Here is a 57671-nt window from a genome sequence, read left to right as displayed (position 1 = left end):
CTGCAGGATCACGTCTCGGTCATTCTCATGTATCGGCGCCGGGCTCCGGGCGGTCCTTTCCTGCACAACATGCGTGCCGACCGGATCGGGCTGGACTTCGCCAAGACCTACTTCACGGGACGAGGTTTCTCGGGAGATGTGCCCGGCGGGGTCGTTGCTTTCCTGAAAAGCGGTCCGGAGCGGCCGTTGCCGGATGTGCAACTGCTGTTCACGGCGGCTCCGCTCGCCGCATGGCCTTATTTCAAGCCGTTCAAGGCACCGTTTCCGGACGGTTTCGCCACGCGGATCGTGGCGACGCAGCCTGAAAGCCGGGGGGCGGTGAAACTGGCCTCGGCCGATCCTCTCGCGGCACCGCTGATCCACCAGAATTTCCTCGCTTCGCCGGAGGATTGGGGGTCCCTTCGGGCCGGATTCCGGGTGGCAAGGGATCTCGCCGCGCAGCCCTCCATGCAGCCCTTCATCGAGGCGGAGTTCTTTCCCGGCCCGAAGTGCCAGAGCGACGACGAGATCGACGAGCATATCCGCAAGACCTCCATAACCGTGCATCATCCGGCAGGAACTTGCCGGATGGGGGCCGATACGGCCTCGGTCGTTGACCCGGAGTTGCGGCTTCGCGGCGTCGACGGCCTGAGGGTGGTGGACGCTTCTGTCATGCCCGACCTGGTCTGCGGAAACATCAACGCGGCGGTGATCATGATTGCCGAGAAGGCCGCTGACCTCATCGCGGCATCAAAAGCAGCAACGCAAAGCAGGGCAGCATAATGATCCAGCGCATCGCCATCATCGGTCTGGGCACAATGGGGCCGGGCATGGCCGCCCGGCTTGCCAGGGGCGGCTTGCAGGTAACCGCCTACGATGTTGCCCCGGCCGCTATCGAGCGCGCAGGGTCCATGCTGAGCACGGCCGAATCCGTGCTCGACGCCCTGGGTGTCGCGGCCCCTCCGGCCGGCGCCGGAACGGTTCGCTTCACGGATGACATCGGCGATGCGGTGGCAGGTGCCGATCTCGTCATCGAGAACGTTCCTGAAAACATCTCGATCAAGGCCGATGTCTACCGCACGATCGACGGCCTGATCGCACGGGACACGATCGTCGCGTCCGATACGTCGGGTATCCCGATCACCAAGCTGCAGGCGCATATCTCGCATCCTGAGCGGATGGTGGGCATGCACTGGTCGAACCCGCCGCACATCATCCCGATGATTGAGGTGATCGGCGGCGAGAAGACCGCGCCGCAAACCGTGGCTGTTATCCGCGACCTGATCCGCTCGATAGGGTTGCTGCCGGTGGTGGTGAAGAAGGACGTGCCAGGCTTCGTCGAAAACCGCGTGCTCTATGCGCTGCTGCGAGAGGCGGTCGACCTTGTCGAGCGTGGCGTCATCGAGCCGGAAGATCTCGACACATGCGTCTCGTGGGGCATCGGCTACAAGATCGCGGTGGTCGGCCCGATGGCGCTGCTCGATATGGCGGGGCTGGACATCTACAAGTCCGTCTCTTCCTTCCTCAACGCCGATCTCTCCAGTCGCGACGATGTGGCGCCGATGGTGCTGGAGAAGACGAACGCGTCGAAGCTCGGCATCAAGTCGGGGGAGGGCATGTTCTCCTACACGCCCGAGCAGACGAAGGCGCTGCAGGCTGAACGGGCGCGCAAACTCGTCGCGGTGCGGCGGATCCTGGAAGGACGGGAGTAGCCGATGGCTGATCATGCTCACACGGCAGGCAGGGCCGGGGCACCGCATGGAGGGGCAAGCCATGCGCGTTGAAACCATTCGGGCAGCCGGCGGCCGGCCGGCCCATATCCGCCATGACGACCTGATCTCCGCCAAGGGCGTTTCGGTGGTCATGGCCAGGCAACTGGTTCTGCAAAACATCGATCTTTCGGTACCGAAGGGGTCGTTTGTCTCGCTGATCGGTCCTTCCGGTTGCGGCAAGAGCACCTTGCTCAAGGTGCTGGCCGGGCTTGTCGATCCGACAAGCGGCAGCGTTTCGATCGCCGGGCTTTCGCCGGTCGAGGCGGCGCGCAAGCGCATGATAGGCCTCGTCTTCCAGGACGCCAACCTGCTTCCCTGGAAGAACGCCGTCGATAACGCGTCGATGCTGCTCGGCATCGCCGACAGGTCGCTGTCGCGCGCGGACTTGAAGGCGCGCGGGCAGGAGATGCTGGAACTGGTTGGGCTGGGCGATTCTGCCCACAAGCGTCCAAATGAATTGTCGGGCGGCATGCGCCAGCGCGTCGCGATCGCGCGGGCGCTGGCGCTCGATCCGGCGGTGCTGCTGATGGACGAGCCGTTCGGCGCGCTCGACGCCATCACCCGCGACCAGATGGGCCAGTCGCTGCTGGAGATCTGGCAGCGCACCGGCAAGACCATCGTTCTTGTCACCCACTCCATCGACGAGGCCATTCATCTGTCCCGACATGTCCATGTGCTGGGGATCAAGCCGGGGCGTATCACCGAGAGCCTCGATATCGGCCTGCCCTATCCGCGTGACCTGTCGGTGACGGAAGATCCGGAGTTCGTCAGGCTGGTGGTTCAGCTTCGCACGATGCTGCGCGCCAGCCATCAACCGGGAGGCGCATCGTGAGCGATCAGCCCATCACCAATCGTTCCGAGTCGCGGCTCGCTTCCAGTTGGAGTGCCGCGACAAGCAGCTGGCTACCGGCGGTCATCCTTCTGCTGGCGACGATCGTGGTATGGGAAGCCGCGGTGCGGATCTTCGCCATATCCGCCTTCATCATTCCCGCCCCGACCGAGATCGCTAAATCGCTGGTCGCGCAATGGGGAACACTGATGCAGGCGACGCTGGTGACGGCGGGCGAGATACTGTTCGGGTTCCTTGTCTCCGTCGTGGTTGGCATTGCCATAGCGCTGGTCATCGTGCGCTTCGACTGGCTCGGGCGCGCGCTCTATCCGCTGGTGGTGCTGTTCCAGAACGTACCCAAAGTGGCGCTGGCGCCGATCTTCATTCTCTGGTTCGGCTATGGTCTCGCGCCCAAGATCGGCCTGATTCTGGTCATCGCCTTCTTCCCGGTGACGTTGTCGATGCTGGCCGGCATGCAGTCGGTCGACCGGTCGCTGCTGTCGCTGATGAATTCGGTTGGCGCCAGTCCAACGCAGATCCTGTTCAGGATCCGCGTCCCGCATTCACTGCCGAACCTGATGGCCGGAACCAAGATCGCCGCCACGCTCAGCGTCATCGGCGCCATCGTCGGCGAATTCGCCGGCGCTTCGGACGGGCTCGGCTATGTCATCCAGTTCGCTTCGACCCAGCTCGACACCGCGCTTGTCTTTGCAGCGCTGCTGCTCGTTTCGGTGCTGGGCATCGCCTTCTACTACGCCGCCGAAATACTCGAACGCATCGTGGTGCCGTGGGCACCGAAATTCAGCCAGGCCTAGGCCTCTCGATCAACCACAGTCAAAAAAGGGAACAAACAATGCTGAGACGCTCACTTATCAAAGCAGCCACGCTTGCGGCCTTTGCCGGCGCACTTGGCTTCCCCGGCATGGCGCTGGCGGCGGACAAGGTCACTGTCCAGCTCGACTGGGTGGTACGCGGCAACCACGCCATGTTCTTCGTCGGCAAGGAAAAAGGCTTCTTCGCCAAGAACGACATCGACGTCGCCGAAATCCGCAAGGGCTCGGGATCGCCCGATGCCATGCGGCTGGTTGGCAACGGAAACGCGGATTTCGGTTTCGGCGATCTTCCCACGCTCGCCGTCGCGCGCTCGCAGAATGTCCCGGTGGTGGCGTTGGCCGCCGTCAACCAGCACTCGCCGCTGGCCATCATCTCGCTCGCCAAGACGGTGAAGCTCACCAAGCCGGCCGATCTCAAGGGTCTCACCATCGGCATCCATCCGGCCGGATCGACCTATATCTTCTTCAAGGGCTTCCTGGCAGCGAACGGCTTGACCGAGAAGGACATGACGCTGAACAGCGTGTCGCCGCCATACGAAAGCTATCTGCTTCTGGGCCGTGTCCAGACGGTGGTCGGCTATGTCGACGCCGAGGTTCCCGAACTGGAAGCCAAGGCAGGCGGTCCGGGTTCGCTCAGCATCATGATGGGCGCCGACCATGGCTGGAAGGCTTATGGCTCCGGCCTGTTCACCTCGGAGAAGATGATCAAGGACAAGCCGGACGTCGTTGCCCGCTTCGTCAAGGCCTACAGGGAGGCCTTCGACTATGTCGTGGCGCACCCCGAAGAGGCGGCCGAGATCACCGCCAAGGCTGCACCCGGCTACGCCGACAAGAAGGATGTGCTGCTGGCGCAGATCAACGCCGACATAGCATCGACCTTCACCAGCCCGGACACCAAGGATCACGGCCTCGGCTGGATGACGAAGGCGCAGTGGGAGGAGACGCTGAAGACGCTCACCGATCAAGGCGTGCTGAAGACGGCGCTGCCGGTGGACGACGTCTTCACCGACAAATTCCTGGCGAAGGAATAGGCGGCCCGCGATGATCGGGCGGACGCGGTCGACGAGGGCCTATCGGCATGCCAGCCTGTCCTGCGCTGCGGTGCAGGACACGGCGCGCTCGCCTTTCGCCGCGTCGGTTCGGTCGAGCGCGATCTGCACGCGGGTGGCGTATGCACGGCCCGACAGGCCGCACCACAGCCGCTCGACGGGCAGGTTCTCGCGCTTGTCGTTGAGGATCGTGAACGTACCCGTCTTGGGGTCGAACCACAGTTCGAGGCGAGCACTTTTGCCCGGTTCGACCGTCGCGATCCCTTCTGAATACCAGTGGGCGAAGTCGGCATTACAAGAAACGCCTTCCTGGCCCGCATTCGAAATCGTCAACGGCACCATGTCGAGCCCGTCGGTGCCCTTGCGGACGATGACATGGTGCAACTCAACCGCGTTGGCGAAAGATGAGAACGCCAACATCACGGGGAGGACATAACGGATTTTCACTTTGCCTGAGCTCCACGGATGAATTTCTCAGGCAGTCTATCTCGCTCGTGCGCAATAACAACAAGAATATTGATTGGAAATCAAACAGAGAGGGTAAAATGTTAAAGATCCTGAAGACCAGTGTAAGTGCATTTATACTCTGCGGCGTCTTGACGAGCGGTGCGCTCGCCGGCGAAGTCAAGTCGATCGCCATCCTGACGCCCGAAGAAGGTACCGACTACGGTTGGAATCAGCAGGGCATCGACGCCGCCAAGGCGGCGGGCAAGGCCGCCGGCGTCGAAGTGGTCGTGGCCCAGGGCCTCGGCTATGGCGACGTTCGCCCGACGTTGCGGGAACTTGCGTCCGACGGCGCCAGCCTGATGATCGCCCATGCCAGCGGCTACAACACCTCGGCGCCTGAGATCGCCAAGGAATTGAAGGTTCCCGTAGCGATTGTCGACACGCCTAACGGTCTGGAAAAGGGTCTGGTCGCCGACTATACGTTGAGCGGTCACGAGGGCGCTTATCTCGCCGGCCGTCTCGCCGCCAAGATGTCGCGCTCGAAGTCGGTCGGCATCGTCGTGTCGGGCGAACCCCCATCGTGGAACTCGCAGTCGGCGGCCTTCGCTCAGGGCGTGAAGGCCGAGAACCCCGACGTCAAGATCACCTATGCGGTGATCGGACCGGCCGCCTACAGCGATGCGGCCGGCGGCAAGCGCGTCACCGAAAGCGTGATTGCGTCTGGCGCCGACATCATCTTCGGCCAGGGCAATGGTTCGAGCTTCGGCATGCTGCAGGCGGTCGAAACGACCAAGGCGGCCGACGGCGGCAAGGTCTATTTCATCGACGTCATCGGCGACAAGTCGCCGATCGACAAGGGTTTCCTGCTGTCGTCGGTGGTGTGGAACATCGAACCGGTCTACGCGGCGATGATCGCCGATCTGAAGGCCGACACGTTCGGTACCAAGCACTATTCGATCGGTCTCAAGGACGATTCCGTGAAGCTGCTGAAGACCGCCGCGATCCCGGACAATGTCTGGTCGGAAATCCAGGCGGTGCGCGAGGACGTCGTCTCCGGCAAGATCAAGGTCGAGCCGGTCTATGATGCGGCCGCCGTCAGGGCGCTGATGACAAGCGTCGCCCAGTAAGGCGATCAGAAGTCGGCTGCCGGAGGGGCGATCGGTTCGCTCCTCCGGACCATTCCCGTTTCCAGTGCTGGGCTTTCATGAGCAGTCTTTCTTCATCTCCCGCCTTCAACCGCGACATCGTCGCGCTTGAAGGCGTGACCAAACGCTTTCCCGGCATTGTCGCCAACGACAGCATCGACCTGTCGATCCGCCCTGGCGAGGTGCATGTGCTGCTCGGCGAGAACGGCGCGGGGAAATCCACATTGATCGGCATGCTGTCCGGCCTGCAGCAGCCGGACGAAGGACGCATACTGGTCGATGGCAAGCCGTCGCGGATCACCTCGCCGCGCCATGCGCTGGCGCTGGGCATCGGCACGGTTTTCCAGCACATGATGCTGGTTCCAACGCTGACGGTGGCCGAAAACCTGTTGCTCGGCGGACCCTGGTGGCAACGGCCCAGGACCGAGGAGCTCGAGGCGCGCGTCGCCGAAATCACCGGCAGCCTCGGCATCACGGTGAAACTGCACGCCAAGGTCTCGGAGCTTTCGCTTGGCGAGCAGCAGCAGGTCGAAATCCTGCGCGCCATGGTACGCAACAGCCGGCTGCTGATCCTCGACGAATCCACGTCCATGCTGACGCCGAAGGGTATCGAGGAACTTGGCGCACTGATGCGCCGTCTCGTCGAGCAAGGATTGGCGATCGTCTTCATCACCCACAAGCTCAAGGAGGCGGCCGCCTTCGGCGACCGCATCTCTGTGCTGAAGCTTGGCCGCAAGGTCGGCGAAATACCGCCCGAGCGTTTCCGCGCGCTCGGCGAACAGGAGATTATTTCCGAGATCGTGGAGTTGATGTTCGGCAGGCAAAAGGACGATCCCGAAGCGGTCGAACGTCCGGTCCGCGCGGTCGATGCGCAGGTTACGCCTCTGCTTCAGGTCGCGGATCTCAGGGTCGCGCCGACCGACAACGCGCCCGGCCTGTCGTCGATCTCCTTCGACATCCGCCCGGGCGAGATACTCGGCATCGCCGGCATCGACGGCAATGGCCAGAAGCAATTGGCCGAGGCCTTGGCCGGTCAACGTGCGGCGACCAGCGGTTCGGTACGGCTCGAGGGTGCCGCCATCGAGGCGCTGAGTGTCGGCGAACGCCGCCAACGCGGCCTTCGCTACCTGACTGACGACCGGTTGGGCGAGGGCACGGTCGGCACTTTCCCGGTTTCGATCAATTTCTTTCTCAAGCAGGTCGGCGCGGCGCCCTTGTGGCGCAGCGGCGTCGAGCAGCGTGGCGAGATCGACAAGCGCGCGGCCGAACTCGTGCGCGAATACGATGTGCGCACGCCAAGCCTGAAAACGCCCGTTGCGCGGCTCTCCGGCGGCAACATCCAGAAGGTGCTGCTGGCGCGGGAACTGGCCGAGGGCGCGAAGGTGGTCATCTTCAACAAGCCGACCTACGGGCTCGATCTCGCCAACACGCTGGCGTCGCGCCAGCGCATCCGCGACACGGCGGCACGCGGCCTCGCCGTGCTGTTGATCTCCACCGACCTCGAGGAACTGCTCAGCATGTGCGACCGTATCGCGGTCATCGCGAACGGCGAACTTGTCGGCACCGTCGAGAATGCCGAGGACGCCCGCACCAGGGTCGGGCGCCTGATGATCGGACTTGCCGCATGAGCATCGACACCGCCCCTCCCGCCGGCGCCACCGCGCTCGACGCCACGAGCGGGGCGGCCACGCGCCGCGACATAATGCACCGGCTGCTGATGACGATTGGGCCGATCCTTGCCGCTCTCGTCATCGCCGGCTGCATCCTGCTTGCCGTCGGCGTCGACCCGCTCGCCTACTATGGCTACGTGCTGGAGAAAGGACTGTTCTCGCCGCTCGGCATCCAGCAGACGCTGACGCGAATGGCCCCGCTGCTGTTTCTCGCCGCCGGCCTGATCGTGGCCTTCCGCGCCGGCATGTGGAACCTGGGCGGCGACGGACAGTTCCTGCTCGGCGCCGTCACGGCCGCCGCCAGCGCTCCGGTGCTGGTGCAGATCCTGCCGGCCTGGCTGGCGCTGTTTTGTTCGTTCCTGATCGCCATGCTGGTGGCCATGATCTGGTCGCTGGTGCCGGCGCTGCTGCGCGCCTATCAGGGCGTCAACGAGATCATCACCACGCTGATGATGACGTTCCTCGGCACGTCGTTCGCCAATGTGCTGGTCAAGCTGGTGTTCCGCGATCCCGGCACCACCGTGCCGCAGACCCGCACGCTTCCGGTGGAAGACCGGCTGCCGCGGCTGTTTGAAACCACCATCACCAGCGGCCTGCTGCTCGGCCTGGCGGCGATCATCATCGTGCATCTGGTGATGACGCGAACGGCATTCGGGCTGAAACTCAGGATTGTCGGCGCCAATCCCCGAGCGGCGGTTCATGCGGGGCTGGGCGTGCCTAGCCTGACCATTGCCGTCTTTGCCATTTCTGCCGGGCTCGCGGGCCTTGCCGGCGCTGTCGACATCATCGGCGTGCAAGGCAATGTCCGCGCCGACTGGAACCCTGCCTATGGGCTGGCAGTCATTCCGGCCGTGTTTCTCGCCCGCATGAACGGGTTTGCCGCGATAGGCTTCGTGTTCCTGCTTTCGGTGTTGTCGATCGGCGGCGAGAGCGCGGCGCGGCGGCTTGGCGTGCCCAATCATTTCACGTTGGTGCTGGTTTCCATCGTGCTGATCGTGCTCGCTCTCGCCGAGTATGTCGATCATCGCTACAATCAGTCGAGAAAGGCCTGACATGACCGGGCTGTTCAGCGAAGTCTTTCTCAGTGCGCTGCTGTTCGGTGCCGTCACCGCGGCCATTCCGCTGCTGCTTGCCGGGCTCGGCGAACAGATGTCGGAGAAGGCCGGCGTGCTGAACATCGGCATCGAGGGCATGATGCTGGCCGGCGCCTATCTCGGCTTCGTCGGCGCCTTCTATTCGGGATCGCTGTGGCTGGGTTTCCTCACCGGGGCCGCCGGCGGCATCGCGGTGGCGCTGGTCATGGCGCTGCTTTGCGTGCGCATCGGGCTGAACCAGATCGTCATCGGCATCGCACTGACGCTTGGCCTCGAAGGCTTGACGGCGCTGCTTCACCATTTCCAGTTCTCGCGCAGCTATCCCCGGCTGCCGGCGGCGGACGCCACGGTCATTCCGCTGCTGTCGGACATTCCGGTGATCGGGCCGGCCTTCTTCAAGCACCACCTGATCGTCTATCTGGCGGTCGCGCTGGTGTTCGGCATGAGCTACCTCTACCGACGCACGCAGCTCGGCCTCAATTTGCAGGCCGCCGGCGACAAGCCGGCCGCGCTCGACGTCGCCGGCATCGACGTCGTCAGGACACGCACCATCGCCGTGCTGACAACCGGCGCGCTGGCCGGGCTCGGCGGCGCCTATCTCGCCAATGTCGGGGCAGGCCTGTTTATTCCCTTCATCACCAACGGCGCCGGCTTCCTCGGCATCGTGCTGGCCATGCTGGCGCGCGGGCGTCCGGTCTGGGTGCTCTTCGGCGCGCTTTTGTTCGGCGTCTGCCTGTCGCTGACCACGGCCATGCAGGTGGCGGGCGTCAACATACCGACCGACGTCATCCAGATGCTGCCGTTCCTGGCGGTGATGATCATGCTGGTGCTGTTCGGGCGGCGAGCCAGCCTGCCGGCGGCGCTCGGCATTCCGTACGAGCGCGGCGCGCGCTGACAAAAACAACATGCGCGGAAGGGACCGCGCCAAAACAGGAGGCAACAATGTCGGATACCAAGGTCTACCTGCTCGACGGCGGCTCACTCGTCCTCGACGGCTATCACGTGTTCTGGAATCGCGGGCCCGGCGGCGAAGTGCGCTTTCCCGTCTATTCGATCCTGGTGGAGCATGCCGAGGGCCGCTTCCTCATCGACACCGGCTATGACTATGACCACGTCATGAAGGTGCTGCCCTTCGAGAAGCCGATCCAGGAAAAGCACCAGACAATTCCCGGCGCGCTGGCGCTGCTCGGGCTGGAGCCGAAGGACATCGACGTCGTCGTCAATTCGCACTTCCATTTCGACCATTGCGGCGGCAACAAGTATTTTCCGCATGCCAAGAAGATCTGCCATCGCACCGAGGTGCCGCAGGCCTGCAACCCGCAGCCTTTCGAGCATCTCGGCTATTCCGACCTGAGTTTCTCGGCGGAGGCGGCTGAGGCGCGTGGCGCGACAGCGCAGCTGTTGGAGGGCACGACGCGCGCCAATTCCACCTTCGAGGGGATCGAAGGCGACGTCGAGCTGGCCAAGGGTGTCAGGCTGATCTCGACGCCTGGCCACTCGATCGGCCATTACAGCCTGCTGGTCGAGTTTCCCAAGCGCAAGCCGATCATGTTCACGATCGATGCCGCCTATACGCAGAAGAGCTTGGAGACGCTGTGCCAGGCGGCGTTCCATATCGATCCGGTCGCCGGCGTCAATTCGATGCGCAAGGTGAAGAAACTCGCCGAGGATCACGGCGCCGAGCTGATGTACTCGCACGACATGGACAACTTCAAGACCTACAAAACCGGCACGCAGTTCTACGGCTGACCGCCGCCAATCCGGAGACAAGACGATGCGCTATCTCGAACACGCCGATCCGGTCATCACCCTGACTGCGGGGCCTGTCAATGCTTATCCCGAAGTGCTGCGTGGGCTCGGCCGCACAGTGCTTTACGACTATGACCCGGCCTTCCAGCTCTTCTACGAGAAGGTCGTCGACAAGGCCCAAAAGGCGATGCGGCTTTCCAACAAGCCGGTCATCCTGCACGGCGAGCCGGTGCTGGGCCTGGAGGCGGCGGCAGCGTCGCTGATCACGCCCGACGACGTCGTGCTCAACCTTGCCTCGGGTGTCTACGGCAAGGGGTTCGGCTACTGGGCGAAACGCTATTCGCCACATCTTCTCGAAATCGAAGTGCCCTACAACGAGGCGATCGACCCGCAGGCGGTCGCCGACATGCTGAAGGCACATCCGGAAATCACTGTCGTGTCCGTCTGCCATCACGACACCCCGTCGGGCACGATCAACCCGATCGATGCCATCGGCGCGCTGGTGTCGGCGCATGGCGGCTATTTGATCGTCGATGCCGTCTCGTCTTTCGGTGGCATGAAAACGCATCCGGAGGACTGCAAGGCCGACATCTATGTGACTGGCCCGAATAAATGCCTGGGGGCGCCTCCCGGCCTGACGATGATGGGCGTCAGCGAGCGAGCCTGGGCCAAGATGAAGGCCAATCGCCTGGCACCACGCGCGTCGATGCTGAGCATTGTCGATTGGGAAAACGCCTGGTCGCGCGAAAAGCCGTTCCCGTTCACACCATCGGTCTCGGAGATCAACGGGCTCGATGTGGCGCTCGACCTCTATCTCAACGAGGGGCCGGAGGCCGTGTGGGCGCGCCACGCGCTGACGGCAAGGGCCATGCGCGCAGGCGTCGCCGCCATGGGCCTGTCGATCTGGGCCGCCAACGACAAGATCACGTCGCCGACCACGACCGCTGTCCGGACGCCGGATGGCGTCGACGAGAAGGCGCTCCGCCAGGCCGCGCGCGCCCGCTACGGCGTGGTGTTTTCGTCAGGCCGCGGCGAAACGCTGGGGAAGCTGACGCGCATCGGCCATATGGGTCCGACCGCGCAGCCGATCTACGCGATCGCGGCGCTGACGGCGCTCGGCGGTGCTCTGAACGCGGCCGGCCAGAAGCTTGCGGTCGGCATGGGAATCGACGCGGCGCTGGCCGTGATCGACGCCGACGCCTGAACACAAATCATCAGATTGCGCATTGAGGGAGAAATTTCATGACTGAGCGGCTTGCGGGAAAGACGGCGCTGGTGACGGGCGCCGCACAAGGCATCGGCAAGGCGATCGCGGCGCGGCTTGCGGCTGACGGCGCGACCGTGATCGTCAGCGACATCAACGCCGAGGGCGCGAAGGCCGCGGCCGTCGCGATCGGCGGCAAGGCGAAGGCTGTTGCCGCCGACATTGCCGATCCGGCTTCGGTCAAGGCGCTGTTCGCCGAGATACAGGCGCTGACCGGCGGTGTCGACATCCTGGTCAACAATGCCAGCATCGTGCCGTTCGTCGCCTGGGACGATGTCGACCTCGACCACTGGCGCAAGATCATCGACGTCAACCTGACGGGGACCTTCATCGTCACCCGCGCGGCAACCGACCAGATGCGGGCAGCGGGCAAGGCCGGACGGGTGATCAGCATTGCCTCCAACACCTTCTTCGCCGGCACGCCGAACATGGCCGCCTATGTCGCGGCCAAGGGCGGCGTCATCGGCTTCACCCGGGCACTGGCGACCGAGCTTGGCAAGTACAACATCACCGCAAATGCGGTGACGCCCGGACTGATCGAGAGCGAGGGGGTCAAGGCGAGCCCGCATAACGAGGCGTTCGGCTTCGTCGAGATGCTGCAAGCGATGAAGGGCAAGGGCCAACCCGAACACATCGCCGATGTCGTGGCATTTCTCGCCTCGGACGACGCGCGCTGGATCACGGGCCAAACGCTGAATGTCGACGCCGGGATGGTCAGGCATTAGTTCTGCCATCGCAACAATTTCGGCCCGTTTCTGGCGCGGCAACCATTGCTGGTTACACGCTGGGGCCTTTTGTGGCGCCGCTGGGGTGCTTTCTTACTCTCCAAGTGAAGACAGATGTGGCCGCATAGTTCCAAACGGCGCCAAGCAGGATACCGGCCAAACCGGCCGACCACCATCTATAGTGGCTGTTCGCGAACAGGTAGTTTGCAATGCCCACGTTTGCGAAGGCACCCACGGAGCATACGAGCATAAAAGTGAACAATCCAAAAATCACCTCCTTTACACCCCGGAGGCGTCTGTCACGATATGTTAGCGTGTTGTTCACGAAGAAATTGAACACCATCGCAGTAAACGTCGCGGCGCCTTGAGCGGCGATGAAGTCGGCAAGGCCTGTGGCGAGGAGGCCCGACAGCACAAACATATGAACCAAAACGCCAAGGCCGCCTATTAGGGAAAAAGATATGAAGCGCGCTGGAAGAACGTGGCCGACCAGTTTGTCGGCCAGCAACATCAGATATTCCCATGTAACCAATGCATCCAGCTTGCTCTCGCCAGCCTGCCTTGTCCGAAACTGGTAAGCGACCTCCTGGATTCTCAACGGAGATTTCGAGGAAGCGCAGATATCCAACAGGATTTTGTAGCCCTGGCCTGATAAATCCCTTACCGAATTATCGAAAGCCGATCTTGTAATAGCGAAGAAGCCGCTCATCGGGTCACTGAGATCGCCTTTGGTCACCGCCTTGGCCAGCCACGTTGCAAAGGCGCTGATTTGTGCCCGGCGCTTGTCCCAGGAACCCAGCCCGCCACCTTCGGTATACCTCGAACCAACCACAAGGTCGGCGGTGCCACTTTCGAGTAAGGAAAGCATTTGCGGTATCATAGTCTCGTCATGTTGAAGATCGGCGTCTATTACAACCATGAATGGAGTGGTCGTGCTGAGCATGCCTTCGGTGACGGCAGTAGACAGTCCACGCCGGCCGATGCGATGAATGAGCCGAATTCCGGGGACAGCGGCAGCCAACTTTGCAACTTCAGTTCTCGTGCCGTCAAAGGAGTCGTCGTCCACGAACACGATCTCATGATCGATGCCTCTGAGCGCAATCCCAACAGCCGCCGCGATCTTGGATACATTCGCAAATTCGTTGAACGTGGGAATGATTACTGAGACCAACGGGGCAAAACGTGACTTCCCATTTTGGCTGTCTCTGACATCGATGTTCAAGATCGCCCCCCGGCTATTCGAGCTTGGTACCGGAACGATAGCATGAAGTAAAATTTACCAATGCAGAAGGGGGTCCGCCTCCACGACCGTCAACTTTCCGGCTGCGATGAGTTGCGCGATGGCGTCGGCAGGAAGATGGCCAGCGAGGATCTGTTGATGAGTGTAGAAGGGGTCAACGATGAAAGGTTTTCCCGAACGATAGTTGGCGAGCGTATTGAAGCAGGTTGCGTCGCCTGGGGTGTTTTTGAGGCGGGCGACTGTTGCGGACATGGCGGCTTCGCGCGCGGTGATTTCCGCGTGAAAGTCGGGATCCATCAGTAGTTTCACCGGTTCCAGGCGCGCGGACGCCACCAGGCGAAGACAAATGGCGAGCAGAAGGATAAATTGCAGCTTGTCCGGTGACCAGCGTCGGGCGAGCGGCAAAACCGGCGCGTGCGCGAAAGCGAGGCCGGTGGCAATGGACACGCCGAAGACCAGTTCGAATTGTGCGTTGTAGGCCACACCGTCGCCGGTTTTTTGGACGAAGAACATCACGAGGCCAAGAGTGTTCAAGAGATTGCAGAACCGGATATTGGGATCGGCCCGGCGCGTAATACCGACATAAATCCAGGCGACCAGGCCAACGGCAATCCATTGTAAATGCCCGATGGCGCCGAGGGCGTGTTTTAACATATAGGCGCGGGGCGACCTCAAATTGCTGAAAAAGTCGGGGCCGAAGGCGAGGTAACAAAGGGCAAATCCCAAGACGATGGCGAACGCCGCCAAGAGCGCCGATTTCACCATCTGTCGCGGCCGGTTGATGCCTAGCCAGATCATCGCCGTCAGTGGCATCACTACGATGTTGTGTTTGATGAACCCCGCGGCCACCATCAGCAGGATGGGCAGGGCATAGCCGCTATCCTTCGACCTAGCCTGAAGGAAGATAACAAAGCCAATTGTCATTACCGCTTGCGCCAGCAAATGAGGGTCATCCATCCCGACATAGCCTGTGAAAAAGCGGCACATGGTGGCGCCAAAAAACAGCCCGCCGATGCCTGCGGAGATCCCATCGCCTCCCAATAGACGTACCGCGCGGAAAACGCCCCAGGCGATCACCAGCACCGCCGCGAGCGACAGCAATCGCCCCGCCAGAACAGGATCACCGATCAATTTTCCCAGACCGCCAACGATATAAAAGGAAAGCGGCGGATAATTATTGGCGATCAATTGATGGGCAGAGGGATAGAGCGGCATCCGCCCCATCGCCGCGTCGGCATAATAGGCATTCCATCCCTCATTGGTATCAATCTCTATGCTCAAGAACGCCCGATAGACCGGCCACAAAGCCGCCAGGGCGGTCAGCAGCGCGAGGCAGCCGATCATGATGGAAACGCGGCGGCTCAAGGGATGCTCACCGGCTAGGTTCATAGTTGAATTCATTTGGCACCAGGTCAGAATCTGACTTTGCGGATGAAGCGGGTGAATCCGCCGTGGCTTTCGCGCTTGGGCAGATGGATCCGGCTCCATTCTCCTACGGCCCGTATATCCGAAGAGCCTTTGTATCGCGATGTTTGTTATGGCCGTGGCCATGACGGTCTTACCAGCCTGGCTGGTGTTGCTCACGCTGAAGGAACCATCATCGTTGAGGCGCGAAAAACAAGCGGCCTCACCCGTTGCCCTCATTTTCCTCGGCGGTAGCGTATACGGAATTCTAACGCTGCGTTCCATCTTTGAGCTGGGCGCAATTTCAAACTAAGACCCTACCAGCGACTGCGACGGCTCGCCAAGCGAGGGCAAGTGATCTATGCTCCGGTCTCGTGCCGGTATCGAGATAGGGTTGTCCTGAGCAGGGGGCGTTCCATGTTCGAAGTCGTATTCTGGCAAAGCACGCGGGCGAAAACCGTTGCGCGGTCTCTTGGTTTGCTTGTTGCAGCGCTCGGATTGCTGGCGTTGGGCTCACCGAGCGCCAGCGCCGCGCCGAACTGGACGCTCGATCCCGCCGCTTCGGTGATCACCTACCAGTCGGTCAAGAAGAATACGATCGTCGAGACCAACAAGATCAGGAACATCACCGGCACACTTAGCGCGGCGGGCGATGCCAAGGTCACGTTCGACCTGAATTCCGTCGATACGGGCGTCGACCTTCGCAACGTCCGCATGCGCTTCCTGTTTTTCGAGACATTCAAGTACCCGACCGCCGAACTGACGGCGAAGGTGGATCCCGCCGCATTCGCCGACCTGCCGGCCAAGCGCAGGATCAAGGCAACGCTGCCGTTCCGGCTCAACCTGCACGGTGTCGACAAGGACCTCGAAGCGAGCGTCGTCGTCACCATGATCAGTGACAATATGGTTTCCGTCGCCTCGGAGGCTCCCGTTGCTGTCCATGTCGAGGATTTCGGCCTGTTGCCGAACGTCGACAAGCTGCAGCAGGCGGCAAATGTCACCAACATCGTGCCCACCGCGTCGGTGTCGTTCGATTTCGTCTTCACCGCCGACGGCAGCAAGCCGGCCGCCACCCAGACCGCCGCGGCGAGTTCGACCGAGGCAGGCCCGGTCGCCACCGATGCCGCGAAGGCGAATTTCAGCGACGAAGAATGCCTGAACAGGTTCGCCGTGCTCTCGCGCACCGGCGCCATCTACTTCCGGTCCGCCAGTGCCCGGCTCGATGCGAAAAGCCGCCCCTTGCTGACCGAGGTCGAAGGTGTTGTCGGAAAATGCCCAAGCCTGAAGGTCGAGGTCTCCGGTTATACCGATTCCGACGGACCGCCGGAGGCGAACAAGCAGTTGTCGGAACGCCGGGCCCAGGCGGTTGCCGACGCCATTGTTGCCGCGGGGATTCCCCGCACCCAGATCAGCGCCGCCGGCTATGGCGAAGACCGACCGGTTGCCGCCAACGATACGCCCAAGAACAAGGCGCTCAACCGGCGGATCGAGTTTTCCGCTAGCAAGCCCGCGAACTGAGGTCGCGGGTGCGTCCGGATCTGATCGCCTGGTGCGGTGGCCTTTTTCGAGCCACTGGACTTGCCGCGTTCGCGCTGCTGTTGATCTTGACCAACGCCAACGCCGAGCGTCGCGTCGCGCTGGTGCTTGGCAACTCCCAGTATCAGCATGCGGCACCCCTCGCCAATCCGGTGCGCGACGCCCAGGCCATGGCCGAGCGCCTGAAGAACCTGGGTTTCGATGTGATTTCCGGTTTCGACCTGACCAAACAGCAGACGCAAACCACGGTTGCGCGGTTTGCCAAAGAGGTACGCGGCGCCGACATCGCGCTTTTCTTCTACGCAGGCCATGGCTTGCAGGCTTCGGGCAAGAACTACCTGCTCCCTGTCGATGCCGCGCTCGAGGATGAGACCTCTCTCGACTTCGAGGCCGTGTCTGTCGATTTCGTCCTGCGCCAGATGTCGCGCGAGACCAGCATAAGGCTGGTGTTTCTTGACGCGTGCCGGGACAATCCGCTTGCAGCGGTGCTGGCCAGGACGGCCGGCATCAAGGGCGCGAGCAGCGGCCTGGCCGAGATCCCGATCGAGAACGGCGGTGCCGGCACGCTCGTTGCCTTCGCCGCCAGTCCAAACCAGCTCGCCTATGACGGATCGGGTGAGCACTCGCCTTTCACCTCGGCATTGCTGCAACATATCGGCGAATCCAACATCTCCATCACCGAAGCGATGAACAGGGTTACCAGCGACGTCTTCAAGGCGACTGCCGGCAAGCAGCGCCCCTGGATCAATGTTTCGCTGACGACCGAAGTTGTTCTCCACAGGGTCGATCTCAACGTACCCCTGATCGTTGGCGAAGCGACCCCTCCGCAGACCGAGGGAGGGTCCGGGGCGCGTAACACCGGTGCGGCATCGGGCCAGAACGACGACCAACTCGCACTCGATCTGTTGCGCAAGAAGATCCCCGAGTTGGCGACCAACGAGCCGATCCTTTTCGACCGCCCCATCAAATTCGGTGATCCGGCAATCGACGGCAGGAGCATCGCACAACTGATCAAGGGCAAGCCGCTGTTCAGTCCGGTGGAAGGGCTCGACAAGTCGGTGTGGGAAGGCAAGCATTGCGATGGTTGCCACGAATGGGACGAAACCCGGCTGTGTGAACAGGCGAAGAATTTCGCCGCCAACGAAGTCTCCGTCCTGCGTATCCAGCACCCGCTGGGGACCCGCTTCAAGGTGGCGCTGGCGAAATGGGCACAGGGCGGTTGTAAGTAACAACGCGACGTAGGGCTTGGCGTTGAACTAGTAAGCGTCGGCCGATAGCCCCCGAGCCTCGATCTCCGCCATCTGGATCCCCATTTCGACAAAGGCGGACAGAACGGCAAAGCGATCCTCGAGCGATACGCGTGCCAGTCCGGCCAAAACTCCCGCACTGACAGCATGGGCGGCCGGAAATCCGGCCTGCGCCATGCCGTTGCCCGAGCCCTCGTGATGCCAGCCCCCTGCCAAGACGATCCAGGCGGCCGGCGTCGCGGGCGGCATATCCATGGCCCCGCTGATAGCCGCGCGATGGGAGGGATTGTCAGGCTCGCCTACCCAGCCGTGGACAAGCACCAGCAGTTCGAGGTCCCTGTCGTCAAGCAGTTCGGCGAGACGGTTCAGGCACTCGTGGGCCCACCAGATCGCGGCCCGTTCGGGAAGGAGATAGGCACAGAAGGTGATTGCTTCCTCGGGCACGCGTCCAGCCAGCAGGGCACGGCAAAAGGCGACCGGGGATTGATCGGTTGGAGATGTTGTCATGTCACGGGCGATGGCGGGCAAAGCGCTGAAGAGATCGCTTGCCGTCCTGAACCGGAGCCCGTTGGCCATGGCTGCCACGCCCTCGCTGTTAAGATATACACTCAAGCCCCCGGCAGGGCACGGGTCAAGCCTTCGGCCGTAACAATGGCGAGCGCCGGCAGCGTGTTTGTTCACAGACAAACGCGGCAAAACTTGCTATGATCCAAATAGCGAAGCCCGTTCAAACAGGAGTGACGGCCATGCGGTGGGGCAGCTCAGCCTTTGCATTGGCGGCCGTGCTTTTTTCGACGCACGTTTCCGCCGATCCGCTTCAGAAATCGGAAGACATTGTCAAATTCTTCGCTGGCTCGGGGAATCTAGGCGCCTCGCGCGGCATCTGCGTCGGCACGGAGGAAGAGTGCAAGAGCAAGGCCGAGAAAACCGGCGAACCGCAAAAAGGGGCGGGTCTCGACATGATGATCAATTTCGCCCTGGATTCCGCCCAGCTCGACCAGACGGCGCGCGCGGAGCTCGACGAGTTCGCCAAGGCCCTGAAGGACAATCGGCTGAGCACGTTCAGTTTCGTTGTCGAAGGCCATACCGATGCAACCGGCCCGGATCGCTACAATCAGGACCTTTCCCAGCGAAGGGCGCAATCGGTGGCGGCCTTCCTTACGGCGGACGGCGTTGAAGCCGCCAGGCTCGAGGCGATCGGTCTGGGTAAGTCGCACCCACGCGTCGCCAATCCCTACGATCCCGTCAACCGCCGCGTGGAAATGCGGATCAGGACCGAGTAGGGCGGCCGACGCACTCGTGGCAACGCGGTTGGCGCCAGACCCTGTCGACAGGGCAGGGCCTTCTCGACGTCTGTGATCAGTGCTTGAGTGCGCCGCCGACGGCAACGCCGCTGCCGAAAATCAACGCCTTGGTCAGGAAGTCACTGTTGTCACCCGGCGGCGGCTCGTCGCGGACCACTGTCTCGCTGCGCCTCCGCTGGACGAGCTGCTGTTTCCTGTGCGGCTTCGGTTCCGCCACCGGCTTCAGCGTGCGGGTCTTCTGCACGACCTGCTTCTTGGGTGGCGCCGCGGTCTTCCCGGGTTAACCAGGTTCAGGCGTATTTTTAATCGAACTGAGCAGCGCCGTTATTGCCTGCTTGTATTTTTCAAACTCCGGTGATGTCTGGCGGATTTCGGTCGTGGTCGCCGCCGGCTGGCCCTCGGCGATCGTCGTGCGCGGCACTTTCTGTCCCATCTTCCGCTCGGCCCAGTCAATGACGTAGCCGACGGTCTTGCCGGTGAGGAACGGGTTGGCCTGGATAACGGCTAATCCCAGAACGGCGCTTAGTTGCGATGAGCCGGATGCCGCCAGAACCTGGTGCGCCCCTTCCATGCCGAGGAAGTGGCAGAGATAAAGTCGCCCTGCGGTGATCTGGTGGCCGCGGGCGCGCAGATAGGCCTCGCCTTCGCGCGCAAGGTTGCGCACCATCTCACGCGACAGCGTCGCGTCATAGCGAAGCGCGAGCAGGTCGGCGGTCGACAGCGACCGGGCAAGATCAGGCCGATAGGTGTTCATCATCCGGATCCAGGTCTTGGTGATGAACTGGCCGGCGCCGGTCGCCGAGGAGTTGGGATTCTTGGCCCGTGAGCTGCCGCCGCTTTCGACATGCACGATCCGCTCGGTCAGCGTCTCGACGGCGGTATCGCCCGAACCGCCAGAACCGCCGGAAGCATAGGTGGCGACCGTGGTGACGGTCCCCAGCGGGTCGATCGCCTCGCCGTTCTGGTAAAGTTCGAAATGTAGATGCGGGCCGGTGGAAAGTCCCGTGGTGCCGATATAGCCGATGACATCACCGGCTTTTACATCGGTGCCGACGCCACTGGCGATGGCGAATTTCTGCATATGCGCGTAGCGCGTCTCGCGCCCGTTGGCGTGCGCGATCTTGACCAGATTGCCGTAGCTGCCGCCGTCGCCCTGGAAAGATATCTTGCCGTCGAAAGCGGCCATGACCGGTGTGCCGACCGGAGCAGCCCAGTCCACGCCTTTGTGGATTCGAACCGTGCCGAGGATCGGATGCTTGCGCGGGCCGAAGGTCGAGGTCATCACCCCGCTCACCGGCGTCACCATGCCGTTGGTGATGGACAGCGAGCGGACCTGATCGTCGCCGGTCACGCAGGCGTACTGGCCATCGCTCTGCTGGAAAACGAAACAGTCGAGGCTCTTCTCCGTGCCTTGCACGCCAACATAGAGAACCCGCCCGGAAATCTCGCCCTGGCCGCGCGGCGTCTGCGAGTAGATCAGCATCAGCCGCTGGTCCTCGCTGGCGAAGGCGTCGAGGTCCTGCCCTCGAGACAGATACATGATCGCCTCGCCGATGACGCTCGTCGGCACCTTGTTGCGCGCCGCCGTCGAATAGATCGCGTCGAGCAGACGATACTGACGCTTCGGCCCGCCCTGGTCGGAAGCGCCGGAATAGTTGAAGAGGTCTTCGTGGACCCATGGGTCGACGCCCGACACGAAGGCGCCGGCCGCATTGCGCGTCAGCGTGCCGACATAGACGTTCCTCGCGTAGACGGAGACCTGCATCAGCGACATGGTCGTCGTCTCGCGGCTCGGCCGGAACCCGCGCATCGCGACGACATAACCGGGCTCCAACCCGTCGCGGTTGAAAAGCTTCTTCAGCGCTTCGCCCGCCAGCTTTGCGTCATCGGCGGAGAAATGCGCGTCGAGCGCTACGCTATCAAGGCTGCGGTCGTTGAGGATCTTCACGAAGGTGTCCGCAGTCGCCTCGAAGCGTTGATATTCGCTGGTGACGATCGCAACGGTGTTGTTGTTCTCGATCACGGTTTTCTTGAAAGCGGGGAGGGCTGCCTCGCCCTGATCGATGGTCTCGCCCCAGCCGGCTTCCGGGTCGTCGGCATCGGCCTTGGGGGCTGAACCGGCAGGGACGTCACTCTCGTCCGGCGCCGCCTGGAGGTCGTTCTCCAAATCACCTTGTTGATCGTCGGGCGCCGCGGCCGGAGCTGGTGGGGCGGGTTGCCCATCACCGGGTGCCGTTGCCGAAGGCTTGGGAGCGGCCTGCCGCTGCGCCTGGAAGAAGGCGAAATCCTCCTGCGTCGACGGGATCGTCGTCATGAATTTTTCGCTGGTGCTCAGCATCACGTCGGAGAGGATTTCGATTTGCGGCGAAGCTCCGGAACTGTCGAGCTCGACCGGGCGCGCGACCGTATGGCCCTTCGTCGCGGTGTCCGCATCGGGCGCCAGCGTGATCCACATCGGGTCACCGGCAAGGTCGATGATCGCCGGCACATAGACCGGGGCATCGGGCGGCATGTCTTCCATGCCTTCGACGGGATGCAGTTCCTCGTCCTCGTCGCCGAACGACCAGTAATCCCTGGTGAGATAGAAGCCGGTGGCGATCGAAACGACAGCCAGCACCGCGACGCCCGCAAGGACATTGCGCCAGAATTTGCGCCTGCGCTCCGCCAGACGCGCCTGCTTCTTCCGTTTGAAGCTCGTGTCGATGCCGTGCGTCACGGGCTGCTTCCGGTCAGGAAATACGTCCAGCGCGCCTGTTCGAGCGTGTCGACCTCGATGAAGCGCGCGGCGATGTGGCCGCGCTGCCAGCACTCGTCGATGCCGCGTATCGAAAAGCGCCGCCGATCGATGCACATCTCAGTCGATCCATTGAGGATCGCATGGCCGAACACGTCCGTGGCATAGATGTAGATGTAGCGGTTGGTCAGCTCCTCACGGATGACGTTCACGCACTGGTTGGCACCGATCGTCCACCAGCCGTCGGTCTGATCGGCATTGTCGACTTTCTGTCCGACGGCGAGGTTGACGACATCGAGCGTCTGGTTGCAGACGGTGAACTCGGCATGCGCCTTGCCGGCCGAGAGGATCAAGAGCAGCGCCCCGCCAAGCAACGCGGCAAGCTTCGTGCGGCCTGGAAGGTCAGCCGATCGGCGGCGCTGCTGGCGTGGCCGGAACCGGGGGCAATAGGGTCGGCGGCGGAGTCGCATCGACGCCCGTGCTATCCGCCGAGCCGGAAATATTTGGCCGAGGCGGAAAATGCGGACCGATCCGCCTCGATCTCCTCGAGGATCTTGGGCAACACCTCCGAGGCTGGCGTCGGCCTCGAAAACATCGCGGCCTGAATATCCCGGGGGCCGGTGATCACCAGCATGATTTGCGGTACGGCCTTGCCGGCCGCCTTGTCCGTTGCGCCGAGGCCGATAGGGATGCTGAAAGTCGCCTTGTCCGATTGCGCGACCATGCGGTCGTCCAGGTTGAACGCGATGCCCTTGTGATCGATCAGCAGTACATTGGAAACGAGCCCGCCACGCGTCGTCAGCGTCCCGCTGATCGGCGAGCCGTCCGGTACCGATGCCCGGTCGAGAACGAGTTGCGGCGTTTCGGTCCCGCTTCGGTCGAGAGAGCGAAGAAATTTGGTTACGTCGCACTGCGGCTGCTCGATGAGACGCACGCTGATGTCCGGTTCGAGGTGGAACCTCGATTGAAAATCGCCGAGCATCTGCTCGAAGGGCTGGACCGCCGTCCCGAACCCCTCGATCGCGGCCGCCTTGTCCGTTGCCGACGTCAATCTGGCGTAGAAGCAGTCGCCGCCGCTGAAATCGCGCACCCACGAAGCGCGTTCGGTGACATCGTCCATGGTCTTTGCCGGTGGCGGAATCTCCGGCTTGGGCAAGTTGATGGCGACGTCGATGTTCCCGCCCTGGTTGGCCGTCGGCGTTTCTGGTCGCGGTGGCGGGGTGGCTTTTGCCTCCGTTTGGCTTGGCTGCGGCGCCACGGGCGCCGTTGGCTGACTGGCCGGCTGCGCCGGGTTTTTCGCCTTGGGCAACAGCGCCAGAAGTTTATCCGCATCCGATATTTCGGGTTGCTTGGCCGTCGGCGTTTGCTGTCCCGGAGTGTTTTCTGCTTCCTTGGAGGCTGCCGGTGGGTTGGCCGGCTGTGACGGCTTCTGGCTTTCCACGACCTTGGGGGGAGGAGCAGGCGTCGGCGCGTTCTCGGTTGCTGGCGGAGTGGGCGCGACCTGAACGGGAGGCGGAGCCGTTTCCTGATTGTTGTTGGCCATGCTCTCCGGTTGGGCAGGCCGCGGCGTTTCCGGTGCCGGAATCTCGGCTGCTGGTGGCACTTCAGGCCTGGGTGTCGGCATGGGAATTTCGCCAGACTGCGCTGGCGCCTGGTTCTCGCCGGCCGCTGCGTCGGCCTGTTTTCCGCCGGGCGCCGTGCTGGTCTCCGTTTGGATCGGAGCGGGCAGCGAAGGCTCCGTCGGTCCATTGGCGGCGGCGTTGTCGGGCTTCGGCGCCTCTGGCTCAGGCGTCTCTGACTGCGGTTTCGGCGTTTTCGGCGAGGGTTTCGGTGCTTCCACGATAGGCTTGGGCACGTCAGCCGCGGGCTCGGGCACAGGCTTCGGCGAAAGAGGTGCCGGCTTTTCCGTTGCCGGCGGCGGAGATGTAATGGCGCCGCTGAAGTAGAGGCCTGCTCCCGCCACCAAGACGAGTGCCGCCATCGCGCCGATGGCGGTCGGTAGCCTCGAACGATTACGCTGCTCAGCAACAGCAGCGCGCGGCGGCGCCGGAGCCGGTGAGGGCCTGGGTTCCGAAAGATGGGCAGGCCTCATATGCTCAACGAAGCGCTGTTCGCCAGGAGGGGCAGAAGGCTCTGGCTTCGATCCCGGCGGCATCGTCCAGGCAGCAGGCGGCAAGGCAGGACGCTCGCGCGGCGCAAACGATGCCGGCGGCGGCAATGTCGCATCGTCTTCACGCGTCGCCCTGGCTATCTGCGCCATGCTCGCCGGCCGGTCGGCGGGATCAGGCTGCAGCATCGCGCCGATAAGCTCGTGGAAATCGGGATCGATGTCCGACAGGTCCGGCACGGTCCGGCGTTTCTCGATGACCTCGTATTGCGTGCCGCTCATGTCGAGAGGCTTTCCGCGCAGTGCTGCTGCCAGCACCAGTCCGAGGCTGTAGATGTCGGACTGCTCGCTAACCTCGCCGCCATAGAGGCCGAGCTGTTCGGGCGAGACGTAGTTGTATTTGCCGGCGAACTTTCCGCCGATCAGCGTTTCGCCGCCGACGGTCGCCGAACGCGCGATGCCGAAATCGATGATCTTGGCGCGCTCGACCCGGCCGCCAGGCAGGATGATGTTGTCCGGCGAGAGGTCGCGGTGGACCGCGCCCGCCTGGTGCACCGCGGCGAGCCCCGATGCCAGGCGGTGGCAAAGCCTGCGCACGTCCGGCGGCGACATCGCGCCACGCCGCATGACGTCGAACAAAGACTCGCCGTCGACGAACTCCATCGCAAGATAGGGACGGCCTATCCCAGGATCGATGGTGAAGACGTGATAGCGCACGACCGCGTCATGCGACAGGTGGTTGAGGATCGAAGCTTCCTTGCGGAACAGCGACAGGATCGTCTGATCGCGGGCAAACTCGGGCAGCACGATCTTGATCGCGACGTGATCTCCGGTCTGGATGTTGTGGCCGCGATAGACTTCGCCCATGCCGCCGGATGCGATCCGCTCGTCGAGCTCGTAAATGCCGCTGAGCTGCGTGCCGACGCCCGTATAACCAAGGTTCGTCGATAGCCGCGTCTTGTCGTCGTCGCTCATTCGTTCAGCCCTCCGCTCTGGACTGATCCGCATGGAGCGATCCGTTGCGCCCGCCGCCGATCCTCACCAGCACGACGGTGACATTGTCCGTTCCACCGCGCGCCAGCACCATTTCCAGCAGCTTCTCGCATGCTATCCGGGTCGGCACGGACTTGACGACCAGCTCGATCTCGGCGTCGCTGACGTGCGCGGTCAGCCCGTCGGTACTCAGGACAAAGACGTCGCCCGGCATCAGCTCGCCCTGCTGGAAGTCGATGACGACCTCGTCGCTGACGCCGACGGCGTGGGTAATGACGTTGCGGCGCGGCCAGGTGAGCGCTTCTTCCGCGCTGATCATGCCGCGGTCGAGCAGTTCCTGGACCTCGGTGTGGTCCTTCGAAACTTGCGCGATCGAGCCGTTGCGGACCAGGTAGATGCGGCTGTCGCCCGCCCACAGGCAGGCGAATCGCCCTTCCATCGCCAGCAGGGCGGCGAATGTGGAGCCGATGGTGATGCCGCGCGATCGCGATATGCCACGGATTTCGGCATTGGCTCGACTGAGGCGGTCCTCGAAGCGTGCACGAAGATCCGGTGCCGAACTCGCAATGCCGATCGTCGCGAGATGGTCGACGATGCTGGCGGAAGCGACCTCTCCGGCCTCGTGGCCGCCCATCCCGTCGGCCACCACCCACAGCCCGGTCAGCGGCTCAATGAGATAGTTGTCCTCATTGTGGTCGCGTACGCAGCCCTTGTGGCTCACGCCGAAGCTTTCTATGGGAAGGGCGACGGTGTTCAATTTGCCACCAAGCGCTTGTCGAGCGTCCTCTGTGCCAGACCGCGAGCCGCGTGCCCCTGCCACTCTGCCACAACCGCAAACATTAGAATATCGAAATGAATTCCTGCGCCGGCATGGATCGGCGGAGGAGTTCTCGGACACGCCAAGGTCATCTCAGAACGCCTTCGGACAACTGAACCCCGACAGCGCGGGGAGCAGGAACGGATTGGCTCCAGACGTGGTCTCGATCGTATAGGCGACATCGCGTCCACCGATCACGAAACGTGCTTCGGTGCTGTTGCCTTTGCTGGTCACGGCCGCCTTGTCCAGGAGCCGTTTCAGCGCCCACGGCCCTTCAAATTTGAGCGCTGACTCGCGCCCGGGCATTTCCGGCGTCAGGCTGAGGCTCACGGATGCCGAGGCCGAGCTGTTCGGCCAGGTCACGACGCTCGGCGCATTGCCCGCTTGCGCGCTCTGGACGGTCTGGCCGTCGACGTCGAGCACCGCGCTGTCGGCGTCGCCATTCAGCGAGAAAAGCGTAAAGGTGATGCTGACGGAGGGTGTCGAGCCTCCCGATGGAAAGAACGCGCTGCGGATTTCCGCTGCCGACTGGAACGCCTTCAAGGTCGACTTCGCAAGATCGCGGCTGGCGCGGGCATCCTGCTTCCAGCTCCATTCCTGGCCCGTCATGTCAATCAGTGGTGCAAGATTCTGCGCAAAGAACCGGTCCATCATGCCACCCGGGGCGAATAGCTTGGCGAAATCCGCCATGGAGATGTCTTCCATGCTGTCGCCGACGAACGGATATCGGCCGTTGACGGCCTGCTCGCAGGGGCGCGTGACCGTCTGGTCGAGCGTCTCGTTCAGATTGGCCACCGAAGACTTGGCGACGTCGCCCTCGAATTCGTCCGCCGCCGTGTCGACCATGCGGGCAAGCTGCCTGGGCAGCCGCGAGACATTGGCGCGCAACGTCGAAATCTGCAGCTGCAGGTTCGAGGTGACGCGCTCCGATTGCGAAGGGGAATCCGCCGACAGCTTCAGGCTCTGGTAGATGTCGTGGAAGTTCTGCGTCAGTGCGTCGATCGGGCGGCGTCCCTCGGGACCGCTCACCAGCGCCTGAAACGATCTGAACTGCGCCTCTACAGCGGCGCCGGCGTTCGATGCGGCGGGCGCGCTCGTGCCGGCGCGGCCTTGCGACTTGCCGCCGGCGATCTGGAGGCCGATGCGGGCGAGCCCCTTGGCCAAGGCTGAAGGATCTTCCGGCTGGGCATTGCCTGTCCTTGTATCCGAGCCAGGACCACTCCGGGTCAACGCGGTTTCATCAGCGATTGCCGTAAACAGCCGGTCGACAGGGGAGTCGGGCGAAGCGGCGGCGGACAGCGCGATATATTGCGGTTTGTCCTTCGACATCGCCTTCAGCTTCAGCTGGTCAAGGACGCCGTTCCATGCCGCCGCAAATTCCTTGCCGTAGCGATCGACCAGTTCGGGGCCAAGTTTGGGCAGGTCCTGATCGATGCTGCCCTGTTCACCGCCACCGCCGAGCACCCATTGGTCGTCGACCAGCATCCGCGCCATGCGCGACAGCTGCTGGAGATAGAATCCATTGAAGCCGGCCCGCGTATAGAGGCCAGGAACGCGAAGGTCGGAGAGCTCGCCTCCGTCCATACGCTCGAACAACAGCTGCGCCTCCGGTCCGGCTTTCGCGGCTATGGAAAAATCCTCCAGCCTTGCCGCATACGCCCCCGACCTGATCAGCGCCGAGGCGCGATCGGCGAGACTCATGCGTCCGAGCGACCGTTGCGCGGCCTCGATCAGCGGCTGGTTGAGTTCGAACACCGGATCATAGGCGTCGTCGAGCGCCAACATGGCGCGCAGATGCTTTTCAAGCTGTGCGCGGCCCTCGCGGTTGTTTTCGCCCGGATAGCGATTTTCCTCCCAATCCTGCTTCATCCAGGAGACGATCAACTCGTCGTCGACTTTGGGCGCCTTGCCGCCCAGCATCAGATAGATCTTCAATGGCTCGTAAAGCGCTATGGGGTCGGCCATCTTCTCCTGGATCGTCCGTTCGGCCTGGACCAGGAGGCGAGAGCGGAAGCTTCGCTCCAGCGCCTGCCGGTATGCCGTCCTGGAGGCCGACAACAGCCTATCCCGTTGGCTGAGCCCAAACGTCTCCTCTATCGGCTTCGATTGGTCGCCGGTTTCGAAGCCGGCCGGCAGGTTGCGCAGCTGGTCGAGCGGACCGATGACGTTCTCAAGGTCGACGTCGGTGACCGTTGTACTCTTCAGCAGCGAGTCCGCGCTTTCGCGATACTGTGCCATCGCCTGTCCGGTAGAGGCGATCAGCGATCGGTTGGCCCTGAAGCTGAGACCGAGCGCGCCTAGCGCCGCCAAAGCGGCCAGAGCGATCGCCGCGAGGCTGCCATATCTCAACAGCCTGGCACGCCGTTCGGCCGTCCTGTCGTAGGAAACCCAGCCTGCCTCCGGGAAGATCACATTGGCCAGAAGGTCGTGCAGGAAGAAGCTTTTGCCGGTGCCGGAAAGATGGGCCTGGGAAGCGCTGCCGAAACTGCGGCCGATGGCGCCCAGCACCCGGTCGAAGGGTGTGCCTTCCTGCGTGCCCGACGAGAAATAGAGACCCCGCAGGCTGACATTCACCTGGGATCGCGCGGTATCGAAAAGGCTGCCGACGAAATGCGTTATCCGGCTCCTTAGCGAGCCGAACTGGGCCGGAAAGCCGAAAATCGCTATGCGTGCGACCGGATCGGCTTCTTCCTGCAGGCGATCGGCAATCTCTTCCGTCAGGCGCCTGGTCAGCGCGTCGAATTCGGCTGGAGCACCACCGCTCATGTTTCTGTTACGATCGGTGGTCTGGAATGTCGCGCCCCATACCTTGCGCCGGCGCGCTTCGTCGAAATCGCCGAAATAATCCATGAAGCCGGAAACGAGATCCGCCTTGGTGAAGAGCAGGTAGACCGGAAACTGGATATTCAGCGTCTCGTGCAACTCGCGCAGGCGGCTGCGGATCTCGACGACATGGGCATCGAGTTGCCGATCGTCGAAGCCAATCAGATCGGCGAGGCTGATGGCCAGGATCACGCCGTTGATCGGTTGCCTGGCGCGGTATTTCTTGAGCAGCGTCAGGAAGGCGAGCCAGTTCGTCTTGTCTCGTAGGGCATCCGAATCCTGCGTCGTATAGCGACCAGCGGTGTCGATCAGCACCGCTTCGTCGGTGAACCACCAGTCGCAGGATCGCGTGCCGCCGACGCCGGCCACCGGCTGGCCGCTGCCGGAGCCGGCAAGCGGAAACTTCAGCCCCGAATTGACCAGTGCTGTCGTTTTGCCGGCGCCCGGCGGACCGATGACGAGATACCAGGGGATTTCATACAGGAAATTGCGCTTGCCGCTCGACCGCTTCAATGTCGCGAGCGCCTCGCTCATGCGCGCTTCGAGCACCCGCGCCTCATCGTTGCGATCGTCGCTGTGCGCGATCCCCGTTTCGAGCGCCTTTTGCGCCTTGCGGCTTTGCCAGAAGCGCAGACCGTAGAAGATCGCCAGCACCGCAACGCTCGTGCCGACGATCGCCACTCTAAGCCAGACGGGTTCGAGCGGGCGGGTATCGGCAAAGCGCACCAGCGGTCCGGCGTACCAGATGGCTGTCGCGAAGCCGGCCAAAGCAAGCACGCTGAGGATCCGCAGCATCCAGCGCATCAGTGCCGCTCCCCGCCGCGCCCGTTCACAACGTCTCCTCCTTCGGGATCATGACGTCGACGCGGCGGTTCTTCGTGCGTCCTTCAGCCGTCGCATTATCGGCGATCGGTTCGTCCTCGCCTTTGCCGTCGACCGTTATTCGCGAGGGGTCTTCGAGCTCCTTCGCCATCATTGTCGCGACCGCCTTGGCGCGGGCGACGGAGAGATCGAAATTGGACTTGAATGTGCTCGATCTGCGCGGCTTCACATTGTCGGTGTGGCCGATAATCCTGATCGGTCCGGGTTCGGCATTCAGCGCCGAACCGATGTCGGCTGCGATCGGCTGAAATTCCGGCTTCAGTTGCGCCTGGCCGGGCGCGAACAGCAGGACATTGTTCACCTCCACCACGATGAACTCGCCCTTGGTGCCGACCGTCAGCCCGCCAGCCGATATTTCCTTGGCGAGTACGGTTCGGATGCGGTCGATCTGGGTGGTTGCGGCAACGACAGGTGGCGGCGGCGCGGCTTCGGCTGGCTCGGCCAGGGGCGCCACGCTGGCGCGCTCGATGGTGATGGGCGTCGATGGGTTGAGCGCCAGCAACTCGCGGGCAGCCGCATCGCCTTCATTTGTGATGGTGACCCGCAAGGCGAAGAAAGCCGCGGTCACCAGCGTCACGGCGGCGGCAGCAACGGCCCATACCGGCAGCCGTGCGGACGGCTTCGGCATCGTTGTCGCCATGCCCTGCCAATGGGGCGAAACGTCATCGTCGGCGCGCGGCCGGAAGTAGCGGAGCGTATCGTAGACGTCTCGCCGGACGCGTTCGAGACTGTTTCGCTCGCCCGTCAATCCCCGATATTGTCCCTCGAATCCCAACGACAGGCATGCATGCATCAGTTCGAGCAGATCGCAATGCTCATCGGGCTTGGCCAGGATCTTGTTCAGCGCTTCGTAGAATCCGGCGCCGGTGGGCCTGGCATGAAAGAACCGCGTGACGAGGCTGTGTGCCTGCCAACTGTCCTTCGCCGGCCAGGGCAGGTTGCCGACGAGGTCATCGGCGGTCTCGCAAAGGGCGAATTTCGCGATCCGCGCATCTTCTTCGGCAATGCCGGCTTTGCCGACCGCCCGATCGAACATGTCGACCGCCGCGGCGATATGTTCGGCAAGAGGAGCCATCTGCCTCTCGACCGGCATCAGCCGCAACTGACCAAACAGGATCAGCAGCGGGGCGGCGGCACCGAGGATCGGGTTTGCCGCGGCGTATGTCACGCCGTCGGCGGCATCGAACAGGACTTCCTGGTTCATACCCGACGTCGGCTTGGCCGCGGCCGGACTGTCCGCCGCGACCGCTCCTGGAGCCGCCCCTTGATAGATCACGGTTCCGGACGACCAGCCGGGCGGCATCTGCTCGCCGCCGCCAGGGGCGAAAACCGTCGAATCCCTGGCGGCTGGTGGAACGGCTGCGTCGCCCGTCGGTGAACTGTTGGACATCGTGGGCGACGGTTGCCGCTGCCGCGGGGCGCGGATGACAGTCCTGTCGGTGGGGCGGGAGGGATCGTCCTTCGAACTCATCGCCGGCCCGCCATCGATGGGCAGCAAAAATGCGTTCGGCGGAAGCTGCCTGCCCGGCGCTTTTCAAGCCGAGCTTCGGCCACCGGCCGGATGCAAAGGCTAATCTTGCCGAAACATGACATTGCTGCACACGCCCCAAGCCACGCCGCTTGCCCGCCGGGCAGGCCTCCATGTGCTATCCTAGCCGCCCAAGCCGCCAATTGAAATCAGGCAACCGATTGAAATCGCGAGGCGGGATGGCCGAAGAGGCGGTCTCTTGTGTGAGAACCGTCACATAACGCCAGGATCGGCGTTGACGGCATCCCTTCTATTTCTGTTTGGCGGCCTTGGCGTAGGCATCGCTGAAATGCGCGAGGAACACGTCGAGCATGCCGTTTTCGTGCGCTTCTTCCATGGTTCGCCACGTCGCGACGAGAGCATCCCAGGCTTGGCTTTTCTTGGAGGAAAAGGAAGCCGGAGGAAGCTTGCGGGCGATCGCTTCCGGCGACAATTCGTCCAGCAGCCTGGAGAGCGCGGCCTGCATGGCGGCATAAGTGGCCAATTCATGCGTCTTCAGGTCGCGAAAAGCGTCCTCGATGCTGTGGGTGGCGTCGAGATAACCGGCCCTGCGTTTCGCGAACATGATTTCCAATATGTCGTCGGTTCCCGGCACGAATTTCAGCGGGTTGTTGTCCGTGGTGCCGATCATCGTCCGGTTCGCGCTCTTGGCCAGCACTTTCGCGGCCGCGCGTGCCTTGAGCAAAAGCGACAGTTGCTCGACCGTGGCCCTGAGCACCGTGCCGATCTCGGCTGCCAGTTCATGCGGATCGCGTGACTGGAGCAGGTCGGGCTGGATGCCGGCCGCCTTGGCGATTTCCCGCAGCAGCCCATCCACTTCCGCGGGCTGTCCGGCCGGGACCGCGGGCCTGGCCTGAAGTGCCGACGATGGCCTTTGCCCCGCCGGACTGAAGAACGGCTCGTTACCGGATTCCAGCGGCCTGCCTGTCGACGGCGGCAACTCGCGCAGCGTCGAGCCGGTCCTCGGCTGCGGATTGCCGGTGGCGACGCGTTCTTCATCGATCGAAACCGAGATGACATAGCGCCCGATCAGTAGCCGGTCGCCGTCGCCAAGCCGATGCGGTCCCGCCATGCGCTGGCTGGAGCCGTTGACGAAAGTGCCGTTGCGCGAGACATCGTAGAGCCAGAAAGCGCCTGCCTGGTAGCGAACTTCACAATGCCGGCCCGAGATGAATTTCTCCGGATCGGACAAGGTCCAGTCGCAATTCTCGCGTCCAATTTCGAAACTCCGGTCGCGCGCGGCGTAGCCGGCTGCGACGCCCGCGGGCAGCTTGTCGACATTGCTGATCTGCAGAGAGATGAACATCTGGAACCGCTGGCGACCTTGTTTCACGCAATCCGCCCGGAAAACCGCGATGTGCTTTCCTGGAACTGCTCCAGCATTCTAGCAGCTTGTGAGGGCGGTGGGAGAGGAGCGTTTCACACCCGCGCATGGGGCAGAATTTAGCGATCGCTATTGTTTGGCAGGCTCTAAACATGTGCTACGCTTGCGATGGTCCGGTCCGGTGAATTCGAATGTTTCCGAACGCGATGCGGTTAACATAGCGGGGACTTCCAATCCATCATGCTGGCGGCCGCGTCCAGGAGGGGCACGACCCATGGCGAACGAACGTGCCACGGTTGTACAGACACCGGTTGGCGCCGATGTGCTGACCTTCACCCATCTCGTCGGGCGCGATGAGATCAGCCGTTGTTTCGCCTATACCGTCGGCTTCGTCAGCAAAAACCATGACGTGGATCCGCTGAAAATGCTGGGCGGCGCCGTTTCGGTCGAAGGGGAATCCGATCCGAAACGCTGGTTCAGCGGTCTCGTGTCGGAGTTCAGGCTGACCCGCGTCGAGGACCGGCTGGCCTTTTACGAGGCCACCGTCAGGCCTTGGCTCTGGTTCCTCGGCAATACCACTGACTGCCGGATATTCCAGAACATGACCGTCGTCGAGATCGTCGAGAAGATATTCTCGAAATACGGCGTCGCGAAATTCGAGAAGCGGCTGCAGGGGTCCTATCCCTCGCGCGAATATTGCGTGCAGTACGACGAGAGCGATCTCGATTTCGTGCAGCGGTTGCTCGAGCATGAGGGTATTTTCTATTTCTTCGAGCATGACGAGGGCAAGCACACGCTAGTCCTCTGCGACGCGATGAGCAAGTTGAAGCCGGCTCCGGGCCACGAGAAGGTGCCCTACAATTTCGAGGGACATGGCTCGCGGCGCGATGTCGAATACATCACCGAATGGATTCCGGGCAGCGCGGTGCGGCCGGGCGCCTATGCCCATACGGACTATGATTTCGAGAAGCCGGGCGCCGACCTGATGGCGAAGTCCGCCCAGCCGTTCGGCCACAAGGAGGCCGCGGGCGAAAACTATCGCCAGCCAGGAGCGCATCTCGATGTCGGGCGAGGCGACACGATTGCGGGGATTCGCCGCGAGGAACTTCAGGCGGTACACCAGCACAGCACGGCGGTGGGCACTGTGCGCGGCCTTTTTTCCGGCTGCAAGTTCACGCTGGAAAGTTTTCCGCGCGACGACCAGAACCAGGAGTATCTGGTGATCAGCGCCGAATACAGGCTGTTCGATCCGGGCTACCGTACCCAGAACGAGGCCCATAGCGAGAATTTCAAGGTCGTGCTCGGCGTTGCGCCCACCAAATTGCCCTTCCGGCCACCGCGTACCACAACGCGACCGATCATGCGTGGCCCGCAGACCGCGACGGTGGTGGGTCCCTCGGGCGAGGAGATATTCACCGACAAATATGCCCGGGTGAAGGTGCAGTTCCATTGGGACCGCCTCGGCAAGAAGGACCAGAACTCGTCCTGCTTCGTGCGCGTGTCGCAGACCTGGGCCGGCAGCGGCTGGGGCTTCATCCAGATCCCGCGCATCGGACAGGAGGTCATCGTCGATTTCATCGAGGGTGATCCCGACCTGCCGATCATCACCGGCCGCGTCTATAACGCGGCCGAGATGCCGCCCTACGCCTTGCCGGCCAACGCGACGCAATCAGGCTGGAAGTCCAACTCCTCGAAAGGCGGCGGCGGTTACAACGAACTGATGTTCGAGGACAAGGCGGGCTCCGAACTGGTCAACTTCCAGGCCCAGAAGGACCACCACCTGCTGATCAAGCACGACCGCAAAAAGACGGTGCAGCACGACCAGTCCGACCGCATCGACCACGACGCCAAGCACTCCGTCGGCCACAACCTCGATGAGGATGTGGGCAACAACAAGACGGTCAAGGTCGGTGTCGACCAGACGACGAACATCGGCAGCAACGACACCGAAACGGTGGGCAAGAACAGATCGCTGACGGTTGGCGCCAACGAGACGATCAGCATTGGCGCCAACTCGACCGAAACCATCGGCCAGAACCACTCGCAAACCGTGGCGATCATCCAGACCGTCAGCGTCGGCGCGGCTCGCGTCGATACGGTTGGAGCCTCCGAGACGCGCAGCGTCGCCGCAGTGCAGACAAACACTATCGGGGCTTCGCGGAGCGTCACGGTGGGGGCGGGGCAGAGCCACACAATTGGCGCGGCGGACAGTTGGACGATCGGGGCCGCGCAAACCGTTGACGTCGCTGCCGACCAGAGCTTCAGCGTCGGCGGGGCCCACTCTTCGCAGATCGGCAAGGCCAGGTCCGCCAATATCGGGGCCGACGACAGCACCGAGATTGCCGGTGCGCATGCGCTCAAGGTCGGCAAGGGCAGCGGCATCGATATCGCCGATGACGGTTCGATCAAGGTCGGCAAGAAGCTGATGATCGAAGCGGGCGACGAGATCACGCTTAAATGTGGATCTGCCTCGATCACCATGAAAAAAGACGGCACCATCGTTGCCGACGGCAAGGACATCACGATCAAGGGCAGCGGCAAGATCACCGTAAAGGCGGATGGCGACGTGGTCGTAAAGGGAAGCACCATCAACAACAATTGAGGGCGTCATCATGGAAGTGCTGGACCGCATCGACGGCGTCGTGATTGGACTGCTGATCGGCTTCGAAAACGGGGCGCCGCTGGTCGGCTTCGTCGGCAATCCCCGGGAGACGGCGATCGCGGCACGCAGTTTGACAGCACTGGATGCATCGGCGATCGGCTCCGAACTGGCGTTGCTCTTCGAAGGCGGCGATCCGATGCGCCCACTGGTCGTCGGGCGCATCGTGGACCCCGCTCCCAGGAATAAGGAATTGCAGGTGATCCGTGATGGCAATCGCGTCGTCGTCACCGCAGAAGAGCGCGTGGAGCTGCGCTGCGGTCTGGCGTCGATCATTCTCGATAAGGATGGTCGCGTGACCATTCGCGGTACCCAACTGACCAGCCAGGCGAGCGGGACCAATCGTATTCGCGGCGGAGCCGTGCATCTCAACTGAGGCATTGCCCATGCATCGCGTCGCGACCATCGCCGCCATCGTGGATCAGCACGCCGAAGACGCGGCTTTCCTCTGGCTGCGCCGTCGTCGCGAGATCGACGGTCCTATCCTCGACGAGATCGACATCGGCCGCATCGACCAGCGCCTCGAGGCTAACCTCGAAGGGCTTATGGCCGCCGGCAAGGCCGGCTGGGAAGGCGCCCTGGCTAGGTTCGCCGACTATCCCGAACCAGGCGAGCTTTTCGTGCTTGGGGCGCTGGCCCTGCGTTGGGGCGATGCCGGCCTGGTCGCGGTGGCGATCGACGGCGCGGCGAGCCTTGGCGAGGCTGGCTGGTCCAGCCTCTCCGCCGCGATTGCCAGCACGCCGCGCGAAAGCCTGCGGCCACTCGTGGCGAAATGGCTGGACGCTCGAGACGAGCTGCGGTGCTGCCTCGGTCTTTATGCGCTCTGGCATCATCGTGTGGATCCGGGGCCGCGCCTTCCCGACCTGGCGAGTCATTCGGACGCGAGGATACGCAGCCGCGCCGTGAGGCTCGCCGGTGCGATCAAGCGTCGCGACCTCCTTCCAGCCGTACTGGCCGGACTCGACGGCAAGACGCCCGAGGAACGGTTGACGGCGGCCCTGGCCGCTTGCCTGCTCGGCGAGAAGCGGCCCGCTCACCAGGTGATCGACGAGATCGTATCGACAGAAGCAGGACTGGCGGAGGCTGCCATCGAGATACGTCTCCTGACGACGGCGACGAAATCCGGTAAGGACTGGCTAGGCAAGCATCTGGAGCAGCCCGGCCTTCGCAGCGTGGCGACAGCGTCCGTTGGCCTGTTTGGCGATCGCGCGGTGATGCCGTGGCTGATCGAGAAGATGCGCGAGCCGGACCTTGTCGCTGCCGCCGGTGCAGCTCTTCGCGACCTGTTCGAGATCGATTTCGGCGAAACCGACCTCTTTGTCGTCGACCCGGCTGCACTCGGCAAGGATTTCGCTCATCTGGACGACAATTCGCTGCCGGTGGCGGATCGAGTCAATGCGTGGTGGAACGGGGGACGGGGCGGACACGATCATCGGCCTTTCCGGTCGATGCGCCTGTTACGGCTCAACGCACTGCGCGCCGCACTGGCCACGGCCGACACACCGCTTGCCGATTGGCGCGCCACGCGCCATCTCCCGGCCTGGGTGTGAGTTTCAGCGTCGGTTCTTGCGGACCATCACGGCCGCGGCGCGCAGGCCGTTCTCCGAGGCAAGTTCGCAGAAGGCGGTGGGACCGGGTGCGTAGCCCTTGAGCAAACTGTCGGCCGCCAGCATCAGTGCGAGCGCCCCACCGGCTGCTCCTATGTCGCCGAGCGTCATGGCCGGATAGGCAGTAGGCAGGATTTCACGTCGGGTGCGATAGAAGCGCGGGCGGGCGATCATCATTTCCCAACCGCTATACCGCTCGCCATTGCCGTTGCTGACCACAAAGTCAATGTTGGGTTCTGAGGTTCCAGAGCCGGACATCGCCTCGCGCAGGGCGCCGAGCATGGCGCGACCTTGGCTGTAGCGGTCCGACAGCACGCTGTCCGTCTCTTGCGCGACACCGATGCCGTGGATCGCGGCCACGACCGTCGCATCACGGGATGGCTCGCGGGTCAGCCGCACGAAGGCGGCCGCCTCGCCTGGTACCAGGCCTTGAGGATTTTGCTCGCCCTTCAGGCGTCCAGCCCGACCAAGTCGGCCGAGATCGGTGTCGTTGACGAGGCTGTCGACCCCGCCGAGCAGGACCTGTGCGGCGCCCGCCTCGTCCATCAGCGCCAACGCCCTTTCGATCAGGCCAATGCTGGCCGCCGCGCCACCGTCGATGGCGCGCGAGGCCGGATGGAACCTGAGACCCGTCGCGCCGATCACCGCATCCACGAAGTTATGGGCCGAAAGCTCGGTGAAGGCCGGGTGGTCGCGAAAGCTTTCCGGCGGCGTGATGAGGAGCGCGGTAGCGGCGGCCACGCCTGGATCGTCCGCGCCCAACGCTTCCTTGATGGCGCGGGCGGCCATGCTGACCAGCCAGTCGCCCTGCGTGCGGCGCAGGCGCCAATGTGCCGGGATTCGGGCAACGACCTGCGACTGCCCAACCTCGGGAACGCCTATATCCTCAAAGGCGGACAGGCCGGCGCGTATCGCCGCGATTGTCTGCGGCGCATTCAAGCCGGCCGCGGTGACCGCGCCGGATCCCGCGACGTAGAGCGGCCTCTTCATGCGAGCCAGACCGGATGGTCGGCGGGACCGCCGATGCCGCGTGGGTCGATGTACTGCTTGCGCTTGCGGGCCGCGAGGACAAAGCCGGGCGTGACATGGCCAAATGCGATCTGTAGCAGCGGCGGCGCGTTGCGCCGGGTGACCAGCGCGAGACGGGCCTTGAGCGTGACGCGCCAGAGATCCGGCTCGATGATGACGGTGTCGGCCTTGAAGCTGTGCTGCTCGATCCTGTCCTCGTAGATCAGTTGGATCGGGGCGACCACGCGAGGCAGGCGAAAACCCCAGCGGCCGTTCGGGGTCATGCCAATAATCGTGACCTGCTCACCGCCGCGGATCTGCTCCAGATGCTGGTCGGCCGGTGCGCTCAGATTGTAGAGCGGGTCGAAATCCTTGGGTGGTAGAGGCCACTGCGTGTCGATCCAAGCCTGGTCGTAGGTACCGGCAAGCGGAAGCCGGGGCAGCCAGCCCCGTCCCAAGGGCCCGAAGCCGGCGGGTTTTGGGCGGTCGGATGGACTTAAGCAGGGCTCGCCCGGATAGGTTATGTTCGGCGCCTGCGTGCGCACGGCCGGGTCGGCCGAGAGCGCCTGGCGATAACCGATGCCGACCGGGTTGCGCCTGTCGAGCCGGCCATCGGCCAGCATGCCGCCATAAGCGCGTTCGTATAAAACAGGCATGGTTCGGAATGGATGCGGGGCGCTGTACCCGGCGGCATCATGGGTGCGGTCGCCGACGACATTGAGCACCTTTTGCACCGCGCCGACACGGACCCCGACCTGCATCTCCGTTACCGGCCGACCATTCGGCGCTTGGGCCGAGCCGTTTATCAGAATTTCGGCGCGAGGTTTCACCGGCGCGATGTCGGCTTCGTAGCGGTTGGACGAATTAGCAGGATCGCCATAAGGGATATCCCACAGCGCGACCGGCATCTGGTCTTCCGAGACACGCAGTTCCGGAGCGCCATCGAGCGCGTCGAAGCTCGCCGAAAACATGACGACCAGCACCTCCTGGCCGTTGGAGTCGAGTTGAACATGCGTCGCCGCGGCAAAGGGCGTTCGGTTCTCGATCCAGACCGCGAACGCCATTGGTCAACACCAGTTTCCGTTTTCGTCGAGGCCGAGCGGCCAATAAGGCATGCAGGTTATCAGCGTGACAAAATCGTCTTGCTTGTCGTCCACCAGCCAGCCGAGAAGCAGGACCTCGGGAGGCACACGGTCCAGTTCGTCGAGTGAGGCGTTCAATGCCGTGCATCTCAGCCATGTGTCGCGCACCAGCGTCACGACTTCGGGTGCGGATGCCGGACCGGCGAGCCGGCGTTCGAAGGATGCATCGATGGCATCCTCTCTTGATCCGCCTTCCTTCATCTGAGAATCGACCAGGCTGCTCCACCATTCGGACGCCGTGTCGTAGGTCGGACGCAGGGCGGCGAGATACTCCTGGAAAATCCGCCGATGCGCTTCTGTTGCTTCCGCCAAGGGTTTCGGGCTGCCTTGCGAACTGGTGACGGCGAGGTCGCTGGGCGCACAGCACAGACGCGAAATTCCCTTGGCGACGATGTGAAAGGTTTCAAGCGGCATCAGCAGGGATCTCCGTCCTTGCCGATGCCGATCGGGATGAAAAACATCGTCTCCATCACCTCGTAAAGGTCATCGTTGTCGTCCTCGAGGTCGTTAACGAGGAGGTCGATCGGCAGCACTTGCTCGCGTGTCGGCGGCGGCACGTCCAGGCCCCATAGTTCATCGGGGTCCTCCTCGTGGTATTTCCTGCCTTGCTCATCCAACTCGAGGTTGAGTTCCTCGGCCAGTAGGAAATATTTACGGAAGATCGCGATCAGGCGCGGGTGCCCGCCAAGCTCGGTCGGCCAGCGCGTTTCGAAATCGAGGGCGGGGCCGCCCGGATAGGATTTCCGTTCGTTCTTCCTGAGCTGAGCCTTCCACCATTTCTTGACGTCCGGTACCGCGGCGCGTAGCTCCACGATGTAGTCGTCCTGGATCTTCTGGAGACGCTCGTCCATCAACTCACATCCTGATCCGGGCGATCTTGAGCTTGGCTTTTTGCCGGATCGTCTTCATGTTCGCCCCCTGGCTGTTCGAGCATTTGCGGCAATGGGGCTTGACCGCCTCCGGCTTGGCGAAATGGTCCTTGAACCCTTGGTAGGGTTTCGGCAGGTGGCAGCCGCCATTTTCCCACGCGACCTTCATCGGAGGCTCATGATCCGGGGTCATGGCCTTCTTGTCACGGTCCTTGTACTTTCCCTTCGAGGCCGTTGAATACTGGTTCGGGGGAAGCCAAGGCTTGCCGCATTCCCAGCACGGCTTTCCGTGGACCTCCTTGTCCTGGTCCGCGTTGATATCAGGCGCATGCTTCTTGCGGCTGTATTTCGGACATTTCTTCTTGCCATCCGCATGCGGAGCGACGGTTTTGTAAAAAGCCACCAAGGCGGAACCATCCAAACCGTTGCATGGGCTGCTGGCTTCGTTCTGGCCCATGGGATCGCCATGTCGGCAGACCCCTTTGCCTTCCACCTTGACTGAAAACGACCACAGCATGAAGCCGCCCTTGCCCTTGATGCGGTGTGTGATGACGCCGGCGCCGAGCCCGGGCGTGGCCGGCTCGTTCCCCGTGCTCATCGCGACTTCCGATGAGCTCTCCAGCGCCGTCGGATTGCCGTCGATCTTGACGGAAGTGCTGCCTTTGATCAGGTCGCTGGCGGAAAGCATGTTCACATATGGGACCGGCACCGGACCCGCCGGCGGCGGCGGCGGCGACAGGCAGACGTCTCCGGGGGCGATACCCTTGCCGTTGCTTCCCTTATGGAAGAAGCCCATGCCTTCGGCGAAGACCGTGATCGCCATCGTTACGCCTCCCTGACTTCCATCGGCGCGGCGCGCATGGCCGGTAGCGCGTTCTGGGCGAGATCGTGGATATCCACGAAGGCGAACTCCTTAACCTCCCAGTCGTCGCTCCAGAATGCGATTGTCGCGGTGGGCTGGCTCGTTACCGGCGCCTCAAATTCCGCGAGACGAAGGGTGAGCGCCGCCGTCGAGAGACCCTGGTCAACTGCGACCCGCGCCAGTTCGGTGGCCGCTTCGAACCAGGGATCTCCCGGTTCCGGTGGAGAGCCCAGCCGCACGATGACGAATGGATAGCGGCGACCGACGCGATCCTCGCTCATGCGCCACACGCCGGCGCAAGGCTGGTCACAGAAAATCGCCGTGGGTACTGTGAATCGCCAGACGCGAGAATCCAACTCACCCTCGTCCGGCCGTGCGCGCAATTCCGTCGACATCCACCGGTCCCAGCGGTCGATGAAGGCGCGTGGCAGGTTCGCGGCGACGAAATCTCCGGTCGCCGGAATCTTTCCGAAGAATCCCGTTGTCATATCTGCGGCGGACATGTGAACTTCTTGAACATCTCGAGTGTGTAGGGATTTTCGACGCTTGCCGCCTTGAGCTCGAAATCGGCCCACATGCCTTTCGTGCCCAGCCGCAGGCTGTAGACGTCGGTGAGCTTGGTTCCGGCGAAGTGGCCGCTGCGCAGCATCCTCAACCACGCCCAGCTGCCGGTCTCGTTGAGCATCACTTCGGGTGAGCCGTCGACCGGCTGGAAGGCGAGCGAGATGACACCGGTGCCGTCCTTGCCCGGCCACGTCATCGGCTGCGGCCTGGTCGCGTTGTTGTAGTAGACCAGGTTCTGTCCATCGAGGTTGAGCGTCATCCGTGCCACGTTGGGCGACAGGTCCTTCGGCTCCAGCGTGAAGTTCATCACCGGGCCGGTGCCGCCGGGAAACAGGTCGTCGCGGATGTGCCTGGCCTGCTCGAACGCCGCCAGCGCCGCGGGATCGAGCCCGAAATCGGCGCGCCATTTCCAGGGCTCGCTTGCCGTGTCGACATAGTTGATCAGATGGTCGTTGGTGAAGGCGTCGATCAGGCCGGTCGGCCCGAACAGGCGTTGGAAGTCGCGCACGTTGACGTCGACCGCGCTCTCGGGACTGAACGGGTAGCGGTTGTTGAGCGCCGCCTGGCAGAAGGGCAGGATGTCGGCGCGCCAGATGGCGTTGAGCTCGTTTGTTACGGCCTTCTGCGAGAGGCCGCTGGTGTCGCCGGCAATACCGCCAAGCCAGTCATTGATTGGCGAAGGCAGGATCTGCGCCTGCCTGGCGACCGCGCCTGTCAGTTCGGCAAGGCCGCCCTGCTTCTTGATGGCATCCTGCGGGTTGGGATTGGCGGTCACCGTCTGCAGCACATTCGACAGCGCCGTCAGTGCCACAACCGCCGCGTCGAGCGCCAGCGGCTGGCCGTCGACCTGGGCGATCGTGCCCTTGAGCGGCTTGAAGTGCTCGGCCACTAGGCTGCCGGTCATGTCTACCTGCTCGGCCGAGCCCGCGCGGGGCAACAGTTTCGCTCCCGTCTTCACCACCTTGCCCAGCTTTCCGAGCTTGCTGAGCAGCTTCGAGCCGGCTTTGGCCGCGCCGCCGCCCTTGTCATCGGCCGGTGCCTCGTCGGAGCGGGTCAGATCCGTTTCCTGGACCACAGCCGTCAGCAGGCGCTTCAACGCTGAATCGGCGCTCGAAAGATCCTTGAGGTTCTCGCTGGCGACGTTCAGGTCGGTCAGCGGCGCCAGCCGCATATCGCGCAGGAAACTGTCCCATTGCGATATGTAGTCGTCATAGTAGAGCTTCAGGATGTCTTCGGAGAGCGCCGAAACCGAAGTTTCGGAATTTTCCGAGCAGCCGCCGGCAAACACCGCCCGGTCGAGCGCCGCCTGGCCGGCCACATCCTCGACCCGGTCGAGGATGGCGTCATGGAAGCCGGAATAGGTATAGGGGCCTGGAACGCCGACGCGCAGCGTCTTGTCGGAGCGGCGCGCGAACACCTTGGCTCCGTTGGGTCCGGCGAAATTGGCGGGCACCCATTCCTTGACGGCCGCTACTTCCGGATCTGCCAGAAGCTGCTTGTAGGCGCGCGCCGGCAGCGAGATCGTGCACACCGTCTTCAGCGCTTCGGCGACCAGCTCCTTGTCCGGCGCAATATAGCTGTCGTCGATCGTCATGCGGCGGATAGCGGCGAGCTGGTGCGCTTCGGCATCAGGGGTCGGAAAGGGCGGTGCCGTCGCGAATTCCGGCAGGCTGTTCATCCACCAGTTCTGCACGAAATCGGTGTCCATCTGCGACAGGCCGGTCATCATGCGATAGGTCTTCAGCGCGCCGAGCATGAAATCCGGATCGCGAATCTGCCGCCACATCGTGGCCTCGAGCAGGGCGACCATATGCGGCTCCAGCACATTGCGCAGCGCATGGTCGTAGGTATCGGTCTGCGCCCGGACCAGTTCCGCTGAAGCCGTCGGGCCGAGCAGGTCGTGAACCGCATCCGGCGGCGGGGTGCGGGCGGCCGCGACCGCGTCCATCGCGGCCAGCGCGCCATCCATGGTCGGTTGCTCGACCGACGCCGGCATGGCGGCGACGTCCGTGAGCGGCGCCTGCAGCGCCTCGAACTGGCCGGCCTGGTCAGTGATCGCATTGCGGTTGTCGAGATAGGACCAGGTGAACAGCCCGCCAGCGAGCACAGCCGCCAGCGCGCAGGCAGCGGCGGCGCCACGCCAGATCCAAGCGCGGCGGCGCTGCGCCAGTGGATCGAATGTTCCGAGGCCGGCTTCCTTGAAGATCACCTCGGTCAGCAGGTTCCTGAGAAAGAAGCTGCGTTTTTCGACGCGCGCCGCCGGCATGGCGCGGCGCGGCGGCAGCCCGAAGGACGACGACAGTGCCGCGGTCAGCCGGTCGATGGGCGCGCCTTCCTGCGTCGCCGAGGTCAAATACAGACCGCGCAGCCAGGCGGCCTCCTCGTAGCGGCTTTCGCCGAACATCGCCTCGATCAGCACCTGGATCGGTTCAGAAAGGCTAGCAAGCTGAGCCGGGAAGCGGAAGATCTCGGCGCGCGAGGCGAGCTTTTCCTCATCCTCCAGCCGCGGCACCAGCCGCCGCTCGAGTTCGGTGGCCAACCTGGCAAGCTCCGTCTGGATCGCGCCGGCGTCGACGCGGGCATCGAGCGGAAAAGTCGTTCCCCAGACCTGCTCGCGCGCCGTCGTCGACAGGCCGCCGAAGAAGGCCTCGAAGCCCTTGATCAGGTCGGCCTTGGTCAGCATCAGATAGACGGGCAGGCGGATTTCGAGCCGGTCGTTCAACTCCGCCAGCCGGCGGCGGATTTTTCGGCCATGCGCCTTTATCGCCTCGTCACCCTCGGAAAGCACGTCGATCGACAGCGCCACGATCACGCCGTTCAGCGCCCGCCGGCCGCGGTGTTTCTTGAGAAGGTCGAGGAAGCCCAGCCATTCCGCCGCGTCGACATCGGGTTGGCTCTCCTGCTGGACATAGCGGCCGGCCGTGTCGATCAGCACTGCGTTTTCCGAAAAGAACCAGTCGCAGTTGCGCGTGCCGCCGACACCTTGCAGATCGTCGGTAAGGTCGATCGGGAAGTTGAGGCCGGACTGACGCAAAGCGGTCGTCTTGCCGGTGGCCGGCGGCCCGACGATCACATACCACGGCATCTCGCGCAGGAACTTGCGGCCTCCGAGCTTGCGCCGCTTGAGTTCCGCCATCACGTCGCCGAACTTGGCGCCGACTGCCGCGACGCTCTCCTCGCCGGGGGTAAGCTGCTTTTCCGCCACGGGCGCCGCGATCTCGGCGACGAACATGCGATTGGCGCGGATCGCGCGGCGCTGCGCGACGATCAGCCAGATCAGCCACAGAATGATCAGCCCGGCGATGATGGCGATGCGCACATTGTCGGAATCGAACGGCGCATAAGGGCCGACCTGGACGATCGGGCCGAACACCCAGATCAACAGCGAAAGCAGTGCGATGCCGATCAGCGTCCAAAGGAAGCGCGAGGTGATGACGGCCCAGAGGAAGCGCAGGATGAACATCTCAAAGCCTCTTCTCGACCAGCACCTCGACGCGCCGGTTGAGCGCCCGGCCCTCGCGTGTCGAGTTGTCGGCCACCGGATCGGACTCGGCGCGGCCTTCGTAGTGGATGCTCTCCTGCGGCACGCCGGCCTGCACCAGCAGCTTGGCTATGGTTTCGGCGCGTGCTTCGGAGAGATGCTGATTGGTTGAAAGCGGGTTGGACCTTTGCAGGCGTACGTTGTCGGTATGGCCAATGACCGTGATTTTTCCGATCAGTTCCTTGTTGTCCAGGATGACCTTGGCGATCGAGTCGATCAGGGGTTCGTAGCCTTGGGTGAGCGTTGGCCGCGACGATTGGAACAGTTCAGGGTTGGAAGACTGGACGACCAGCTTGGCCAGCGAGACGCTCTCGGTGCCGCTGAGCGCCCCCTTGAGGTCCGCTGGTGCGCCGGCCTCGAATTCCGGCAGCAGCGCGAAATCGACTGCTTCCGGCGGCGGCGGTTCCGGCGCGTCAGGCTTGGGTGCGGCACGCGTAACATCGCCTCGCGAAGGCGGCGGCAGGGTACGAACCAGCGCGGAAAGCTCTACCGCCTGGTTGCTCAGCCCCATCGAAAGGCCGACATGGATGGCGGCGGCGATCACCACTGCCGCCAGCGCCATCACCCAGATCGGAACGATGAAGCGCTGCGGCTCGTCGGACGCGATCACGCCTTTCCAGTTCGGCGACAGCGGCGCGTCCTGAGCATCGGCATCGCGCAAGGAACGCGCCGCCGCCACGCGAACCGCATTGATCGAGCGGTCGCCCGCCCGGCCGGGCACGCGGTACTTGCCGCGGAAGCCAAGCGCCAGGCAGTAATATTGCAGCTCCAGCAATTCGCGGTCGCGGTTCGGGTGCCGCTCCAACTCGTCGAGACGCGTGAAGAATTGCGTGCCGGCATCGACGTCGCCGCGCAGCATGACCACCAGCGGCTGACGCGGCCACGCGCTGGCCCCGCCCCACGGCGTGTTGAGCGCGAGGTCGTCGAGCAGCGCCGCCACCACCCAGGCGGCCTGGTCGGCCCGTTCCAGCGAAGAACCGGCCGCCATCGCCGCGTCGCGCGCCCGCACCAGCTCGTCGAGCAGGCGTGTGCGCATCACTTCCGGATTCTCGGGCGCCAGCGCGCTTTCGAGCTCCGGTGCGAATTCAAGCAGCGGCGCGAATATGTTGATGAGCGTATTGGGATTGGCGCGCGCCCGCTTCACCGGCGCGCCCGGCACGAGCGGCGCCATCGGCCGTGGTGCCGCACCCGTCAACCTGATGCGGGTGCGTTCGCGATCCTCCGACAGTCCGAAAGGATCATCCCGGCTCATGATCTCACCTGTTCACCGAATAGCAGTCGACCTGCGGCTCGCTCGGCAGCACACCGGAAACACCGATGACGAAGCCAGGGGCTTCGAGCAGCGAGGCCCAATGCTCGTTCTTCTGGTCGAGCTCCAGGCAAAGCCGATCGCCGTCATAAGGGATCTCGCGCGGCTGCGAATGAAGCGGTTTCAACGGAATGCCGGGCAGGCGCGACTTCCACAGACCCTCGAACTGGTCGGCGGAGCCGACGGTCGCCTGGTTGACGAAGATCTTGCGCAGCGCGTCTTCCGACAGTTCGGAGCCGACACGGATGACGATGCGGCTGGCGACCAAGAGCTTCGGATTGTCGATGCGCACTTTCCAGACATTGGTCGAATGCCGCATGACCGGCAGCGCGCGCGACTTAGGCTCGATATAGCGCAGGCTGAGGATGAGCGATCGCAATGCGTCCGCCAGGGCCATGTAGGCGGCACCAGGCGCCATGTGGTCATAGGCCGGCAGCTCGCCCAGCCGGCGCGAGCTCGAGCCATAGGTCGCCATCTCGCCGGCGAGCCCGGCAAGCTCGAGAAAGAGCTCGGCCGGATGGAAGACGTCCTGCACCAGCATATGCGCAAGGCGCGGGCGCGCCGCATTGGCCAGATGCAGCATCAGCAGGTCCTCGACGCTGCGGCCTGGTCCGCCCATCACCATCTTGCCATGTGCCTCGGCGATCTGGTCGAGGCCGGTCACGACCTCCTGCAGCAACTGCCGGTACCAGGCGACGGCGCCAGTGACCAGCGTCGGCGGCAGGAAAGTTTCATCGAGCGAAACCCCGCCATCGGCACGGATCCCCTTGATGTCGGCGACCGGCAGCGCGGTGTAGCCGCCGACCGATTTGCCCGGCGCCAGCAGCACCGCCTGCGGCCGGGCGATCTCGATCTCTTCCGGATCGGCACCACCCTGGACGGCATCGCGCACCGAAACGATCCGGCCGTGATAACGTGCGCCGCTGGATGGGGCATGCGCCGGGTCGAAGCCGACACCGCCCGGAGGCTCGAGCGGCAGGGCGATCGACACCGGCCCGGTACCGGTGTCGGCCGTGACCGGCAATGGCCTCGGCGCGTCCATCAACTCCGGAATGGCAAAGGGTGTACCGTCCGGAAAAATGCCCCTCGCGGACACTATGGCAACCTGGCCGGCATCGAGCAGGGACTGGTCGAGCGTCAACTGCTGAAAGCCGAACGTGTGAAGCTGGCCGGCCTGCAAGGCGCCGCGCACCGTCGCTTCGAAAAAACGGTCCTGCTGCTGAAAATGCTGGGTCCTGAGAAACAGGCCCTCGGACCACAGCACCCTGTTTGCGTCGCTCATGCCGCTACTTTCCGCATTCAAGTCACCTTTGCTCGGAGCCGCTAGGCGGAGATACCGCCGCTGCCGAGTTTGACGTTGATCGTGAACTTCGACCCCGGTGAGACGGACTTGGTCGTGCGCCAGTTCCTGCCGCCAGGCTCGCGGATCAGCGCGACGAAGCCGAGCGCCGTCGCATTCGGCTCGACCGTGATGGTCTTGGCAGCGGTCTTGCCCGGCGCCACCGAGATCGTGTCGGAGCCGATGAGATCGGCGCCGAGCGCGGAGCCGGCATCGCCCTGCAGCGCGAAGTAATCAGCGGAGTTGAACTTGCCTGTGCTGGCAAGCCGCATCACCAGCACGGTCACCGGTCGGTCACCGCCGCCCGGCCCCGGGTTCATACCGGCGCCGCCGCTTACATTCACGGTGACAACCGATGGTTTGGGCGGGCCGCTCTGGCAAGCCGCAAGCAGCCCTGTCGCGCCAAGGGCAAGGACGAGTTCGCGTCGATCAATCATGTCTCACTCCTCTTCATATGCGTCTCGAAAATCAGCACCGATTTCGCCCAGGAAGCTCGATTCCGCGCTTTGGGCGATGTCACGATGGCGTCTCTGATAGAGCTCCCACAGCTTGGCGCTACGCCCGCCGGAAAGCAGATTGCCGATCGCGGAATTCGATTTCAGCTCTTCCTCGATCGCTGCCGGATCGAAGCGGTCGATCATGCGCCGCAGCGCCGCCTGCACGCCGCGCCAGGCGCGCACGTGATGCTGCGCGAGGTCCCTCACCGCATCGCCGATCGCCGCCTCGCCGGACAGGAAACCAGGACTGCGCTCCGAGAGGATGGTAACGATGACGTCGTCGATCGTGGGCAGGAATTTGAGCGGATTGACCTCCGACGCTCCGACCATGGTCTGGGCGACGCGCGCGCTCCCCTTCTCCTCGGCACGCTTGCGCAGAAGCTGCATCAGGCCGTCCAACATCAGCCGGTATTCGCGCCCGAACTTTTCCATCTCGGCGATGGCATCGCGACCGGGGACGTCGGCTTCCTCGACGCCCATGCCGCGCAGAAACGCGGCGCGAAGCGCCATGTCGCTCGGCGCCGGCTGCGCGGGCCGGGATGGCTTGGGCGCGGAAGCGGGAGGGGGCTCGGCCGCCCGCACCGGTGTGGCCCAAGGATTGGCGGCCTGTAATTTTTCGTCCGGATGCTCGCCGCCATGAAGAGCATTGGCGCCGTTTGCAGGGGCAGACGTTGCGGCTGGCCCGAAGCTGAAATCGTTATCGAAGCTCGACGGCTTTGGCGCGGGTCCCGCCACATCGCCACGGATTGGCATCTCGGCGAAGCCGAACGGATCCTGCTGGCCCGGTGCCGCGGCACCGTTCGATGCCGCCACCGGGTCAAGGCTGAACGGGTCGTCAAATGCAGGCGAATCGCGCTGGCTGGAGGCGCGTTCATAGGCTCCCGGGGCCGGCTGCTCGAATGGATCCGGCAAGTCCGCCGGGCGCGGCCGCCGCGGCTCTTCCTCGACCCTGGCAGAGAAAAAGTCGTCGCCGCCGATGCTGGCAGGAGCGCGCGGTTGCGGCGGCGACCATGCGGGCGCCGGTTGGCTCGCCCGTGGCTGCCCCGCCGATGTCTGGCTCACGTTTGGCTGGACCTCGACATGGAGAACGTAGTCGCCCAGTCTCAACCGCATGCCGCTTTGCAGGCGTGTCGACCTGCCGGTCCCCAAAGGGCTGTCGGCATCGTCGATGAACAGCCCGCTGCTCGATGTGTCGGTGACGTAGTATCCGTCGCGGCCGCCGCTGATCTTGCAATGTGCCCGCGAGACGAACATGTCAGGATCGTCGATCTGCCAGCCGGCTTCGGCGCTGCGGCCGATCACCAGCTCGCCTTCGTCGAGGCGCGCCTGCCGCATCACCTGGCTGCGCGGCCCCTGCTCAAGCGTCAGCAGCAGGCTCATGCCGCGCCCTCCGCCATTTCCGGCCGCCATCCGACGATCGTGCGCAGCCGCATGTCGTCGGCGTCCCCTCTTTCGGCGGGCCGCGCGAGCCAGGCGGTCCGTGCAAGCTGGACGGTTCCGATACGCGGCGGCGGCACGGCGTCGCGCGCCAGCACGATGCGGAGATCGACATCGAGCGTCTCACCGATCATGTCGCGCACGGCCTTCTTGAACAGGCCCAGTCGCCTTCCGCCCGGCAGAAACGCCTTGAAGTCTTCAAGGCCGAGCGGGCCGACACGCAACTCGATCCTGCTCTGGCGGCTGAACACGCGCGGGCCGATTGTCGCGCCACGGCCCAGCACGGCGTGGGCTTTGGCCAAACGCGTCTGGAGCGCGGCCGGGATCGTCATCCAGGCGGCAACGAATTCCTTGAGCTGGACCGGTACCCGGAATGCGTCCGCGAGGAACAATGTCAGCCGTTCCGGGCCGTCGATCTGGCTGGCCAGCGATCCGGCCTGGCGCAGTCTCACCGCGTCGAGTTCGGGGTCCTCGGTGCCGGGAAGTCCGATCCCGGCCATGGTCTGGAGCATGGCGCGAACCCGCCCGCCGACTGCACGCTCGACCTGCACCGCCGGATGCGCGTCGGCCCAGGCGCGGTAGTAGAGTGCAATCATGCGGTGCTGCAGGATGTTGACGAAGTCGACGAAGGTCGTGTCACTGGTCTGCTCCGCCTCGGCGCCGGTGAACCAGCGCTGCGACAGACGATCGAGCACCCAGCGCGTCAGATGCAGCGGCATCGGTCCTTCAGGGCCGAGCAGGCCGAGATTGGCGACCGTCACCCGCGCCGGCGTCTTGTCCCTGGCCTCCTGGAATTTGACCACGTCCCTGGCGGAGAAGGCGAGCCGCACATGCTGGCCGAGCCTGGCCGGCTCGCGGTCGGCCGTGCCGGAATAGCCGAAAAGTCCGCGCCGCTGCTCCAGCCGGCGCAGCAGTTCGAAGAAGTCGTAGCTCTCCGACAGCGTCTGGGTTTCGGTTGGGGCGGGTCGCGCTAGATCAGGTAGCGATTGCCGGGCGTCATCGGCCATGGCACATCCTCCTGCTTCTGCAGCAGCCGCGTGCGGGTTCGCACGAGGCCGTTAATTCCGGCGTGGCGGGCAAACAATCGCGAGAGCAAAGCCGAAAGCAGCAGCGTGCTCTGCCCCGCCAGCACCGACTGGTCGACATGCAGGGTCACTTCCGTGCCGCGTCCGAAACACATCGGCCCATCGATGTGCAGCCGTTCGATGACCGGGCGAGAGTCGATGCGAACGATGGAATGAACATTGCGCGCGAGGCTCGGGTCGCCTCGCTCGGCATAGAGATCGAGCAGTGCGTGCAGCGGTTCGACGCCACGCCCCTCCTTGGCGAGGCTCAGGAAATTGAGCGCCAGCTGCGCCACCAGCCGCCAGGCGAGATTGTCGGCCCGGGACTCGCCTTCCGCGCCCGCCGGCAGCGAGGCCGGAATTGCCGGTTGCGGCGGCCGCAACGCGCCAAGAAGCCGGACGGCTTCGACCGGATCCGCCGTCTCCAGTGTCAAGGCGGGCGTGTCGTCCAGGATCGGCAGATCGCGGTTGGTGCAAAGCGCCATGATGTCGAGGCGTTTGAGCGGTCGGTTCGCCGCGTTTGTGGCCGGACGCGAGACCGCCAGAAACACATCGTCCCCGGTGTACGAGGTGCGGGTCAGGCCTTCGCGCCGCTCGTCCTCGCTAGCCCTGCGCGGCCGTCGTTCGGTCGAAAAGACCCAGCCGCTGCCGCGGTTCTGCCCAAGGCTGAAGAGCTCGGGGATCTGGGCGTCGTTGCCTTCGCTGTCGGCATCCTCGACCCGGGTGACCCGGTAGATCTCGAAGTCTCGCGCCCGGGTGCGGTCGGCATGCACGACCTGCCGCGTCTTGCGCGGGTCGATCTCGACGACGTTGCACTCCCGTTCGAAGAGATTGATGATCGGTGTCACGAACAGCTCGAAGTCGGCCGGTGTCACATCGGCCATCTCAGGTACCGGGCGGCGGAACAGGAAGATGATCTCGATCCCCGCTTCGCATTTACGCACGACCGGTTGCAGTCCGGATACGCGCACATAGTGGAACCGCTCGGGGATCATGAAATATTCGCGCAACAACCGGTAGCCTTCGAACGTCGGACGGGTACGGGGCATCAGGGCCTCGTCGTCGCGGATGCCGACCATTTCGTGTTCAGGCAGGGCCGAGAGTGGATTGGCCTTACCTTCGGGGCGTGCGGCGACGGCCGAGCAGGCGCCGAAGATTGCGTCGAAAAGCAGCGGCGCCTTGCTGCGTCCCGCGAAATAGAGGTCGAGCCGGTCGAGTGCGAGTTCGCCAAGCTTGCCCTTTCCGGCACGCCCGAGCGTGACGCGAAGTGCTGCTTCGCCGCGCACGCCGCCGACCGGCGTGATGCCCGCGGACGCCAGACCGCTGCGGTCCTGAAAATAACTCACGGAAGTGATCGCGATCGGCCACAGCGTGACCTCCTGCGCCGTGGTGAAGGTGCAGCGCGTCGAAAGGCCTGGATGCAGGCTGGAGACGAGCCGCGTGCCGCGCGCGACGGCATGGCCGGCAATCATCGACTGCACCTGCTGGCCGGGTTTCAGCACCGCCATCGCCGTTGCCGGCGCGGGCGTGACCAGATCCGGATAAAGCACATCGAGCACGGCGCGCGAGAAGCGCGAGCGCTCCGCATCGACCTTCAGCCGCGTGCGTGCCGCCAGGAAAGCCACGCCGTCAAGCAGCCGCTCGACATAGGGGTCGGGGCAGGGAACGGTGTCGAGGGAAAGATTGCGGGCGACCGCCGGATGCATGTCGGCGAATTCCGCGGCCAGCGCCCGGATATGGGTCAGTTCCTCTTCGTAGTATTCCACGAAGACCCGATCCATCTCAGGTCTCCCTGAATTCGGTTCGTGCCAGGCCGTTGTCGAGATTGATCGTGGTGCGCAGCCGCATGCGTTCGGGCGTCGGCGTCATGATCAGAACGGCGTCGATCTCGATCTTGAGACCGACGGTCTTGTCGCCGAGGGTAACGTTGACGGTCGTGGCGCTCTCCTTGAGGCGCGGCTCGAAAGTGGCGAGCACCGCGCGGATCTCGCGCGCCAGCGTGTCGCGATCGAAGTCCCGCGACGAACGGCCCGAGAAGGACGGCACCCCATAATTGACGACACTGCGGCGCACTTCCGGAAAGTCGGCGAGCGAGGGCAGTTCCTCCAGGGGCTGTTCGTGCTCGGCATCGGAAAGCATCGGAACGGATTCGAAGCGCTCGGTGTTGAACAGGGCCTCGATGTCACGCCGGACGGCTTCCCGGAGCACGCGCGCCGAAACCACCACACCGCGGCTTTCGATCTCGGCGCGATGCTCGCTCTGGAAGACCAGCCGGTGCAGACGGCGCTTCTGCTCGGCCGTCAGTTCCGCATCGGCATCGATGCCGCGCGCGCTGCCGGCAAGAAGTTCCTCGACGCGCTCGGCGCCGAGTTCTTCCTGCAACAGCCGGCGCAGCCCGTCGATCTCCGAAGTCAGGCCCGGCAGATCGTTGACGAGGCGGTCCCAGAGGGAAGGTTGGACCGCCTCGCGCTTTGCCCGCGAACTGCCGGCAATCTGCGCCTTCGCGCCGGACCGCTTGGCCTCACTTGCCGACATAGACGTCCATTTCGATCTCGTCGTCCTTGTCATAGACGAACTTGATCTTCTTGTAGGCGAAGCTGACGTCTTCCTCGATCAGGTCGGCCTCGTCGTCGGCCTGCCTCATGTCGTATTCCATGACCGAGGCATCGGTGAGCGTCACGACGAGATAGTCGCTGGTCTCGCCATCTATTGTGCGGCGAGCCGAAAATACCACCTCGTCGAGCGCCTTGTTCTCGAAAAGCGCTTTCTTCAGGTAAGGCGACGACTTGTCATAGTGCTTGGTGAACTTGATCATGCCGAGCGAGACGCGACCTCGGCGCGAGAGCGAATTCGGATCGTATGGCGCGACCATCTTATAGTCGACGCCGTGGATTTCGATCTCGTCCTCGTGGCCGTCCCGCTTGCTGGGACCCTTGATATCCGGGACTTTCAAAAAGCCGTCGATCTTCACTGGCATTGTCTTTCTCCACCGCTTTCAAACGAGACAGGATGACGTTGCTGCAATTTCAACCCTTCACCGACGGCAATTCCGACACCAGCCGGAGCGAGGCGTTGATGCCTTCCAGCTGATAGTGCGGCCGCAGATAGAAACGGGCGTTGTAGTAACCGGGCCGGCCCTCGACGCTATCGACCTGGACTTCCGCCGCGGCGAGCGGGCGCTTGGCGCGCGCCTTGTCGTCGGCGAAGGCCGGGTTGGCCAGCACGTATCGGTTGATCCATTCGGTCAACCAGATCTGCATGTCGGCGCGTTCCTTGAACGAGCCGATCTTGTCGCGCGCAATGGCCTTGAGGTAATGCGCGAAGCGCGAAACCGGGAAGAGGTAGGGCAGATTGGCGCTTAGCCGCTCGTTCGACTGCGCGTCGGGATCGACGAGCCGTCCGGCGCGGGTTTCATCGTCCTGCAGCGAATGCGCCCCGATGAAGGCAGCCAGGTCGGTATTCTTCCGGTGCAGGATGGGCATCAGGCCCAGCTTGGCCAGTTCCGCCTCGCGCCGGTCATCGATGGCGACCTCGGTTGGGCATTTCATCGCGATCGATCCGTCGTCGGTCGGGAAGGCATGCACCGGCAGGTTGAGCACCGTGCCGCCGTTCTCGACCCCGCGGATCTGCGTGCCCCAGCCATAAAGCTTGTGGCTGCGGTTGATGTTCACGCCCATCGGGAAGGCGGCGTTCATCCAGACATATTTGTTGTGGTCGCCGCCCACCTCCTCCTCGAAGGTGAAGCCCTTCACCGGAACGGTCTCCGAGCCGTAGGGCAGCCGCGCCAGCACACGCGGCATGGTGAGGCCGATATAGCGCGCGTCCTCGCTCTCGCGCAGCGACTGCCACGAGGCATAGGCCGGGTTGTTCACGATCATCTGCAGGTCCTGCGGGTTCGGCAGTTCCTGCCAGCTGTCCATGCGGAACAGGCGCGGCGAGGCGGCGGCGATGAACGGCGTGTGCGCCGAGGCGCAGACGCCCGAAATGTTGCGCAGCAGGCCGACGTCGCGCGGATGGTTCGAGAATTCGTAGGCGCCGATGATGCAGCCGATCGGCTCGCCGCCCAGCATCGAATATTCGTCCGTGTAGACTTTCTTGAAGATCGGGCTCTGGTCCCACATCTGGCCTTCATAGTCTTCGAGCGTATCGGCCAGCTGCTCCTTGGAGATGTTCATCACCCGGATCTTGAGGTGTTTCGCATCCGTCTCGGTGTTGTTTATGAGATACCAGAGGCCGCGCCACGTGCCTTCCATCTCCCGCACTTCCGGCGCGTGCAGGATTTCGTTGACCTGCGTCGTCAGCATCTTGTCGATGCCTGATATCAGTGACTTGATCGACTTGATCGCGTTGGACGAGATCGTCGTGGTCTCTGAGCGCGACTGCGCGGCGAGCGCCAGGTTGCGCACCAGTTGCTGCAGCTTTTCGCTGTCGTCCTTCTTGACCTTGAAATCCTTTTCCAGGAGGCCGCTGAATTCGCCGAGATCGATGGCTTCCGCTTCGGCGGTGGCGGCTGCGGTCTTTTGCTGTTCGGCCATGGCTTATTCCTCGCCTTTGTCGTCGGACATCGCCTGGCTGGCGATCCTGCTCAGCAGCGGCTCGTTGTTCAGGAGCTGTGCGATGCGCTTTTCGGCGTCGACGCGGCCGTCCATGAAGCCCAGCAGTTCCTCGAGCTGACGCCGCATCTTGAGGATTTCGGCCAGTTGCGGAACTTGCTCGGCGATCTTGTCCGGCGCGAAATCGCCCATCTTCGAGAAGGTGAGGTCGAGCGCCAACTCCTCGTCCCGCTCGGCGCCTTCCGCTTGCGGCAATGTGTTCTTCACCCGCGCCTTCACGCGCGGCCCCATGGCCTCCATGAACTTGGGGAAGCGGTTGGCGTCGGTCTCGATGAAGGAGCGGTCGAGCACCGACTTCATCGCTTCCCTGGTCTGGGAAGCGCCGGAAAGGTCGGCCATCACAGCCATGACGAACGGCAACTCGATGGTCGTCGGGCTGCCGTAGGTTTCAACGTCGTAGGCGATTTGCACGCGCGGGGCGCGGTTTCTTTCGATGACCTTCGCTTTGCTCTCTGCTGGCATGCTTCTTACCTTTCATCCTTCTGGGCCGGCTTCTTGGGATCGGGGACACCGGCAAGCAGCCGGAACTCCTTGAGCCCCGACGGGGCGAGATCTTCCATCAGTTCCACGAAATCCATGTGCACCATGCGCCGGACGCGGCGGGCGAGGTGCGGGATGGGGCTTGACGGCTCGGTGCGGTCATAGAAGGCGACAACTAGGTCGAGGCACTTCACGACGTCGTCGCGGGAGGAAATCCGGTCGGGCAGGCCCGCGCCCGGTTCCGCGTGGTTTGCCACACTTGCCATTGCATCGGCTCCATGACCGTTTCGGGCGGGCGCTGCCTGTGCCGTCGGCAGCTGGGCCGGTTTCGCGGCGCCATTCGCCGACGTGCCAGCAACCGAGTTCCGCTCCAGCGTCGTCAGCAAACGTTGCAGGAACCGCTTCAATTCCGGAACGGTGGCCCCGCTTCCTTCTATGCGGGCATTGAGCGCGGTCTCCACCGCCTCGAGAGCCGTTATCGCCGCGCGGGCATCGGCGATGAACGATGTCATTGCCTCGCCAGCCTGGTCGATCTGCGCCTTGCATGCGGTTCGCACCCGATTGACCAACTGGCCATGGGCACTCACCAGCGCCGCCTTCTCGGCAGCGTTCAGTCCCGACGCCGCTTCCTGCAGCATGACGTGCTCGTCGAGGGCGCCTCTCTCCAGATCCTCACCGAGGATCGGGCCGATTGGACGCGGCGCGAAAAACGTCATTTTCCGCAAATCCTTGAGCAGGCCATCCTGGCCGTTCTGGAGGTCGGTCAGCGCGTTGATGCGGCGCAAGGCGGCATCGCGCGCCGTGCCGGCGGAGCGCAGGGCGGGGTGCATGGTCTCCCAATGCTGGTCGAAGGTCCGGGCGATGAGGGTCAGTCCTTCACCCAGCCCGGCCAGCTGATATTCGTTGGCCAGGGCACGGGTGACGAGGGTCAGCAAGCGCAGGTCACGACCGAGAGGCCGCAGTTCTTCGGACTTGGCGAGAACGGCGGGCCAGTCGATCGGGACATCGACTTCCGACTTGGCGTTGCCCTGATACTCGACCTTTTTTTGCTGTTCCGTCAGGCGTTCAAGGTCGTGAAAGGCCGCATTGCTGCGCAAATCCACCCCCGACGGATTCTCACCGTCGATCGGATCGAGCCAGAGTGCGAGATCAATCACACCTACCCCCAGCCAGGCGGCCTCCAGACCGTCATGTGACGCAACGTTATCACACGGTCTCACTCTACCACAATTGAGCACTTGCTCAAAAACCAACGGAAGGTAAACCCAACCGTTTTCTCCGTCGGAACCGATGCGCTATTGCCGGACCCGGTAGGCGAAATGCATCGCATTGCCCGGGCACTGTTTGTTGGTATGCAAGACTTTTGTAACCGGGAGGTGCCGCCCGGACATGTTCAAGCGCCTTATCCCGTCACACGCTTTGTCAAGAGGCCGCTTATATGGCAGGGTGCGGTCGCCAGATTTCGGGAGCAGGTTCGATGGAACAGCGCCGGTCGTCGCAGAGCTTCAAGCGCAAGGAATTGGTCGCCAAGCTGAATTCGCTCTGTCAGCGTGCCTTCAAGGCAGCCGCCGATGCAGCCAAACTGCGTGGCAATCCTTATGTCGAGCTTGTCCACTTCATCGAACAACTCGTGCTGTCCGAGCGCTCGGACGTCCAGATGATTGTCGCCGACGCGGGCTTGGACGCGAGCCGGCTAACGGCGGACATGACCCGCGCCGTCGACAAGCTCCCTTATGGCGCCACTTCCATCGAGGAATTCTCCGATCATATCTTTCACGCCATCCAGGAAGGCTGGAATTTGGCGACGCTGGAATTCGGCGTCGAAGAGGTGCGCAGCGCCCATATTCTGCTTGCCTGCCTGAAGACGCCCGTGCTGGAAGGCCTGCTGTCCAAGATCAGCGGCGAGTTCGACAAGATCGATGCCGACGGCGCCATCGGCCGCTTTGCCGATGTCACGGAAGGGTCGCTCGAAACCGGCGCTTCCGCAGCCATCCCCGCCACCGAGACACCGATGAAACGCGGCCCAGGCGGGGATTCAGCGCTGGCGAAATATGCCACGGACCTTACCCAGCGCGCCCGCGACGGCAAGATCGATCCGGTTGTCGGCCGAGATCCTGAAATCCGGCAGATCGTCGATATCCTGATGCGACGCCGGCAAAACAACCCGATCCTGACCGGCGAGGCG

At 63.6% G+C, this 57671-nt stretch carries 49 protein-coding genes (2 of these 49 only partly in view); 19 read left to right on the top strand and 30 right to left on the bottom strand.

Annotation, left to right across the window (positions count from 1 at the left end; translation table 11 throughout):
- The 5 genes from LB556_RS04205 to LB556_RS04185 all read left to right on the top strand — a co-directional run.
- Positions 1-762, top strand: partial view of a GMC family oxidoreductase gene (locus LB556_RS04205; protein ID WP_224565054.1) — the end only. Its footprint begins 876 nt before the window's first position; only the last 762 of its 1638 coding nucleotides appear in the window; its start codon lies beyond the left edge, outside the window; it ends in the stop codon at positions 760-762.
- Positions 762-1691, top strand: a complete 930-nt coding sequence (gene fhmpcd1 / locus LB556_RS04200; RefSeq protein ID WP_224564259.1) for a 5-formyl-3-hydroxy-2-methylpyridine 4-carboxylate 5-dehydrogenase — start codon at positions 762-764, stop codon at positions 1689-1691. The genes LB556_RS04205 and fhmpcd1 overlap by 1 nt, the downstream gene beginning before the upstream one ends.
- A 61-nt stretch (positions 1692-1752) precedes the next feature.
- Positions 1753-2583, top strand: a complete 831-nt coding sequence (locus LB556_RS04195; RefSeq protein ID WP_224564256.1) for an ABC transporter ATP-binding protein — start codon at positions 1753-1755, stop codon at positions 2581-2583.
- On the top strand, positions 2580-3395 hold the full coding sequence (locus LB556_RS04190; protein ID WP_224564254.1) for an ABC transporter permease: 816 nt from the start codon (positions 2580-2582) through the stop codon (positions 3393-3395). Before LB556_RS04195 ends, LB556_RS04190 begins: the two co-directional genes overlap by 4 nt.
- A gap of 38 nt (positions 3396-3433) precedes the next feature.
- Positions 3434-4444 (top strand): ABC transporter substrate-binding protein, encoded by a 1011-nt coding sequence (locus LB556_RS04185; RefSeq protein WP_224564251.1) that lies wholly within the window; start codon positions 3434-3436, stop codon positions 4442-4444.
- Positions 4445-4483: 39 nt separating this feature from the next.
- Here the strand turns inward: LB556_RS04185 and LB556_RS04180 are convergent, their stop codons facing one another.
- Entirely contained in the window at positions 4484-4909 is a 426-nt protein-coding gene (locus tag LB556_RS04180; RefSeq protein ID WP_224564239.1) for a hypothetical protein, read from the bottom strand.
- Between the two features lie 98 nt (positions 4910-5007).
- Between LB556_RS04180 and LB556_RS04175 the strand changes: the two genes are divergently transcribed.
- From LB556_RS04175 to pldH, 7 genes are all read left to right on the top strand, one after another.
- Positions 5008-6036, top strand: a complete 1029-nt coding sequence (locus LB556_RS04175) for a putative B6 ABC transporter substrate-binding protein (protein WP_224564237.1) — start codon at positions 5008-5010, stop codon at positions 6034-6036.
- A gap of 77 nt (positions 6037-6113) precedes the next feature.
- A complete protein-coding gene (locus LB556_RS04170; protein ID WP_224564234.1) occupies positions 6114-7682 on the top strand; it encodes a putative B6 ABC transporter ATP-binding protein in 1569 nt (522 codons plus the stop codon).
- On the top strand, positions 7679-8776 hold the full coding sequence (locus LB556_RS04165; RefSeq protein ID WP_224564230.1) for a putative B6 ABC transporter permease subunit 2: 1098 nt from the start codon (positions 7679-7681) through the stop codon (positions 8774-8776). The genes LB556_RS04170 and LB556_RS04165 overlap by 4 nt, the downstream gene beginning before the upstream one ends.
- 1 nt (position 8777) lies before the next feature.
- Complete coding sequence (locus tag LB556_RS04160; protein ID WP_224564227.1) at positions 8778-9713, top strand: putative B6 ABC transporter permease subunit 1; 936 nt, start codon at positions 8778-8780, stop codon at positions 9711-9713.
- 47 nt (positions 9714-9760) lie between these two features.
- Positions 9761-10567: a 4-pyridoxolactonase gene (pldA, locus tag LB556_RS04155; protein ID WP_224564224.1), complete on the top strand. Its 807-nt coding sequence runs from the start codon at positions 9761-9763 to the stop codon at positions 10565-10567.
- A gap of 25 nt (positions 10568-10592) precedes the next feature.
- On the top strand, positions 10593-11771 hold the full coding sequence (gene ppaT, locus LB556_RS04150; protein ID WP_224564222.1) for a pyridoxamine--pyruvate transaminase: 1179 nt from the start codon (positions 10593-10595) through the stop codon (positions 11769-11771).
- A 38-nt stretch (positions 11772-11809) separates the two neighbouring features.
- The gene (gene pldH / locus LB556_RS04145) at positions 11810-12556 is read left to right on the top strand and encodes a pyridoxal 4-dehydrogenase, SDR-type (RefSeq protein WP_224564219.1); all 747 of its coding nucleotides are present in this window, start codon (positions 11810-11812) and stop codon (positions 12554-12556) included.
- Positions 12557-12608: 52 nt separating this feature from the next.
- Here the strand turns inward: pldH and LB556_RS04140 are convergent, their stop codons facing one another.
- Together LB556_RS04140 and LB556_RS04135 are read right to left on the bottom strand one after the other, a co-directional pair.
- Positions 12609-13778: a glycosyltransferase gene (locus LB556_RS04140; protein ID WP_224564216.1), complete on the bottom strand. Its 1170-nt coding sequence runs from the start codon at positions 13776-13778 to the stop codon at positions 12609-12611.
- A 54-nt stretch (positions 13779-13832) separates the two neighbouring features.
- Positions 13833-15185, bottom strand: coding sequence for a glycosyltransferase family 39 protein (locus LB556_RS04135; protein WP_224564213.1), 1353 nt, complete (start codon positions 15183-15185; stop codon positions 13833-13835).
- Between the two features lie 432 nt (positions 15186-15617).
- Here LB556_RS04135 and LB556_RS04130 point away from each other — a divergent pair, with 432 nt between their 5' ends.
- Entirely contained in the window at positions 15618-16718 is a 1101-nt protein-coding gene (locus tag LB556_RS04130) for an OmpA family protein (protein ID WP_224564211.1), read from the top strand.
- Between the two features lie 8 nt (positions 16719-16726).
- Positions 16727-17965 (top strand): caspase domain-containing protein, encoded by a 1239-nt coding sequence (locus LB556_RS04125; protein WP_224564207.1) that lies wholly within the window; start codon positions 16727-16729, stop codon positions 17963-17965.
- Positions 17966-17992: 27 nt separating this feature from the next.
- Here LB556_RS04125 and LB556_RS04120 read toward each other — a convergent pair whose 3' ends face one another.
- The gene (locus tag LB556_RS04120) at positions 17993-18559 is read right to left on the bottom strand and encodes a DUF6931 family protein (protein WP_224564204.1); all 567 of its coding nucleotides are present in this window, start codon (positions 18557-18559) and stop codon (positions 17993-17995) included.
- 170 nt (positions 18560-18729) lie between these two features.
- Here LB556_RS04120 and LB556_RS04115 point away from each other — a divergent pair, with 170 nt between their 5' ends.
- Positions 18730-19266 carry an OmpA family protein gene (locus LB556_RS04115; RefSeq protein WP_224564202.1) on the top strand — a complete coding sequence of 179 codons (537 nt, stop codon included), beginning with the start codon at positions 18730-18732 and terminating at the stop codon, positions 19264-19266.
- Between the two features lie 76 nt (positions 19267-19342).
- Here LB556_RS04115 and LB556_RS04110 read toward each other — a convergent pair whose 3' ends face one another.
- From LB556_RS04110 to tagH (LB556_RS04075), 8 genes are all read right to left on the bottom strand, one after another.
- Complete coding sequence (locus tag LB556_RS04110) at positions 19343-19531, bottom strand: hypothetical protein (protein WP_224564199.1); 189 nt, start codon at positions 19529-19531, stop codon at positions 19343-19345.
- Between the two features lie 36 nt (positions 19532-19567).
- Entirely contained in the window at positions 19568-22003 is a 2436-nt protein-coding gene (locus LB556_RS04105) for a M23 family metallopeptidase (protein WP_224564196.1), read from the bottom strand.
- Entirely contained in the window at positions 22000-22491 is a 492-nt protein-coding gene (locus LB556_RS04100) for a DUF1036 domain-containing protein (RefSeq protein ID WP_224564194.1), read from the bottom strand. Before LB556_RS04100 ends, LB556_RS04105 begins: the two co-directional genes overlap by 4 nt.
- Before the next feature lie 11 nt (positions 22492-22502).
- The gene (locus LB556_RS04095; protein WP_224564192.1) at positions 22503-25103 is read right to left on the bottom strand and encodes a serine/threonine-protein kinase; all 2601 of its coding nucleotides are present in this window, start codon (positions 25101-25103) and stop codon (positions 22503-22505) included.
- Positions 25104-25107: 4 nt separating this feature from the next.
- Positions 25108-25878, bottom strand: coding sequence for a PP2C family protein-serine/threonine phosphatase (locus LB556_RS04090; protein ID WP_224564190.1), 771 nt, complete (start codon positions 25876-25878; stop codon positions 25108-25110).
- Positions 25879-26031: 153 nt separating this feature from the next.
- Positions 26032-29565, bottom strand: coding sequence for a type VI secretion system membrane subunit TssM (tssM, locus tag LB556_RS04085; protein WP_224564188.1), 3534 nt, complete (start codon positions 29563-29565; stop codon positions 26032-26034).
- 25 nt (positions 29566-29590) lie between these two features.
- The gene (tssL, locus tag LB556_RS04080) at positions 29591-31114 is read right to left on the bottom strand and encodes a type VI secretion system protein TssL, long form (protein WP_224564186.1); all 1524 of its coding nucleotides are present in this window, start codon (positions 31112-31114) and stop codon (positions 29591-29593) included.
- A gap of 307 nt (positions 31115-31421) precedes the next feature.
- Positions 31422-32477 (bottom strand): type VI secretion system-associated FHA domain protein TagH, encoded by a 1056-nt coding sequence (gene tagH / locus LB556_RS04075; RefSeq protein WP_224565052.1) that lies wholly within the window; start codon positions 32475-32477, stop codon positions 31422-31424.
- Between the two features lie 292 nt (positions 32478-32769).
- Between tagH (LB556_RS04075) and tssI the strand changes: the two genes are divergently transcribed.
- Genes tssI through LB556_RS04060 form a run of 3 tightly spaced genes read left to right on the top strand, consistent with a single transcriptional unit; the run spans position 32770 to position 36704 of the window.
- The gene (gene tssI, locus LB556_RS04070; RefSeq protein ID WP_224564184.1) at positions 32770-35097 is read left to right on the top strand and encodes a type VI secretion system tip protein VgrG; all 2328 of its coding nucleotides are present in this window, start codon (positions 32770-32772) and stop codon (positions 35095-35097) included.
- A 10-nt stretch (positions 35098-35107) separates the two neighbouring features.
- Positions 35108-35530, top strand: a complete 423-nt coding sequence (locus tag LB556_RS04065) for a DUF6484 domain-containing protein (protein ID WP_263485085.1) — start codon at positions 35108-35110, stop codon at positions 35528-35530.
- Between the two features lie 10 nt (positions 35531-35540).
- Positions 35541-36704, top strand: coding sequence for a hypothetical protein (locus LB556_RS04060; protein ID WP_224564182.1), 1164 nt, complete (start codon positions 35541-35543; stop codon positions 36702-36704).
- 3 nt (positions 36705-36707) lie between these two features.
- On the opposite strand, the gene LB556_RS04055 is transcribed toward LB556_RS04060, so the two are convergent.
- Genes LB556_RS04055 through tssA form a run of 18 tightly spaced genes read right to left on the bottom strand, consistent with a single transcriptional unit; the run spans position 36708 to position 56643 of the window.
- Positions 36708-37751, bottom strand: coding sequence for a hypothetical protein (locus LB556_RS04055; RefSeq protein ID WP_224564179.1), 1044 nt, complete (start codon positions 37749-37751; stop codon positions 36708-36710).
- Positions 37748-38833 (bottom strand): DUF2169 domain-containing protein, encoded by a 1086-nt coding sequence (locus LB556_RS04050; RefSeq protein WP_224564176.1) that lies wholly within the window; start codon positions 38831-38833, stop codon positions 37748-37750. The genes LB556_RS04055 and LB556_RS04050 overlap by 4 nt, the downstream gene beginning before the upstream one ends.
- 3 nt (positions 38834-38836) lie before the next feature.
- Positions 38837-39325 (bottom strand): hypothetical protein, encoded by a 489-nt coding sequence (locus tag LB556_RS04045; protein ID WP_224564171.1) that lies wholly within the window; start codon positions 39323-39325, stop codon positions 38837-38839.
- Positions 39325-39762: a hypothetical protein gene (locus LB556_RS04040; RefSeq protein WP_224564168.1), complete on the bottom strand. Its 438-nt coding sequence runs from the start codon at positions 39760-39762 to the stop codon at positions 39325-39327. The genes LB556_RS04045 and LB556_RS04040 overlap by 1 nt, the downstream gene beginning before the upstream one ends.
- Positions 39763-39766: 4 nt before the next feature.
- Positions 39767-40603, bottom strand: coding sequence for a DUF4150 domain-containing protein (locus LB556_RS04035; RefSeq protein ID WP_224564165.1), 837 nt, complete (start codon positions 40601-40603; stop codon positions 39767-39769).
- 2 nt (positions 40604-40605) lie between these two features.
- Positions 40606-41145 carry a type VI secretion system-associated protein TagF gene (gene tagF / locus LB556_RS04030; protein ID WP_224564162.1) on the bottom strand — a complete coding sequence of 180 codons (540 nt, stop codon included), beginning with the start codon at positions 41143-41145 and terminating at the stop codon, positions 40606-40608.
- Positions 41127-44669 carry a type VI secretion system membrane subunit TssM gene (tssM, locus tag LB556_RS04025; protein ID WP_224564158.1) on the bottom strand — a complete coding sequence of 1181 codons (3543 nt, stop codon included), beginning with the start codon at positions 44667-44669 and terminating at the stop codon, positions 41127-41129. The genes tagF and tssM (LB556_RS04025) overlap by 19 nt, the downstream gene beginning before the upstream one ends.
- Before the next feature lies 1 nt (position 44670).
- Positions 44671-45999, bottom strand: coding sequence for a type IVB secretion system protein IcmH/DotU (icmH, locus tag LB556_RS04020; RefSeq protein WP_224564145.1), 1329 nt, complete (start codon positions 45997-45999; stop codon positions 44671-44673).
- Positions 46000-46003: 4 nt separating this feature from the next.
- The gene (tssK, locus tag LB556_RS04015) at positions 46004-47338 is read right to left on the bottom strand and encodes a type VI secretion system baseplate subunit TssK (RefSeq protein ID WP_224564143.1); all 1335 of its coding nucleotides are present in this window, start codon (positions 47336-47338) and stop codon (positions 46004-46006) included.
- A gap of 41 nt (positions 47339-47379) precedes the next feature.
- Positions 47380-47832, bottom strand: coding sequence for a type VI secretion system lipoprotein TssJ (gene tssJ, locus LB556_RS04010; protein WP_224564126.1), 453 nt, complete (start codon positions 47830-47832; stop codon positions 47380-47382).
- A 3-nt stretch (positions 47833-47835) separates the two neighbouring features.
- Positions 47836-49272 carry a type VI secretion system-associated FHA domain protein TagH gene (tagH, locus tag LB556_RS04005; RefSeq protein ID WP_224564123.1) on the bottom strand — a complete coding sequence of 479 codons (1437 nt, stop codon included), beginning with the start codon at positions 49270-49272 and terminating at the stop codon, positions 47836-47838.
- Positions 49269-50336 (bottom strand): type VI secretion system baseplate subunit TssG, encoded by a 1068-nt coding sequence (gene tssG, locus LB556_RS04000; RefSeq protein WP_224564121.1) that lies wholly within the window; start codon positions 50334-50336, stop codon positions 49269-49271. Before tssG ends, tagH (LB556_RS04005) begins: the two co-directional genes overlap by 4 nt.
- A complete protein-coding gene (gene tssF, locus LB556_RS03995) occupies positions 50300-52174 on the bottom strand; it encodes a type VI secretion system baseplate subunit TssF (RefSeq protein ID WP_224564118.1) in 1875 nt (624 codons plus the stop codon). Before tssF ends, tssG begins: the two co-directional genes overlap by 37 nt.
- Position 52175: 1 nt before the next feature.
- Positions 52176-52928: a type VI secretion system baseplate subunit TssE gene (gene tssE / locus LB556_RS03990; protein ID WP_224564115.1), complete on the bottom strand. Its 753-nt coding sequence runs from the start codon at positions 52926-52928 to the stop codon at positions 52176-52178.
- Entirely contained in the window at positions 52915-53370 is a 456-nt protein-coding gene (locus LB556_RS03985; protein ID WP_224564113.1) for an Hcp family type VI secretion system effector, read from the bottom strand. Before LB556_RS03985 ends, tssE begins: the two co-directional genes overlap by 14 nt.
- A gap of 49 nt (positions 53371-53419) precedes the next feature.
- The gene (gene tssC / locus LB556_RS03980) at positions 53420-54928 is read right to left on the bottom strand and encodes a type VI secretion system contractile sheath large subunit (protein ID WP_224564111.1); all 1509 of its coding nucleotides are present in this window, start codon (positions 54926-54928) and stop codon (positions 53420-53422) included.
- Positions 54929-54931: 3 nt separating this feature from the next.
- Complete coding sequence (gene tssB / locus LB556_RS03975; protein WP_224564098.1) at positions 54932-55468, bottom strand: type VI secretion system contractile sheath small subunit; 537 nt, start codon at positions 55466-55468, stop codon at positions 54932-54934.
- 5 nt (positions 55469-55473) lie between these two features.
- Complete coding sequence (gene tssA / locus LB556_RS03970) at positions 55474-56643, bottom strand: type VI secretion system protein TssA (protein WP_224565048.1); 1170 nt, start codon at positions 56641-56643, stop codon at positions 55474-55476.
- Between the two features lie 320 nt (positions 56644-56963).
- Between tssA and LB556_RS03965 the strand changes: the two genes are divergently transcribed.
- A protein-coding gene (locus LB556_RS03965; RefSeq protein ID WP_224564082.1) for an ATP-dependent Clp protease ATP-binding subunit crosses the window boundary here: on the top strand, positions 56964-57671 show its start. Its footprint extends 2130 nt past the window's final position; the window shows 708 of its 2838 coding nt (coding positions 1-708); its start codon is at positions 56964-56966; the stop codon falls past the right edge of the window.

The organism is Mesorhizobium sp. ES1-4, assembly GCF_020164745.1.
Lineage (GTDB): Bacteria > Pseudomonadota > Alphaproteobacteria > Rhizobiales > Rhizobiaceae > Mesorhizobium.
Note: the sequence above shows the minus strand (reverse complement) of the source record. Positions and strands in the feature narration are given on the sequence as shown.

Coding starts and splice junctions, on each gene's coding strand:
- LB556_RS04195 (WP_224564256.1), top strand. CDS start 1,753: ATGCGCGTTGAAACCATTCGGGCAGCCGGCGGCCGGCCGGCCCATATC.
- LB556_RS04130 (WP_224564211.1), top strand. CDS start 15,618: ATGTTCGAAGTCGTATTCTGGCAAAGCACGCGGGCGAAAACCGTTGCG.
- LB556_RS04175 (WP_224564237.1), top strand. CDS start 5,008: ATGTTAAAGATCCTGAAGACCAGTGTAAGTGCATTTATACTCTGCGGC.
- LB556_RS03985 (WP_224564113.1), bottom strand. CDS start 53,370: ATGCCAGTGAAGATCGACGGCTTTTTGAAAGTCCCGGATATCAAGGGT.
- tssL (WP_224564186.1), bottom strand. CDS start 31,114: ATGAGTTCGAAGGACGATCCCTCCCGCCCCACCGACAGGACTGTCATC.
- LB556_RS04185 (WP_224564251.1), top strand. CDS start 3,434: ATGCTGAGACGCTCACTTATCAAAGCAGCCACGCTTGCGGCCTTTGCC.
- tssE (WP_224564115.1), bottom strand. CDS start 52,928: ATGTCGGCAAGTGAGGCCAAGCGGTCCGGCGCGAAGGCGCAGATTGCC.
- tssG (WP_224564121.1), bottom strand. CDS start 50,336: ATGGCCGATGACGCCCGGCAATCGCTACCTGATCTAGCGCGACCCGCC.
- LB556_RS04165 (WP_224564230.1), top strand. CDS start 7,679: ATGAGCATCGACACCGCCCCTCCCGCCGGCGCCACCGCGCTCGACGCC.
- tagH (WP_224564123.1), bottom strand. CDS start 49,272: ATGAGCCTGCTGCTGACGCTTGAGCAGGGGCCGCGCAGCCAGGTGATG.
- tssC (WP_224564111.1), bottom strand. CDS start 54,928: ATGGCCGAACAGCAAAAGACCGCAGCCGCCACCGCCGAAGCGGAAGCC.
- pldH (WP_224564219.1), top strand. CDS start 11,810: ATGACTGAGCGGCTTGCGGGAAAGACGGCGCTGGTGACGGGCGCCGCA.
- tssM (WP_224564188.1), bottom strand. CDS start 29,565: ATGCGCTGGATGCTGCGGATCCTCAGCGTGCTTGCTTTGGCCGGCTTC.
- tagH (WP_224565052.1), bottom strand. CDS start 32,477: ATGTTCATCTCTCTGCAGATCAGCAATGTCGACAAGCTGCCCGCGGGC.
- tssB (WP_224564098.1), bottom strand. CDS start 55,468: ATGCCAGCAGAGAGCAAAGCGAAGGTCATCGAAAGAAACCGCGCCCCG.
- ppaT (WP_224564222.1), top strand. CDS start 10,593: ATGCGCTATCTCGAACACGCCGATCCGGTCATCACCCTGACTGCGGGG.
- fhmpcd1 (WP_224564259.1), top strand. CDS start 762: ATGATCCAGCGCATCGCCATCATCGGTCTGGGCACAATGGGGCCGGGC.
- tssJ (WP_224564126.1), bottom strand. CDS start 47,832: ATGATTGATCGACGCGAACTCGTCCTTGCCCTTGGCGCGACAGGGCTG.
- LB556_RS04120 (WP_224564204.1), bottom strand. CDS start 18,559: ATGGCCAACGGGCTCCGGTTCAGGACGGCAAGCGATCTCTTCAGCGCT.
- LB556_RS04055 (WP_224564179.1), bottom strand. CDS start 37,751: ATGAAGAGGCCGCTCTACGTCGCGGGATCCGGCGCGGTCACCGCGGCC.
- pldA (WP_224564224.1), top strand. CDS start 9,761: ATGTCGGATACCAAGGTCTACCTGCTCGACGGCGGCTCACTCGTCCTC.
- LB556_RS04065 (WP_263485085.1), top strand. CDS start 35,108: ATGGAAGTGCTGGACCGCATCGACGGCGTCGTGATTGGACTGCTGATC.
- LB556_RS04035 (WP_224564165.1), bottom strand. CDS start 40,603: ATGGCGATCACGGTCTTCGCCGAAGGCATGGGCTTCTTCCATAAGGGA.
- tagF (WP_224564162.1), bottom strand. CDS start 41,145: ATGTCCGCCGCAGATATGACAACGGGATTCTTCGGAAAGATTCCGGCG.
- LB556_RS04115 (WP_224564202.1), top strand. CDS start 18,730: ATGCGGTGGGGCAGCTCAGCCTTTGCATTGGCGGCCGTGCTTTTTTCG.
- tssM (WP_224564158.1), bottom strand. CDS start 44,669: ATGTTCATCCTGCGCTTCCTCTGGGCCGTCATCACCTCGCGCTTCCTT.
- LB556_RS04170 (WP_224564234.1), top strand. CDS start 6,114: ATGAGCAGTCTTTCTTCATCTCCCGCCTTCAACCGCGACATCGTCGCG.
- LB556_RS04135 (WP_224564213.1), bottom strand. CDS start 15,185: ATGAACCTAGCCGGTGAGCATCCCTTGAGCCGCCGCGTTTCCATCATG.
- LB556_RS04095 (WP_224564192.1), bottom strand. CDS start 25,103: ATGAGCGACGACGACAAGACGCGGCTATCGACGAACCTTGGTTATACG.
- LB556_RS04040 (WP_224564168.1), bottom strand. CDS start 39,762: ATGGACGAGCGTCTCCAGAAGATCCAGGACGACTACATCGTGGAGCTA.
- LB556_RS04160 (WP_224564227.1), top strand. CDS start 8,778: ATGACCGGGCTGTTCAGCGAAGTCTTTCTCAGTGCGCTGCTGTTCGGT.
- icmH (WP_224564145.1), bottom strand. CDS start 45,999: ATGAGCCGGGATGATCCTTTCGGACTGTCGGAGGATCGCGAACGCACC.
- LB556_RS04060 (WP_224564182.1), top strand. CDS start 35,541: ATGCATCGCGTCGCGACCATCGCCGCCATCGTGGATCAGCACGCCGAA.
- LB556_RS04100 (WP_224564194.1), bottom strand. CDS start 22,491: ATGCGACTCCGCCGCCGACCCTATTGCCCCCGGTTCCGGCCACGCCAG.
- tssI (WP_224564184.1), top strand. CDS start 32,770: ATGGCGAACGAACGTGCCACGGTTGTACAGACACCGGTTGGCGCCGAT.
- tssK (WP_224564143.1), bottom strand. CDS start 47,338: ATGAGCGACGCAAACAGGGTGCTGTGGTCCGAGGGCCTGTTTCTCAGG.
- tssF (WP_224564118.1), bottom strand. CDS start 52,174: ATGGATCGGGTCTTCGTGGAATACTACGAAGAGGAACTGACCCATATC.
- LB556_RS04050 (WP_224564176.1), bottom strand. CDS start 38,833: ATGGCGTTCGCGGTCTGGATCGAGAACCGAACGCCCTTTGCCGCGGCG.
- LB556_RS04045 (WP_224564171.1), bottom strand. CDS start 39,325: ATGCCGCTTGAAACCTTTCACATCGTCGCCAAGGGAATTTCGCGTCTG.